At 53.1% G+C, this 44,170-nt stretch carries 41 protein-coding genes and 1 riboswitch (1 of these 42 cut by a window edge); of the genes, 15 read left to right on the top strand and 26 right to left on the bottom strand.

The features are described 5' to 3' along the window. The coding region (locus tag KIF87_RS06295; protein WP_502757623.1) for a DDE-type integrase/transposase/recombinase at nucleotides 1-622 on the bottom strand (622 nt) is incomplete at its 3' end. A gap of 117 nt (nucleotides 623-739) precedes the next feature. After that, nucleotides 740-1,792, bottom strand: coding sequence for a class I fructose-bisphosphate aldolase (fbaB, locus tag KIF87_RS06290; RefSeq protein ID WP_023312424.1), 1,053 nt, complete (start codon nucleotides 1,790-1,792; stop codon nucleotides 740-742). Between the two features lie 250 nt (nucleotides 1,793-2,042). On the opposite strand from fbaB, the gene KIF87_RS06285 reads away from it, so the two are divergent. Genes KIF87_RS06285 through KIF87_RS06275 form a run of 3 tightly spaced genes read left to right on the top strand, consistent with a single transcriptional unit; the run spans nucleotide 2,043 to nucleotide 5,271 of the window. Next, a complete protein-coding gene (locus KIF87_RS06285) occupies nucleotides 2,043-3,320 on the top strand; it encodes a nucleoside permease (RefSeq protein ID WP_032642855.1) in 1,278 nt (425 codons plus the stop codon). Beyond that, entirely contained in the window at nucleotides 3,317-4,321 is a 1,005-nt protein-coding gene (locus KIF87_RS06280) for an ADP-ribosylglycohydrolase family protein (RefSeq protein WP_213328227.1), read from the top strand. The genes KIF87_RS06285 and KIF87_RS06280 overlap by 4 nt, the downstream gene beginning before the upstream one ends. Next, complete coding sequence (locus KIF87_RS06275; protein WP_213328226.1) at nucleotides 4,318-5,271, top strand: PfkB family carbohydrate kinase; 954 nt, start codon at nucleotides 4,318-4,320, stop codon at nucleotides 5,269-5,271. The genes KIF87_RS06280 and KIF87_RS06275 overlap by 4 nt, the downstream gene beginning before the upstream one ends. On the opposite strand, the gene KIF87_RS06270 is transcribed toward KIF87_RS06275, so the two are convergent. The 4 genes from KIF87_RS06270 to KIF87_RS06255 form a co-directional block, all read right to left on the bottom strand. Then, nucleotides 5,245-5,991 carry a GntR family transcriptional regulator gene (locus KIF87_RS06270; RefSeq protein WP_109845299.1) on the bottom strand — a complete coding sequence of 249 codons (747 nt, stop codon included), beginning with the start codon at nucleotides 5,989-5,991 and terminating at the stop codon, nucleotides 5,245-5,247. The two genes, KIF87_RS06275 and KIF87_RS06270, sit on opposite strands and share 27 nt — an antisense overlap. A gap of 42 nt (nucleotides 5,992-6,033) precedes the next feature. Beyond that, the gene (gene thiD / locus KIF87_RS06265) at nucleotides 6,034-6,834 is read right to left on the bottom strand and encodes a bifunctional hydroxymethylpyrimidine kinase/phosphomethylpyrimidine kinase (RefSeq protein WP_213328225.1); all 801 of its coding nucleotides are present in this window, start codon (nucleotides 6,832-6,834) and stop codon (nucleotides 6,034-6,036) included. Next, complete coding sequence (gene thiM, locus KIF87_RS06260) at nucleotides 6,831-7,601, bottom strand: hydroxyethylthiazole kinase (protein WP_213328224.1); 771 nt, start codon at nucleotides 7,599-7,601, stop codon at nucleotides 6,831-6,833. Before thiM ends, thiD begins: the two co-directional genes overlap by 4 nt. 35 nt (nucleotides 7,602-7,636) lie before the next feature. Next, nucleotides 7,637-7,733: riboswitch (TPP riboswitch) on the bottom strand. A gap of 201 nt (nucleotides 7,734-7,934) precedes the next feature. Next, entirely contained in the window at nucleotides 7,935-8,111 is a 177-nt protein-coding gene (locus tag KIF87_RS06255; protein ID WP_071579603.1) for a DUF3606 domain-containing protein, read from the bottom strand. Nucleotides 8,112-8,345: 234 nt separating this feature from the next. Here KIF87_RS06255 and KIF87_RS06250 point away from each other — a divergent pair, with 234 nt between their 5' ends. Continuing rightward, nucleotides 8,346-8,594, top strand: a complete 249-nt coding sequence (locus KIF87_RS06250; protein WP_163354006.1) for a hypothetical protein — start codon at nucleotides 8,346-8,348, stop codon at nucleotides 8,592-8,594. 26 nt (nucleotides 8,595-8,620) lie between these two features. Here KIF87_RS06250 and KIF87_RS06245 read toward each other — a convergent pair whose 3' ends face one another. From KIF87_RS06245 to KIF87_RS06210, 8 genes are all read right to left on the bottom strand, one after another. Continuing rightward, entirely contained in the window at nucleotides 8,621-8,833 is a 213-nt protein-coding gene (locus KIF87_RS06245) for a hypothetical protein (RefSeq protein WP_000761602.1), read from the bottom strand. A 62-nt stretch (nucleotides 8,834-8,895) separates the two neighbouring features. Then, nucleotides 8,896-9,912, bottom strand: coding sequence for a major capsid protein (locus tag KIF87_RS06240; protein WP_163354007.1), 1,017 nt, complete (start codon nucleotides 9,910-9,912; stop codon nucleotides 8,896-8,898). 18 nt (nucleotides 9,913-9,930) lie between these two features. Beyond that, the gene (locus tag KIF87_RS06235) at nucleotides 9,931-10,275 is read right to left on the bottom strand and encodes a hypothetical protein (RefSeq protein WP_063418249.1); all 345 of its coding nucleotides are present in this window, start codon (nucleotides 10,273-10,275) and stop codon (nucleotides 9,931-9,933) included. Nucleotides 10,276-10,952: 677 nt separating this feature from the next. Then, nucleotides 10,953-13,100, bottom strand: coding sequence for a chemotaxis protein (locus KIF87_RS06230; RefSeq protein WP_213328223.1), 2,148 nt, complete (start codon nucleotides 13,098-13,100; stop codon nucleotides 10,953-10,955). Further along, nucleotides 13,100-13,483, bottom strand: a complete 384-nt coding sequence (locus tag KIF87_RS06225) for a phiTE-211 family phage-derived protein (protein ID WP_213328222.1) — start codon at nucleotides 13,481-13,483, stop codon at nucleotides 13,100-13,102. The genes KIF87_RS06230 and KIF87_RS06225 overlap by 1 nt, the downstream gene beginning before the upstream one ends. A gap of 114 nt (nucleotides 13,484-13,597) precedes the next feature. Continuing rightward, a complete protein-coding gene (locus KIF87_RS06220; protein ID WP_213328221.1) occupies nucleotides 13,598-14,071 on the bottom strand; it encodes a hypothetical protein in 474 nt (157 codons plus the stop codon). Between the two features lie 14 nt (nucleotides 14,072-14,085). Next, a complete protein-coding gene (locus tag KIF87_RS06215; protein WP_213328220.1) occupies nucleotides 14,086-15,087 on the bottom strand; it encodes a hypothetical protein in 1,002 nt (333 codons plus the stop codon). 283 nt (nucleotides 15,088-15,370) lie between these two features. Next, nucleotides 15,371-15,781: a hypothetical protein gene (locus tag KIF87_RS06210; protein ID WP_205422099.1), complete on the bottom strand. Its 411-nt coding sequence runs from the start codon at nucleotides 15,779-15,781 to the stop codon at nucleotides 15,371-15,373. 2,987 nt (nucleotides 15,782-18,768) lie between these two features. Here KIF87_RS06210 and KIF87_RS06205 point away from each other — a divergent pair. Next, nucleotides 18,769-19,791, top strand: a complete 1,023-nt coding sequence (locus KIF87_RS06205) for a DUF4062 domain-containing protein (RefSeq protein ID WP_213328219.1) — start codon at nucleotides 18,769-18,771, stop codon at nucleotides 19,789-19,791. A 91-nt stretch (nucleotides 19,792-19,882) separates the two neighbouring features. Here the strand turns inward: KIF87_RS06205 and KIF87_RS06200 are convergent, their stop codons facing one another. After that, nucleotides 19,883-21,238, bottom strand: a complete 1,356-nt coding sequence (locus KIF87_RS06200; RefSeq protein ID WP_163354010.1) for a site-specific integrase — start codon at nucleotides 21,236-21,238, stop codon at nucleotides 19,883-19,885. Between the two features lie 860 nt (nucleotides 21,239-22,098). Between KIF87_RS06200 and KIF87_RS23240 the strand changes: the two genes are divergently transcribed. Next, on the top strand, nucleotides 22,099-22,908 hold the full coding sequence (locus tag KIF87_RS23240) for a YadA C-terminal domain-containing protein (RefSeq protein ID WP_249665822.1): 810 nt from the start codon (nucleotides 22,099-22,101) through the stop codon (nucleotides 22,906-22,908). A gap of 159 nt (nucleotides 22,909-23,067) precedes the next feature. Beyond that, the gene (locus KIF87_RS06190) at nucleotides 23,068-23,538 is read left to right on the top strand and encodes a hypothetical protein (protein ID WP_213328218.1); all 471 of its coding nucleotides are present in this window, start codon (nucleotides 23,068-23,070) and stop codon (nucleotides 23,536-23,538) included. A 67-nt stretch (nucleotides 23,539-23,605) separates the two neighbouring features. Here the strand turns inward: KIF87_RS06190 and KIF87_RS06185 are convergent, their stop codons facing one another. Continuing rightward, nucleotides 23,606-25,039: a glycoside hydrolase family 32 protein gene (locus tag KIF87_RS06185; RefSeq protein WP_213328217.1), complete on the bottom strand. Its 1,434-nt coding sequence runs from the start codon at nucleotides 25,037-25,039 to the stop codon at nucleotides 23,606-23,608. 17 nt (nucleotides 25,040-25,056) lie between these two features. Beyond that, nucleotides 25,057-26,298, bottom strand: a complete 1,242-nt coding sequence (locus KIF87_RS06180) for an MFS transporter (protein ID WP_213328216.1) — start codon at nucleotides 26,296-26,298, stop codon at nucleotides 25,057-25,059. Between the two features lie 238 nt (nucleotides 26,299-26,536). Between KIF87_RS06180 and KIF87_RS06175 the strand changes: the two genes are divergently transcribed. The 3 genes from KIF87_RS06175 (at nucleotide 26,537) to KIF87_RS06165 (ending at nucleotide 30,739) form a co-directional block, all read left to right on the top strand. Beyond that, entirely contained in the window at nucleotides 26,537-27,544 is a 1,008-nt protein-coding gene (locus KIF87_RS06175) for a LacI family DNA-binding transcriptional regulator (RefSeq protein ID WP_213328215.1), read from the top strand. A gap of 333 nt (nucleotides 27,545-27,877) precedes the next feature. Next, complete coding sequence (locus KIF87_RS06170) at nucleotides 27,878-29,254, top strand: diaminobutyrate--2-oxoglutarate transaminase (protein WP_213328214.1); 1,377 nt, start codon at nucleotides 27,878-27,880, stop codon at nucleotides 29,252-29,254. 18 nt (nucleotides 29,255-29,272) lie between these two features. Next, nucleotides 29,273-30,739, top strand: coding sequence for a pyridoxal phosphate-dependent decarboxylase family protein (locus KIF87_RS06165; protein WP_213328213.1), 1,467 nt, complete (start codon nucleotides 29,273-29,275; stop codon nucleotides 30,737-30,739). 35 nt (nucleotides 30,740-30,774) lie between these two features. Here KIF87_RS06165 and KIF87_RS06160 read toward each other — a convergent pair whose 3' ends face one another. The 4 genes from KIF87_RS06160 to KIF87_RS06145 form a co-directional block, all read right to left on the bottom strand. Beyond that, entirely contained in the window at nucleotides 30,775-31,290 is a 516-nt protein-coding gene (locus KIF87_RS06160; protein ID WP_213328212.1) for a protein disulfide oxidoreductase, read from the bottom strand. 76 nt (nucleotides 31,291-31,366) lie between these two features. After that, nucleotides 31,367-33,547: a polysaccharide biosynthesis tyrosine autokinase gene (locus tag KIF87_RS06155; RefSeq protein WP_213328211.1), complete on the bottom strand. Its 2,181-nt coding sequence runs from the start codon at nucleotides 33,545-33,547 to the stop codon at nucleotides 31,367-31,369. Beyond that, entirely contained in the window at nucleotides 33,547-33,996 is a 450-nt protein-coding gene (locus KIF87_RS06150; RefSeq protein WP_249665821.1) for an arsenate reductase/protein-tyrosine-phosphatase family protein, read from the bottom strand. The genes KIF87_RS06155 and KIF87_RS06150 overlap by 1 nt, the downstream gene beginning before the upstream one ends. Continuing rightward, complete coding sequence (locus KIF87_RS06145) at nucleotides 33,996-35,135, bottom strand: polysaccharide export protein (protein ID WP_213328209.1); 1,140 nt, start codon at nucleotides 35,133-35,135, stop codon at nucleotides 33,996-33,998. Before KIF87_RS06145 ends, KIF87_RS06150 begins: the two co-directional genes overlap by 1 nt. A gap of 486 nt (nucleotides 35,136-35,621) precedes the next feature. Between KIF87_RS06145 and KIF87_RS06140 the strand changes: the two genes are divergently transcribed. Together KIF87_RS06140 and KIF87_RS06135 are read left to right on the top strand one after the other, a co-directional pair. Then, nucleotides 35,622-35,954, top strand: a complete 333-nt coding sequence (locus KIF87_RS06140) for an RcnB family protein (RefSeq protein ID WP_059311473.1) — start codon at nucleotides 35,622-35,624, stop codon at nucleotides 35,952-35,954. Further along, nucleotides 35,929-36,384 carry a GNAT family N-acetyltransferase gene (locus KIF87_RS06135; protein WP_249665820.1) on the top strand — a complete coding sequence of 152 codons (456 nt, stop codon included), beginning with the start codon at nucleotides 35,929-35,931 and terminating at the stop codon, nucleotides 36,382-36,384. Before KIF87_RS06140 ends, KIF87_RS06135 begins: the two co-directional genes overlap by 26 nt. Nucleotides 36,385-36,476: 92 nt before the next feature. Here the strand turns inward: KIF87_RS06135 and apbC are convergent, their stop codons facing one another. After that, entirely contained in the window at nucleotides 36,477-37,586 is a 1,110-nt protein-coding gene (apbC, locus tag KIF87_RS06130) for an iron-sulfur cluster carrier protein ApbC (RefSeq protein WP_213328207.1), read from the bottom strand. Between the two features lie 137 nt (nucleotides 37,587-37,723). On the opposite strand from apbC, the gene metG reads away from it, so the two are divergent. Next, a complete protein-coding gene (metG, locus tag KIF87_RS06125) occupies nucleotides 37,724-39,757 on the top strand; it encodes a methionine--tRNA ligase (RefSeq protein ID WP_159514558.1) in 2,034 nt (677 codons plus the stop codon). A 105-nt stretch (nucleotides 39,758-39,862) separates the two neighbouring features. Here the strand turns inward: metG and KIF87_RS06120 are convergent, their stop codons facing one another. The 3 genes from KIF87_RS06120 to KIF87_RS06110 are packed head-to-tail and all read right to left on the bottom strand — an operon-like array spanning nucleotide 39,863 to nucleotide 42,779. After that, on the bottom strand, nucleotides 39,863-40,333 hold the full coding sequence (locus KIF87_RS06120) for a YehS family protein (RefSeq protein WP_213328206.1): 471 nt from the start codon (nucleotides 40,331-40,333) through the stop codon (nucleotides 39,863-39,865). Between the two features lie 47 nt (nucleotides 40,334-40,380). Then, nucleotides 40,381-41,100, bottom strand: coding sequence for a two-component system response regulator BtsR (gene btsR, locus KIF87_RS06115; RefSeq protein ID WP_213328205.1), 720 nt, complete (start codon nucleotides 41,098-41,100; stop codon nucleotides 40,381-40,383). Then, nucleotides 41,094-42,779 carry a sensor histidine kinase gene (locus tag KIF87_RS06110; protein ID WP_063143803.1) on the bottom strand — a complete coding sequence of 562 codons (1,686 nt, stop codon included), beginning with the start codon at nucleotides 42,777-42,779 and terminating at the stop codon, nucleotides 41,094-41,096. The genes btsR and KIF87_RS06110 overlap by 7 nt, the downstream gene beginning before the upstream one ends. A gap of 217 nt (nucleotides 42,780-42,996) precedes the next feature. On the opposite strand from KIF87_RS06110, the gene mlrA reads away from it, so the two are divergent. Further along, complete coding sequence (mlrA, locus tag KIF87_RS06105) at nucleotides 42,997-43,737, top strand: HTH-type transcriptional regulator MlrA (protein ID WP_159515655.1); 741 nt, start codon at nucleotides 42,997-42,999, stop codon at nucleotides 43,735-43,737. Between the two features lie 69 nt (nucleotides 43,738-43,806). Then, on the top strand, nucleotides 43,807-43,920 hold the full coding sequence (locus KIF87_RS06100; protein ID WP_008500895.1) for a protein YohO: 114 nt from the start codon (nucleotides 43,807-43,809) through the stop codon (nucleotides 43,918-43,920). Here the strand turns inward: KIF87_RS06100 and KIF87_RS06095 are convergent. After that, a protein-coding gene (locus tag KIF87_RS06095; protein WP_213328204.1) for an ABC transporter permease crosses the window boundary here: on the bottom strand, nucleotides 43,895-44,170 show its end. The gene runs 462 nt beyond the window's last position; only the last 276 of its 738 coding nucleotides appear in the window; the start codon falls outside the window, past its right edge; the stop codon is at nucleotides 43,895-43,897. The genes KIF87_RS06100 and KIF87_RS06095 overlap by 26 nt on opposite strands.

Raw genomic sequence — 44,170 nt, 5'->3', positions numbered from 1 at the left:
ACGGTGAGCCGTTGTCCATCGTCATCCGGTCCGGCAGGCCGTAACGCTCAAACACGCTGACCAGCTGCTGCTGCACGGTCTCGCGCCGTTCATCGGTACAGTGCGCCAGGCACAGGGAAAAGCGGGAGTGGTCGTCCAGCAGGGTGAGCGGATGGCAGCGGCCGCCGCCAAAGGGAAAGTGGCCCTTAAAATCCATCTGCCAGAGGCGGTTCGGCGCGTCATGTTCGAACCGTCCCGTGGGGGGAATGCCCGGTGAAGCGCCCGGCAGCAGACCATGGCGGGCCATCAGGTTATGGATGGTGCTGAAGGCGGGCATGCGGTGCCCCTGGTCCTCGAGCCAGCGCTTTATCTTGCGGGCGCCCCAGCGCTCATGGCGGTCATGGGCCATGCGCAGCAGGGCTGTGATGTCGTCAGATGAGCGGTTCGGGGAATGGTGCGGTATGCGGGGCCGGTCCTGAAGGCCGGCGGCACCTTCCTCCGCCCAGCGGCGAAGCCACTTGTAGGCGGTGGCAGGTGAAATGCCGAAGCGACGGCAGAGGGAACGGATGTTCGCCCCGTCCTGCGAGGCGAACAAAACAAACTCGGTACGTAATGACATGGTATCTCTCGCATCCCAGGGCATAAGCGACTCCATAAACGGGTTCTTATGCCTTAGTTGTAAGTGTCTACCATGTCCCCGAACAAGTGTTCACTATGTCCCCGGACCGTACACTCCCACAGGGAGAGGGAGATGGAGGCGTCAGGCAATCGTGACTTTGCTATCCAGATAGACGTCCTGCACCGCATTGATCAGCTTCACGCCGTCGGCCATCGATTTCTTAAACGCCTTACGGCCAAGGATCAGCCCCATGCCGCCCGCGCGTTTGTTGATAACCGCCGTACGCACCGCGTCTGACAGGTCGGTATCACCGCCCGCTGCGCCGCCGGAGTTAATCAGCCCCGCACGGCCCATGTAGCAGTTCGCCAGCTGGTAGCGCACCAGGTCGATCGGGTTATCGCTGGTCAGCTTGCTGTAAACGCGATCGTCGGTATAGCCAAAGTTCACCGCCTTATAGCCGCCGTTATTCTCGGCCATTTTCTGCTTCACAATATCCGCGCCGATGGTCGCCGCCAGGTGGTTCGCCTGCCCGGTCAGGTCGGCCGACACGTGGTAATCCACGCCGTCTTTCTTGAACGCGTTATTGCGCAAATACGCCCACAGTACGGTGACCATACCCAGCTCGTGCGCGCGCTCAAACGCCGCGGAGATCTCTTCAATCTGACGACGAGACTGCTCAGAACCGAAATAGATGGTCGCCCCTACCGCCACCGCCCCCATGTTGAACGCCTGCTCGACGCTGGCGTAGAGGGTCTGGTCATATTCGGTAGGGTAGCTGAGGGTTTCGTTGTGGTTCAGCTTCACGAGGAACGGAATGCGGTGGGCATAGCGACGCGAAACCGAAGCCAGCACGCCGTAGGTGGAGGCGACACAGTTACAGCCCGCCTCAATCGCCAGCTCAACAATGTTCTTCGGATCGAAGTAGAGCGGATTCGCCGCGAAAGAGGCGCCCGCCGAGTGCTCAACGCCCTGGTCCACCGGCAGAATAGAGAGGTACCCGGTACCGCCGAGCCGCCCGGTGTTGTAGAGCGTCTGCATATTTCGCAGGACCGCAGGCGGACGGTTGTTATCGATCATCACGCGGTCAACGTAGTCATGACCAGGCAGATACAGCTGGTCGGCTGGAATGGTCATACAACGATGCTGTAAAAGGCTGTCGGCGTCTTTGCCAAGCAACTGCGCAATATCAGTCATGTGATACTCCCGTAAGTCCGACGTCGTGTCGGTGTGTGTTTATCCAGTCCCATCTTTTATGGGCAGACTAAGCCTGGTACCGACTTAACAGATTTTCCACCCTTTGCATTTTTTTTCAGCACAATCTGCTGGCTCGATTCGTGTACAACAAAACTGTTACATTGATCAAACAATCGCCACAAAGGTATTTAAAAGGTATTATTGAGTGGTATGTTAAAGGCGTACCCTCTCTGACATGCAGGATTAAAAAATGAAAACGAAAGTCCAACTGTCATTCATGATGTTTGTTGAATGGTTTATCTGGGGCGCTTGGTTTGTGCCGCTGTGGCTGTGGCTGAGCAAAAGCGGTTTTACCGCCGGGGAAATCGGCTGGTCTTACGCCTGTACCGCCATTGCCGCTATCCTTTCACCGATTCTGGTCGGCTCGCTGACGGACCGCTTCTTCGCCGCCCAGAAAGTGCTGGCGGTGCTGATGTTCGCCGGTGCGATTCTGATGTACTTCGCCGCCCAGCAAACCCAGTTCAGCACCTTCTTCCCGCTGCTGCTGGTTTACTCCCTGACCTATATGCCGACCATCGCGCTGACCAACAGCATTGCCTTCGCCAACGTGGACGACGTCGAGGCCGATTTCCCGCGCATCCGCGTGATGGGCACCATCGGCTGGATCGCCTCCGGGCTGGCGTGCGGCTTCCTGCCGCAGATGCTGGGCTACAGCGACATTTCCGATACCAATATCCCGCTGCTGATGACCGCAGCCAGCTCCGCCCTGCTCGGCGTCTTTGCCCTGTTCCTGCCGAACACCCCGCCGAAGAGCACCGGCAAGCTGGATATCAAAGTGATGCTGGGGCTGGACGCGCTGATCCTGCTGCGCGACAAAAACTTCCTGGTGTTCTTCTTCTGCTCGTTCCTGTTCGCCATGCCGCTGGCCTTCTACTACATCTTCGCCAACGGCTATCTCACCGAAGTGGGGATGAAAAACGCCACCGGTTGGATGACGCTCGGCCAGTTCTCCGAAATCTTCTTTATGCTGGCGCTGCCGTTCTTTACCAAACGCTTTGGTATTAAGAAGGTCTTACTGCTGGGTCTGATCACCGCCGCCATCCGCTACGGGTTCTTCGTGTACGGCGGAGCGGAACAGTACTTCACCTACGCCCTGCTGTTCCTCGGCATTCTGCTGCACGGCGTGAGCTACGACTTCTACTACGTCACCGCGTACATCTACGTGGATAAAAAAGCGCCGGTGCACATGCGCACCGCCGCGCAGGGCCTGATTACGCTGTGCTGCCAGGGCTTTGGGAGCCTGCTGGGCTACCGCCTGGGCGGCGTGATGATGGAAAAAATGTTCGCATACAAAGAGCCGGTGAATGGGCTGACCTTCAACTGGGCCGGAATGTGGGCGTTTGGTGCAATCATGATTGCCGTGATTGCCGTGCTGTTTATGCTGTTTTTCCGCGAATCGGATAAAGAGATCACCGCAATTGAGGTGGTTGATGGCGATGCCGCGCTGACACAAGGGGAAGTTAAATGAAACAAGAACGTGTTCTCGGTGCTCTTTACGGGCAGGCGTTAGGGGATGCGATGGGCATGCCGTCGGAGCTGTGGCCGAGAAAGCGCGTCAAAGCGCACTTCGGCTGGATCGACCGCTTTTTACCCGGCCCGGCAGAGAATAATGCGGCCTGCTATTTCAAACAGGCAGAGTTCACCGACGATACCTCAATGGCGCTGTGCCTGGCGGACGCGATTATTGAGTGTGAGGGAGACATCAACGCGGACGTTATCGGCAAGCATATTCTTAGCTGGGCGCTCGATTTCGATGCGTTTAATAAGAACGTGCTCGGCCCGACCTCCAAAATCGCGCTTAACGCGATTCGCGACGGGAAACCGGTCAGCGAACTGGAAAACAACGGCGTGACCAACGGGGCGGCTATGCGCGCCTCCCCGCTGGGCTGCCTGCTTCCGGCCACGCGTCTGGAGCACTTTGTTGAGCAGGTGGCGCTGGCCTCCAGCCCGACCCATAAATCCGATCTCGCCATTGCCGGCGCGGTCGTGATTGCCTGGGCGGTTTCCCGCGCCGTCGACGGCGAAAGCTGGCAGAACATCGTCGATGCGCTGCCGGGTATCGCCCGCTATGCACAGGAGGCGAAAACCACCACCTTCAGCGCGTCGCTGGCGGCACGTATTGAGCTGGCGCTTAAGACCGTGCGGGAAGCCAACGGGGTTGAGTCCGCCAGCGAGCAGGTGTACCAGCTCGTGGGGGCCGGAACCAGCACCGTTGAGTCCGTTCCGGCGGCCATTGCGATGGTCGAACTGGCGGGAACCGACCCAAACCGCTGCGCCATTTTATGCGCCAATCTGGGCGGCGATACCGACACCATTGGCGCAATGGCGACGGCCATCTGCGGCGCGCTCCACGGCGTGCAGGCGATTGACCCGACGCTAAAAGCCGAACTCGACGCCGTCAACCGGCTCGATTTCGGCCACTATTGCGAGAAACTGCTGCACTACCGGGAGCAAAGGGAGGGCGTATGAATTCATTTGCCCAACGTCTCGACACCCTGCACGCCACGCGTCCGGTAACGGTGCTGGGCGCAGCGGTGATTGACGTCATCGCCGACGCCTACGCCCTGCCCTGGCGCGGGTGCGATATCGAGCTCAAACAGCAGGGCGTGAATATTGGCGGCTGCGCGCTGAATATCGCCATCGCCCTGAAACGGCTCGGCATTACGGCGCAAAACGCTCTGCCCGTCGGCCACGGCGTGTGGGCGGATATCATCCGCAACGCCATGGCGAAGCAGGATCTGCACAGCGCCATCGAGGCCGAAACCGGCGATAACGGCTGGTGCCTGGCGCTGGTGGAGCCAGACGGCGAGCGCACCTTTATGTCCTTTAGCGGCGTGGAGAACCAGTGGCAGCAGCGCTGGCTTGATGTGCTTAACATCCCGTCGAACAGCCTGGTCTATTTATCCGGCTATCAGCTGGCCTCGCCGTGCGGCGAGCTGCTGACGCGCTGGCTGGAGGGGTTGCAGGACGTGACGGCCTTTATTGATTTCGGTCCCCGCATCGCGGATATCCCCGACGCGCTGATGGCGCGAATTATGACCTGCAGGCCGATTGTGTCGCTTAATCGTCAGGAAGCGGAGATCGCAGCCGAACGACTGGGTGTAGCGGCTGAAAATCTGGGTTCGGAGTGGCAGCATCGCTTTGGTGCCGGGCTGATTGTGCGGCATGATAAAGACGGAGCCGCGTGGTATGACGGTGACGTCTCGGGCGTTGTTCCGGCATTTCCGGCCACGGTGGTGGATACCATTGGCGCTGGCGATAGCCACGCGGGCGGCACGCTTGCCGGGCTGGCGGCGGGATGGTCGCTGGCAGACGCCGTTCTGCTGGGGAATGCCGTGGCGTCCTGGGTGGTCAGCCACCGCGGCGGGGACTGCGCCCCGACTCGCGACGAATTATTCCTCGCACACAAAGACGTATAGATCGCTGCGACAGTAGCTGATGCTGTACTCAATCGGCCGGTGCTGTTGGTCAAGCGCGACCTGCTTGATCACCAGCACCGGTATTTTTTCGTCCATCTTAATGTGCGCCTGAAACTCGCTGTCCGGCATGCGGGCGCTGACCCGTGAACGGGTACGCTGCGGAAAAATATTCTGACTGCGGAAGTAATCGTACAGCGAAATGCCAATCGCATCCGCATCGGGAATGAGCCCAACCGGCACCCAGGACTCTTCAATCGACACCGCATCGTCATCCACATAGCGAATGCGCTTGAGCAAAAAGACTTCGCTGTCCGGCGGGATCGACAGGTGGTTTGCGACCTCTTCCGGGCATTTCACCACCCGCTTGTTGACCCATAGCGTATTCGGCTTTTGACCGCGCAGCACCACCTGCTGGGAAAAGCCGCGCGCCTCTTTCAGCGAATATTCAAAGATGTTGTTGATTTGCGTGCCATAGCCACGGGAACGCGTCACCACGCCCTCTTCCTCCAGCGCCTGCATCGCTTTTCGCACGGTGATGCGCGACACCCCGGTTAACTGGCTCAGATCGCGCTCGCCGGGCAAAATATTCCCGTGCTCTAACATGCCGCTTCGCACCGCATTTTTTACCGTTTCGGCAAATTTCAGGTACAGCGGCGTGTTGTCAGGCGCGGCGATCCGTTCATTCAGTTGAGCGATTAACCGGGTATGCGCTTGTTCCATCTCTGTTTTCTCAGGCGTGGTGTTTCCTGCCAGTATACTGGGTTACCACCATGCATGAAAATGATGAACCGGCCCAATACCGTGACCCACTTCCAGAGTATCGGCTTTTGCCAGCGCCGCGGAGAGCCAGATTTTCGCTTCGCGCACCGTATCGGCCCAGCCGTCATGCCGTGGACGCAGCGCCGCCAGCGCGGCAGAGAGCGTACAGCCCGTACCGTGGGTGTTTTTGGTCTGCACGCGCGGCGCGGTAAAGCGTACTTCGCCGTCGCGGGTAAAGAGCCAGTCCGGACTTTCGGCATCATCCAGGTGTCCGCCTTTCATCAGCACCGCGCCGCAGCCCATTGCCAGCAGCGCGTTCCCCTGCGCTTTCATCTCGCGTTCAGTTTGCGCGTGCGATGTGCCCAGCAGCGCGGCGGCTTCCGGCAGATTGGGCGTAATGAGCGCCACCTGCGGCAACAGCTTATTGCGCAGCGTCTCGACGGCGGAGGCGGAGAGCAGCGGATCGCCGCTTTTTGCCAGCATGACGGTATCCAGCACCACGTTTTGTACCTGATAGCGCTTAAGCCGCTCGGCCACCGCTTCCACTATGTCGGTCTCGGCCAGCATGCCGATCTTGGTGGTATCGATGCGGACGTCGCTGAACACCGAATCCAGCTGTGCGGCAACAAAATCCGGCTCAATACGGTAGACCGACTGCACGCCGCGCGTGTTTTGCGCCACCAGCGCGGTAATGACCGAGCAGCCGTACGCGCCAAGGGCCGAGAAGGTTTTCAGGTCAGCCTGGATACCCGCGCCGCCGCTGGGATCGGTGCCGGCAATGGTCAGGGCGTTAATCCGCTTCATGCCTGCTCCTCCAGCATATAGAGCGCATCCAGGAACGCGCTGGCAAAACTGCCTGGCCCACGCGACTGCGCAACGGCGACCGTTCCGGCCCGCTTCATCCATCCGCAGGCGGCGGTGACGTTATCCATCCGATCGCCCGGCAGCGAGCAGCTCGCCGCCACAACGGCAGAGAGCGCGCATCCGGTGCCCACCACGCGCGTCATCAGCGGATCGCCGCCCGTGACCGTGCGGGTACGTTGCCCGTCAGTGATGTAATCCACCTCGCCGGTGACGACCACAACGGCATTGGTCTGGCGAGCCAGCGCCTGTGCGGCGGACACCGCGCTGGCGGCGGTATCGGTCGTATCAACGCCGCGCCCGCCCGCGCTCATTCCGACAAGGGCAAGAATTTCAGAGGCATTGCCGCGAATGGCGGCCGGTTTCAGGGCAAGAATTTGATGGCAAAAACGAGTGCGGAACGTCAGGGCGCCCACGGCAACCGGGTCCAGCGTCCAGGGCTTGCCTGCCGCCACCGCGCTCTCAATCGCCCGGCGCATCGACTGGGCGCGCGGTGAAGTCAGCGTGCCAACGTTAATCAGCAGCACATCGGCGATCGCGGCAAACTGTTCAGCCTCTTCGGCCTCAATCACCATCGCGGGTGATGCGCCAAGCGCGAGCAGAACGTTGGCCGTAAAGGTCTGTACGACATCGTTGGTCATACAATGGGTCAGCGGAGAACGGGTTCGGAAGTGGTGTAATACGTGTAAATCGAGCAGGTCAGGCTGCATGGGTTCGCTCCTGCCTTGCGTGAAGAAGCGATGACCGGGAAGGCATCTGACTTCCCTACGCTGGCATTATCCAGATCAGGTAATACGGGTATTTCTCAGCCTTCACAAAGAAGGGCACCCCGAGTCAAATAAAATAAAATCAAAAGCTTGCGATTAACGTCCCGTTAATCCCTGTTCTGGATCATGCCAGCGGGAAGCCAAAGACACAACCTTAAAAAATGCTCTGTGTCCCAGCTTGTGTCTCAAGTTGTGGCTCACAGTACCAAACACCGAACACAAAAAAGGCCGGGTTTCCCCAGCCTCAACAGCACAGTTGAATATGCCTTCACAAACCTATTTACCTAGATGTGCTCTTACCTTAGCGGTGCCATTACCAACAGCTCTAACAGCAGCCCTAAGCTGAGATTCAGTAACACCCAACGCTTGGGTCCAATATGCTACTTCCCAAGATTCACTCAAGCTGATGAAACGTTTATCTTCTGGCTGCCGACGCTGTAAGTTATCTGCCATTTGGTTTGTCCTGAGTATTACAAGCTTATGCCTGCATACTACCTATATGACTTCTCTACCGCTTCGTAAACGGTCAGTTATCAAACAATTGACACTGGTCATAAAACCAGTAAAAACTTTTTTCCGAGCTTGCTAATCTTGCCGCTTCGTTTCTATCATAACCACTACATATTGTGTTTATTGATATAACAAATACAATATATCCAAAAATCCATCCTGTGAATAGGTGTTGAAATGGCGAACAATGATAAGCAATCCTCGAAAGATGTAGCACATCTGGCAGCAGAGACTCTAAACAACCCAAACGCCTCTGCGATTCAGAAAAGTTTAGCGGGTTCGGTGCTATCACAAGTAGGAACAAAAAATCAGACTGGCGCAAACATGGAAGCCAAAGCATCCGCAGCACTGAAAAACCCACGCTCAAGCGAGGTTACTAAAACCTTAGCTGGTTCGGTTGTTTCCCAATCGAATAAAAAGCGCTAAAAAAAAAGCCGGGATTAACCCGGCTCTCATGTTTTCAGTTTTCGTTGTCGCTGTTCGCTCAAGTAGTACCTGATAGCGCTGTCGAATCCATGCGTATGGATGCGGTCAAGAAGGCTGGAACGACTACACTCAAGCCTGCGTGCTAACGCTGACATGTTGATGATCGCATCATCGCCTTTACCGTCCAGAATCCACTGCATCAGCGGCATGTTGCCAGTACCGATCAAAGCTAATTTCATATGTATCTCCTCTTCTTTGCCTCGCCAGCAGCGGGGGCAATGCGCCCCCAAAATCCGCTGTCTTACGCTGCGTCGTCCATAGTGACCTTCAGAACGAAGTCCGGACGCATTGGGATCTGAATCTGTGATAACTCACTGACCACCTCATAGTTCATGAACTTATCACGCAGAACGTAATGGTAAGACGGATAAACCGGACCATTAGCAACTTCAGCATGACGGCTCGCCGGAGTCTGATAAGTCATATAAGGTGAAAGGTCGCCTTCAACAACATTGGAGAACGTCGCCAGCATGTAGCCTTCACCATCTGCAATGCCGTATAGCGGATCGTCAACCTGCACTACAGTTACGCGCCCAATGTTGTATCGATCATATGCGCCCAAAGTGTCAGGGAAAATGATGTCACGGGACGTAGCACCAAACAGAGCCGCCTGATATGCGGTTGGGTTGCCTTGAATGGCGGTGAAAAGACTCGGACTCGCCAGCAGATAAACCTGCTTGATGCTGGAAGACCAGCCACCCAGATTTTTCTTCAGTAGCGTGACAGCATTCTGCATCTCAGTAATGACGTTGGCACTGATGCCAGTTTTCACCACAGCAGACGGCTGGTTAATACCCCAGAACTGGTCCCAGTGAATGGTTGGGCCTTCGCGTAAATGCGTTGCTTCAGTCACGTTATGCAAAAGACTCTGCGCCATCTGGAATTCTACGTCACGGCGGGTTTGCAGGTAGTGCTTCAGGGTATGACTAGCAACTACATCTTCAGCGGTCATCTGGCGATTTGTTCCCGGCTGACGTTTCCCCTGCCAATCCTGGCTAGTGATGGTTGAGCTGTAGACATGCAGTGGAGCCTGAACGGTCACGTTAGCCGCTTTAGGGAAGTTTAGACCCGACATTTCAGAACCATAACGGGCAACTGATTTAGTCACTTCACGCTGCACATCTTCCAGTGTGTCGAGCGCGATGATTTGTGTGTCACTTGGACGGCTGGTAAAGATCCCCAGGCTGGACAGAAGGAACCCCTCGCCGCTTGGCTTCACGAACTGACCGGAAAGGTTAGTAAAATCACTTAATTTCATATTGTTATCTCTCCTTGATTAGATTGCGGTGTTTGCGTCAGCAATGCGGTTGCCTTGCTTAACGAGGGCAGCGTAAGCAGCATCTTTCGCAGCACCCGCTACAACCAGACCTGATGGATTGAACACGCATTGGGTATCACTGATAACAAGGCTACGGGCATCGCCAGCGACTTGATTTTGCAGAGCTACAGCACAGTTATCAGCATCGGCTGCAACGTATGCCGCGCCAGTGGTCGGGTTAATCACATCACCACAAGTCACGTCAGCAGCCAGATCAAGGATTACGGTGCGCTTATGAAAGATCGGTGAATCGGTATAAACCAATACATCCTGTGGGGTTTTGCTTTCGTATTCGAATGCCATATTTTGTATCTCCATACAGTTTTTATAATCCGGCGAATATGCCGGGTAGAGTTGAAAAAATGCCGTCCATCGGACGGCATTTTTTTATTCGTGTTCCATGCAGAAAAAGAGCCGGAGGCAGGAAAACGCCTGCCCCGGTTGGTAGATCATCGGAGATGATGAAATTCACCCGTTTACGGGTTAGCAACATGCATTGCTAATCGCTTCACGATGGTGTCTTCTGATGGAGAGATTTGAAAGCATGATCGATAGGTCACGCTTCAGGAATGAGGGAGCACAGCAGCGGGAGACCTCATATCTTCGCTGCCGCACTCAATGCCAGTTTTCGTCTGGCAAGACGGCCTTCCGAGGATGAAAGGGCTTTGGCAAATCCCCGTCCAAGGTCGGAGAAATTCTTTTCTGATACAGCCAGCGGCAATGGCCTAACCTTACCGTGAGAGGATGCGGATATTGGCTGTATGAGAAAAGGCCCGCACGGTGTTCACACAGGCACTTTAAGTAAGGAGAAAGAATGACAACGGCTGTTGTACGCACATACAATTAAAATCATCACCCTATGCAATCATTTTAACACGAATGATTATCATTTGCAACAAAAAAAACAATAACATGGCGAATTTAACGGCCCTCTCTCGTGTGGGCCAATTTACTGCGTCATTTTTGACGGGACGATGATTTTAGTCTGCAATCCCAAGGATGAGGTTATTCTGCGCCTGGTTGTTTTCCCTTATCTTGGTATCAACCAGCCCTGCGATCTTATCGTCATGGACAAACACATCCATCTGCTGATTAATGTTCGCTTGCCCGGTAACACTGACAGGGATCGGCTGTCGCTGCGTCATGCTGTCAATTGTCGGAACCGTAAACGTTGGTTGCTGAGGTTGTAGTGTCAGATAGTTCAGGCCAGGAACGTTTAATGCTAGCGCTGGATCGTTATACGCCGTGCCTGTGCCGATATTGCTCGGAGCGGAACTATCCAGCCATGGGTAAATCTGTTTCAGAGTCTGACCGATGCTACGTGGATCAAAGCCGGTCTTTTCCTTAATCCAATCGGCAGCACCGTTTGCGGAGTCATCTACCACGCTCGTATAAACCGCATCCGGCAATGTCGCGCCTTTCTTGAGTTCTTCACCGACTCGACCAGCGAAGGAGAGAATGTTGGTGGTTAGCTCACCAAGTGCAACGCCGAGGGCATCGGAAATTGGGATCAATCCAGTCATATTCTGACGTAGAGTGTCAGTATTGGCAGCGTACTGCCCCAAGCCTTCAACAAACGAGGCTGAGAAATGATCTGCAAGGCTGGTTTGCACTCGGTTGTACTCAGCACCCAATGACGCCAGCTTATCGAGGTTGGCTTGCTGTGCATCAGATAGGGTCCATCCTTCAGAAGCGAGTTGATGCATACGCTGGATAAGTCCCTGCCCCTCATCATTGAACACTTCGAGGAAGACCGAACCATCATTCACAGCCTCAGCCAGGTGCCGGGTCTGGTTGTCCGTCCATTTGAAAGTTTTCTGCAACTGTTTCAGGTAAGTGATGAAGGTCGGAAAATCCAGCTTTTGCAGTTCTCCGATCACCTTCTGTGCTACCTTCTGGTTGCCGTTGGTGGAGGTCAGCACATTGTTGATGATATCTGCGAACTCGCCACCGCCGCTGAAATTCACCTGTCCAGTTTTCTTGTTACGTTTGAAAGAGCCGGTGTTCAACAATTCCCCGGCCTTTTCGGTTGTGTCCTTGTTGAGGTCAGCCAGCTTGTCAGCACTCAGTGAGTAACCAACACGGCTCATCGAGAGATCCTGAAGTGCAGCGAACTCAAGGTTGCTGATCCCGTACTGCTGGAGTTTTTTCACATCGCGAGAACGCTCAAGGCTTCCCTGGAGGGTCTGACCGACACGAGAAACGCCCATACTACCCACTAACGACGCACCACCGATAACACCAGCGGCTGCAAGACCTGCCCCCCCACCACGACCATCTGTGCGTACACGACCAGCACGAACACCTGCGGCTTTCTGCTCACGGGTAATACGCTGTTGCAGACGAGCCTGCTTGCGTAATTCTGTGGTGATACGAGCCATTTCGAAGCGGGTTTCTTCAACCGTATAGCGCTCTTCTTTCTGGGCTTTAAGTGCCTCTTTTGCTGCACTGATGGCTTTGTACCTGGTAGCAACGTCAGCGCCGTTCACGTTTGCCAGAGTCAGAGCCGACTTTCTCAAGCTGTTGTAGTAGGTTACTTCACGTTTGAGTGCTGCTTCTTTCTCACGCTGGAGCTTCTCTTCCAGGGCCATCGCCTTTTTGGTGGCTGCGATGTCAGCAGCAACAGCGCCGTGACCACGGTTCATTGCTTCAGTCTGACGTGCCACCAGAGATGGATCGGAGTGAACTCCAGGCATGTTGGGATTGTAGGTCATCGCTCGTGATCTGGCTGCGGCCTGCACTTTTGCAGATATCGCCGCTAGTCTGGCAGATTGACGAGCTGCCTGCTCCTGCTGAGATAACTGGCGAGCCTGTAATGAGGTCATTTTATTGGCGTGGGCGATTGCGTCCCGCTCCATTTTGGCTTGTATCTGAGCTTGTTTCTGTTGCTGTTTTGACAATTGTTCAGCCTGGCGTAGCTTCGCTGTCTGGGCTTTCGCTGCGGCTAGTGCTGCTTTGCCTTCGCTCTGAACGGTCCGCTTCTGGGCCTTCTCAAGCGCTTTAGCTGGTTTCTCATGAGCAGCCTTAAGCGAAATAATCTTCTTTTTGGCTTTTTGATATGAGGCATCGTCTGTGATCCACGAGATTTCATTAACGGTGCTGGTAACAATCTTATTTGTGCCAGACATCACACCCCCTGATTGATATCGTAACCCAGACGGTCAAGCGCGGCGCGTTGTTCAGGTGTTAGCTCATCAAGACTTGCCTTCATCATGAGACTTACCGGACGCAGATTAGCGCTATAACCTTGGGCCTGGTGGCACAGAGCGATCCCTTTTTCCTTTATGGTCTTTGCTTTCGGGGTTGACTTGCTGACTGTTGCAGTCGAAGCGGCCAGATATCCCTCGATAGCATCAGCCAGAACCTGATCGGCGCTTTTATTCAGATCTCCGCTCTCCGGTTCGGCAGCGGCCTGCATTGCAGCGAGAATATCGGCGCGGATGTCGTTTACGTTTTTCATTTTTTTGGTGTCTCCAAAGTAGGATTTTTGTCGCAAGGCGATGACGGGCAACGTCACTGCTTCGCAGCAAGAGGATCAGCCCATCACGGGCACAGCGATACGCCAGCCAGACAACGGGCAGGTAAGAAAAGATTGCTTCAAAGTTCATTGGCTCCCGATGTGGGATTATTTGGATTTACGCTTAGTGCGCTTCTTCTTCACTGTCGGCAGCTTGCAAATATTGGCGAAAACGTCTGGGTAGTACCCCAACATTTCAGCGTCGGTGATCCCTGCATTGTGAAGGTAATATCGAAGGCTGACGTATGACAGACCATCGCAACGCTTGCGGATCTGTTCCGGGTGCATCCGATGTGACCACATTTCACGGACAAATTCTGTCCGGGTTGTCGGTGTCATCATCGCCCAGGTCACCGCTTGTTTTTGACGTGCGAGCCGCCAGACTTCAGCGAACGGAAGATCTAGTGTATTAGCGACAATTTGCGGTGAAAACCCACGATTCAATAGCAAACGAGCTTTTCTTTGCGTTTCCGGATCAGATGGTTGAGACCGGGATTTGTATGTCGGGTTCTCCAGGATGGAGAACAGGCGAGAAAGCTGATTTTCTTCTTCGGCGCTTAGGCCGTTGGCAACATCACACAATATTCCTCCAAATGTTAAAACGGATAATCTGCTGATTCTTCCTCTTCTTCGTCAGCGGCTGTTGAAGGGTCAGATGGTTGTGGTTGTGGTTGTGGTTCTGATTGTGGTTTGGATTGACTATCCAAGAGTGGGTTTATAATCTCCAGCGCTCTCCATATCTCATGTTTCTCCTCTTCTTCAGACGTTGCACCTCGTAAACGCGCCCATGCTTTCGCCTCAGGAACTAAGTCACCATTACCTTTAAACGCAGCACGGAACCAAGCAGGCCTGCCATTATCATTACTGCCTTTTTCAGGCTGATCATTCATCACTGAATGATTACTACCGGATAAATCAGCATTGTTGCCAGCATCCACAACAGGTAAAGGTTCTCCGACTCCAGCAACAGGCGCGGCAGTCTCAGGGGCATCAGTAACGGGTTGCTGTTCGTCTTGATCATTTCTCTCCTCAATGAGTGTTTCAATATTCCACCCAAGCGCGGCTAATTTCTCAGTCGCAATCTGAAAAGCAAATTGCATCGCCTCTTCATCAGAGAGATCACGATTTGCGATAGTTTTTGCCATCACCTTGATCCCACGGTTAACTGCACGGGGATCAACTTGTCCGGACTTCTTCAGCAAGGAATTGAGCTGTGATTTTTTCAGCGGCTTAACTTGTGGTGTCACTGGTGCATCAGTCATGCTAGACACGATGATATCAATCGGCGTACAGGTGTACGTATTGCGCCAACCGTCCTTGTACGGCTCTTTACCCACATCCAGAAGGCCCAGCGCTTGCAGTTTATCGATCCTCTCCTGTGCTACTGAGACGGCTCGGCCCATCTCCTTAGCTATTGTTTTAATGCTCTGGTAACACTTCTTGCCCTGCGCCTCGAAGGTGTAAAAGTGATTGAACCACTGTAGATCAACAGCAGCGACACGCATCACAACTCCGGAAGGTGTAATGATGTTTTTGATACCTTTTAACGGGCTGGCGGCTTGGTCAAAATTAGGCTTAGCTTCTACTGTCTCGGTCATGTTGTTCTCCCTGTGGGTTCGTCAGTGGTTGTTCGTTGCGTTTCTGAATGTGTTTCGCCAGGTTCTGGCACATGTTCCGGATCATCCTGGGAACAGGCATCCCCAAACGGTCAGACTCTTCGCGTAAAATTGCATATGTTTCATCGTCTAATGACAGTTTCAAAATTCCCTCCGAATGCATAAAAGTGATCGCCCCTGCGATCGTGGCATTGATCAGGGGTGAGGAGCCGTTTTACGGCGATTTCGTTTGATGGCTAGTGCCAGCGGGTCTTAAAAACGAGGGTTAGCGGTGTTTCTCGGGATCAACACCATACTTCTTAAGATCTTCGCGAGCCTCGGTGAGAATAAGCGCTAATACCTGTTTCTCATGCAGGGCAATTCCCACGCGATCACGGTACAGGCAGATATACCCATTGATGACATCTGAGAAGATATCAGTTACCTCTTCCCCTGCGGCTATACGGGGATTTACAGGCTTGAGAATGGTTTTTATTGCCTGGCGGTAACGAGCGTTACGCTTCTGCTCCAATTTGTACTGACGGAGCATTTCAAGGGCTTTCTTGGTGTTTCGCTTATTCGTACCAACACGGTTTTGGAAGCTATAAAGCGCAGAGGTAGTGGTGATGTTATGGACTAAGGCGTTAAAGATTTCTTCGGCAGTTGCGACTTTAAAGTCGATGGCGGCTGTTCTCAAATGTTCTCCTATATTCGGATTAATGTTTATTCATTCAGTATGTACATATTAACAGTTAAAACGAGTTTTGTCAAGTTTTGTTTTTATGTTTACTGATAAGTCAAGGATATTTTTGTAAATACTGTATTCGAGGCGGTCTTATACTATAAATTTAGATCTATTGTCAAGAGATTTGTTTGTGTGGCGTTCTCAGACACCCTAGATTCAACGCAGCAAGTGAAGCAGTACAAAGTCACCAACAATAAGAGAAAGGCGCTCAGAACGCGATACAGAGCCGCTGTGCGGTATAAAGGAATGCTCGCGCCGCCCCGGAGTGAACCGGACAGATGCGAGGCAGTCCTCTACGCCGTGCTCCGATCCACATATGGCGAACAAGTTCGCATACCCACACAGAGCAGCGTTACACGCTGTTGCCGTAGGCTGTCGAGTTACCCGAGTCGCAGAGCGTAGCGATGGGTTAACGAGGGTTAGAAGGTCACGAGATGACGGGTCTGTTCACGTCATCGAAGAGAGCTTCTTACCACACACATATCTGAAGTGGCACAGCCCTTCAGAGCGCGATAAGACATCACTCCTTTAACACCACCAACAAAATAGACGCATGTCTATTCCTGCCTTTGACCTTAAGGTCTAAGGTCTTAGGTTGGATCTTGTCAAAGATTTTGTAAGGATCTTGTATGGGTCTTGTTGTTACTGGTAATAACCGGTAATGCTTCCACTGTAATAACCGGTATACCCCCTCGGTAATAACCGGTATACCCCCTCGGTAATAACCGGTATACCCCCCCCCTCTCTGGCAGAAGACACCGTGCAACAATACCCCGCCCACCGTCTGGCAGTACATGAAAATAAATGCCGGAAATTCAACTTTAATCACTGCCATTTCGCCGTAAATGCGTCGTGTTGTCACTGTCTCACCTGTGAGATGTGGTAACCGTTATGGTGTAAGGTATACAACGAAGCCAGTAATGGCGCACCCTCGGCAGATCCGTCATCTGTGGCGCAGCTAAACAGAACCACCGATCCGCTCTCCAGACCTAAAAATAATAATTTCTCGTGCAAAATCAACTGAAAACCCTCCATTTCTTGGCCTGTGGGAGCCTCTCAGCGGGGCGCTGTGCTATCGGTCTGTCAGTTTACAATTGTGTGGAGATGACGCGCTGTAGCGCTTCTGGTGGAGCATACGGGGCTATTGGTGGGTTGGCTGTTTACATTGTTGTGGGAAATGGTACGAAACAGTGGCGGCCTGGCTCGGTGAATATCACCAGGTGATGGCAGACCTTCAGCCCGTTGTGGTAACGTCGCCGTAGTAGCCCTGTATCTGCTGCGAATAGAAAAATGTGCTTTTATGGCATTTGATGCACTGGCAACTTCAAAGGCCTGAAACCTGAAATTGTGTGGTGACCAGCCAAACTCATCCAAAATCCTTGAACAAGAGAACTCACCTCAAATCCTCCCGATTGCTTTCCTTCTGTTGATGAGATCGCTGTCGTGTACCCCGCTTCGCATCAACTCTCCGAAAAGCAATACCTGACCATTTTAGTCAAGTACTTATAAGAACCATTATGTTAAATAGACCAGAAAACGAACAGTAAAATGCTCAGTTGTGGCAAGTTTTCCCTGTTGTGATGGCCTATGGGATGAAGTGGTTAAGTGCATTGCTGGGAGTGTCGGCTGTAGGATATTTTGTGAACATTCTAGTTTTTTTCTGAGGGCCTGGGCTGGCGGTCTAACAGATCACCAACTGTTACGGGTACATTTTCCATAGGGGGATGTAAACTGAAGAACAGGACTCGACCGGACAGGTAAGTAAATGTATCCAATCAGCGATTTTGCGTACGGCATGCTTTCGATTGTCATTTTGTACGTTACAGTTGGCTTAATCTTCCAAGCGATCAAAAAACCCTTACTCGCATTAAGGATGGTCTTAATGATTATGATCCCTTTGATTACAACCTGGATCTCTATCATTTTCGTGGACCGTAGCTTTAGTTCGATAGACGGGGATAGGACTGCACAGACATTAGTTTCCATCTTGGCGGGGATACTGATTTTTTTTCTCAGCAGGCACATCATTAGCAAGTTGCTAGGTTTTAAAAAGGACTGAAGCTGCTGAAGGTCTTTACATGAGCACGGCCCATATGAGGTACATTTCTGGTCCCATCCTTACGCTTATCTAGATATTAACTATATGTTGCACGCAAATATCAAAACGACTGACAACATCTATTATTTTTATAAAGATTGCGCGACTTCATGTTGCGAAATTCTGACTCCCCGTTGAAGAAATCAGCACTCGATCAAATTTTGAATTTTTTTTCTTAATTATTGACATGTCTTCCAGGCCTTACGGTATGAGGACTTAGCCTTTTTTATCCTTTCACAACCTCAATTTAACGTCAAAATCAACCCTTGTGCTGAAAAGATTCGATACTAGAATACTCACCATGTAGTGTAAGTTTTTTGATTCAAGCACTACATATTGTATTCATGCTTAGATTATATGCATAAAAAAACCGGGAGCACGTATGTGAACCCGGTCTATGAAGCACGACCACCATGAGTCTGCAAACTCATAACGATTGTTAGCCTCGACATCATTCTTGACAGTCTGATTGTGCCCGGCTTGGTTGGTTGTGTAAACCTTAAAATGAACGCTCATAAGGAGCATTGCATGACCATTTGTAAACAGTCACACCGTTACAATACTCTTTTCATCAGCTTACCTCACGATCAAGGTGGTGAAGGTCGCCATAAATGTTGCGGCTGCGCTTACGATCAGGGTTACCGCGCTGGCTTGGCTCGCACGGGACAGGTTTGGGTAGACTTAGCCGCCTTACCTGATAGCCAGGCGGGAACCGTTCGCCACAAAAGTCCTCAAGCAGCGTTCGCTGATGGTTATCGTGATGGTGTGCGTGAATCCTACCGTCACGCTGGTTAATGTTGAATGAAGGGGCTCATGCCCCTTCCTCTTTTAAGGGATAAAAATGGATAAACGTTACCAGGTATTCGTAAGTTCAACTTTTACGGATTTAGAAGAAGAACGGAAACACGTCATACAAACTCTGATGGAAATGGATTGCATTCCAGCAGGCATGGAGTTGTTCCCAGCAATCGATGATGGCCAATGGGAATTCATAAAAAAAGTAATTGATGACTGTGATTATTATCTGCTGATCATTGGTGGTCGTTATGGCTCTGTCGCAGAAGATGGTTTAAGTTACACCGAAAAGGAATTCGATTACGCAGTTTCAAAAGGTTTACGCGTCGTTGTTTTGGTACATGAGAATCCGGAAAATCTACCTTTAGCCAAATCTGAAAAAGATTCTCAACTCAGAGAGAAGCTAGCTGCATTCATAGAGAAGGCCTCCACCAATCGTCTCAGGAAAACATGGGCAACAGCCAAAGATTTACCCGGGTTGGTTGCTTTAAGCATGAGTAAAACGATGAAAACTTATCCAGCAATCGGATGGGTAAGAGCCAACCTAACTTCATCTGAAACTGATTTACGGGCTATCGTTGATTTACAAAAAGAGAATGAATGGTTAAAAAGTGAACTAGCAAAAGCAGCTTCAACTCGTAGCCAAAGCCTTGATTTAGATTTAGCGGATTTCGATGACGTTTTCGATTTTAATTGCCAGTCGAATTTTCCTAGAGGGCAATATACTACTGGCGGTACAAAAATATGGTCGGTCAGCATGAAATGGAAAGACATTTTTCATGCTATATCCCCATACCTCACACGGTATTTTTCCGAAGCAAACGTCTCGTCTATTATCGCCCAGAGAGCTCAACAGGTTGCTGATAAAGGTGGTACATCAGCAAAAGTGTCCTCTCAAGATCTTAAGACCATAGGTGTACAGTTGAAAGCTTATGGCCTAATAAAAATAGAATTTTTGAAAACAACCGATGGGAGCATGAACACTTTTTGGTCATTAACAGAATCCGGAGAAACTGAAATGCTAAAAACCAGAACGATAAAAAAACAAAGTCAAGTGTCTTCCGAATAGCTTGTTTTGATTTCGCCCCATTACGGGGCGAATGATGCCCAAAACTTACTAAAGCAAATATTTCTAGTGCTTTTCTTTTATTAGTAACCAGCTATTCCCAACCCAACCCATCAATCACATAACAGATCGTTGATAAAGGGAACGTGTGTAGGTAGCGTCTAGTGATCCCTGAGCCGCTTTTCTCATGGCCTACCACCTGTTGCAGGTGTGCTAGATTACCAACCCAACCAGCTAAACAGGTTGAAATCATGGTATGCCGGAAACTGTGAACTAGCCGCCGCTGCCCATAATCATCAAGGTACGGAATACCAAGCTGATCGCGAACATCGGCTAAAACTTTGCCGATCTTCGGCATATTCTTACCCGACACAGGCGAGAAAATCTTCTTTTTCCATTGGCGGTTTACAAAATCGAGGAACCCCCACTCGATCAGTTTGGGATGGATCACTACCTGCCTTGTAGCGTTCTCAGTTTTACCCTGCCCTCCTTCCGCGATCAGGAGATAGTGCCGCTGGCTATCTTCATCAAATTTGATCTGTGATTTCTCCAGCTTGGCGATCTCCCCTCTTCTGGCTCCCGTGTACGCCAACAGCAAGGTGATCCATTTCTGCCAGCCATCAGGCTGCTTGAGCGCCCACCCTACAAACTTTCTCATTTCTGCTGCACTGTAAGCTCCAAACCTCGCTTTCGACGGTGCGGCGACAACTCCATCAGTCGGAGACTTCTCCAGAATATCTTTATTGTCAGTCAGGAAGGTTTTGAACAACGATTTGTAAATCTTTAAATGCTTGTGGATAGACTCAGCGCCAACCAAATCTTCAGGTGGCACATCATCACACTCGATCAATTGCTGAACCGTCATTGACCGATAAGGCTGCACTACACGCTTAGGCAAGTTTTCAACAACTTCCATCACCTGCTTGATGTCCTGCTTGGTGATCGTCATTACATCTGTTGATGCACCAAGGACAATGAACATGACTTCCATAAAGCGCTCATTGGCCTGTGAAATTGCCTTCGTCCAGTTTTGGGCTTTCTCCTTTTTGTACATATTCCACGCGCCAGCCAGTGTTAACCAGTGTCCTGGTTGTGCTTCAGTGTGTTCTTCCTCATCTACCAAAGAAGTGACAACCTCGCGGTCTACCTGAGCAACCATCGGCTGAATATTGCGCCGCACATCATTCAGAAATTGGTGCGCCAGCCATTGTTCATTCTGCTGCTTCAGGCTATTGCCATACTCGGAAAGACGCTTACCAAAGTGATCCGGTTGGATGGTTCCACGTTGAACCAGAGGGATTACAGGAGAAGCAAAAGACATGAGCAACTGCGCCTGGGTGTGGCTGTCAGTCTCCAGCGACTTGCGAAAATATTTATTACCGGGCAGGCGGAAACGAACGTAATAAATCCCGTTGCGTGTGATGGTGTGACGTATGGTTCTGTGGCCCATTCTGAAAGCCTCATTGAGTAATGAACTATCAAAACAGGACGTTAAAGCTAGAAATTTCTTTTTATTTTCAATGAATAAACGCCAGACTACGCTGGCATTATCCAGATCAGGTAATACGGGTATTTCTCAGCCTTCACAAAGAAGGGCACCCCGAGTCAAAATACTTTTAAAACAGAGAGTTATAAAAACTCATTAACAATATGTAGTGTAACCGCGGCCATAGGCCAGGCGCAAGGAGTTTTGATTTATCGCCGGGCTTGTCATAGCTGAAATCTCCAGACGTACTTTCCAGTCATTTGCCTATATTTATTACGCTTTAGTTAATTCTGGTTCAATAATTGTTAACGCCTTATTGAAAACCTTTATTACGCACGTTTACTGAGGCTATTATTTTTATTTTTTATTACGTGCCCCTTCATCTTTTATAAGATATAGAAACTTCTTTCGCATGAAAGAAAAAGGAAATATTAATTTATTTAAACCCATTGAACATTCGTATTTTCATCAATGGCTTAACGTTTCCCCTGGCTTACCACACAATCCATAAGTCAATGTATACATTAAATAAATCACCACGGCGTCGTATCCTGACCATGTATTTATTCATATCATTTATGATTTAGATCAAAATAATCAGTTTGGGTTTAATTGATAGTTTATTCACGCAACTAAAAAAGATCTAAGCAATGAATAACCTGTATTGATATATGGGAATACAGATACCTTCATGCTCTATAAAGCCAAAACCGTTTTGCTTAAATTTGTTTTTCAACACGTTAATGATGTGAGTCCTTCGAATGAAAGCTTTTAAGAAATCTGTTATTTCTGTTTTTGTATTAGGGGTGGTAGCAGGTAGCGCCATGAATATTACCGATGCTGCTGCAGCCTGGGACGATGCATCAATCACAAATATTGTGATTGACCATCAAGACCAAATTACGCAAAACAATGCTGATAGTATTGCTCGCGATCTCTCAACTGACAATCGCTTAACTCAGGTTGATAGCGACCTTCAATCGACTAAATTAGGTGTTTTGATCGTTGATCAAGCCACAAATGAGGCTAAGCAAAAAGCATTACTTGCTGGTGCGCTCGCAGATACTGCGAATCAAAAAAGTGAGGCTGCTTTACAGGGCGTCATGACGAACGGCACTGAAATTATCAGTATGGAAAACGTTAACAAAGTGCAGGATAACCGTCTTGATAGCCTGGAAAGTGCCCCTAAACCCACTAACGGCGTAGATGGAAAAGATGGCGTGACGACTACCGTGACGCGCGTGCAGGTTGACGCAGCAACGCAAACGAAAGTGGCTAACAACAGCCAGGCTGTTACCGCCACCGCTCAGGAACTTCAGGCAACAAAGCAGACGTTACAGGCAATGAATAACAACACCCGCCAGCAGTTCAAATCATTGCACGACGAAGTGGATAATAATAAGAAACAGGCCAACGCCGGTATCTCGGGCGCCATGGCGATGGCAGGTTTACCGCAGGTACAAACGAATCAGCATGTTATGTTCTCTGCTGGCGGTGCAACGTACAATAGTGAAAGCGCCCTTGCCGTTGGGGCATCCGTTAACGTCAATCCACATACGATCGCCAAAGTCAGTTTCTCTGATGACACCGCAAATAACATGGGGGCCTCCATTGGCGTAGGGGTCGGCTTTTAATAGAAAAGCAGCATGGCAAAATATATTTTTATCTCTTTAATATTATACATGGCACTTATCCTTATTGGCATATGGTTAGGTTGTATGTATCACTCTTATTATATTTGCGGATATTGAACATTCTCCTGCTGCATATTTTTAACTTAAGGTCTTTGCGTAATGAAAAAAACTCTCTTAGCGGTAGTCATGGCGGGGGCTACTGCTCTGCTTTCTGCATGTACGTCGCCTGCTCAGCGCATGGCTGAATGTGAACGCCAGGGGATTAGCAAAGATACGTGCTACCTGGCTGAGCAAAACCGCCAGAATGCCTACAATGAATCCGCACAAAATGCAGCATGGGCGAACGCGCGTGATGCCGCTGCGGGTACGGGAATCTGGGCTAAGAAAGACGCGAAACAACATGCTCAGGCAGCTAAAGCAGCGCACACCTTTAAATGGGAAGGGATGAAAATTACGATTAGAGGTGAGATATTAGATGTTGACGGCGTATTAGGCGCGCTGGATGAAAACGAGCCTCAGGCAAAGGTTTATTCGCAAGGGTTATACACCTTCATTTACTATCCTGCTAAAGGCAAATTAGCGGTGAGTAAAGAAGGTCAGTTTCAGGGCTACGCCAGAAAGATTAAATAATAATAAAGGCGACACCTGTCGCCTTTATTATTTGCGGACCTTACTGAATTTTTCTGATGTAACTCATTTACTCTAACTGCCACGCCCCGGCATCAATGAGCGACGCACTTCCCGTCCAGGCAAACAACGCCAGTTCGCGAGCCCCCGCGTCAGGATAAATGCGGCTACTGAGGCACGCTTCCCCCTCATTGACAAACACCTCCACCGACGAGTTGTCAAAGAACAGGCGCAGGTTTAGCGTGTCGTTCAGGTTAAGCGCGACGCTTCGGGTACCGCACAAGCCATACTGCGGATAGTGACGTTCCAGCACCAGGCGCTGCATCTGCGCATCGACATAGATACGTAACCCGTCTCCGAGACGAATACCGTACTGCTCCGCGCTGCTGTTGACGCAATCCCACCGCAAAATGACCTCCAGCGCGTCGCAGCTTTCCACCTGAGCGATCTGCTGATTGTTAAGCGCGCTCACCGGCCAGGGGAACCACGCCCTGCGCAGGCTTTCGACTTCTCTGGCCGGGCGCATTTGCAGACGGTTATCCGCACTCAGCGTCAGCTCGCGCGGTAAGGAGAGCATACCCGCCCAGCCGTCCTGCTGTTCCGGCAGGGGCGATTCCCACATGTCCAGCCAGCCGATAACGATGCGGCGGCCGTCGGGAGTCAGGAAGCTTTGTGGCGCATAGAAATCATGCCCGCGATCCATCTCCACAAATTCCCCTTCACGCACGAAAGGTTGGCCGGGCTGCCACTCGCCCAGCAGGTAGCCGCTCTGGAAAAGATTGCGATTTTCGAATCCGTCCGTCGCCACCCCCTGAGGCGAAAACATCAGCACGCGTTTGCCGTTGAGGGTGAAAAAGTCCGGGCATTCCCACATATAGCCCATCTCTTTTTCAGCCACCGCAAGCACGCCCATATCCTGCCACGCGTGCAGATCGGCAGAACGGTATACGCGCACCTGGCCCATCTCACCGTCTCGCGCGCCGACAACCATGTACCAGCTCTCCCCTTCACGCCACACTTTCGGGTCGCGGAAGTGATGCAGGCCTGGCGGCGTGTCAACAATCATTCCCTGCCGGGCAAAATGAACGCCGTCACGGCTGGTCGCCAGGCACTGCACCTGGTAGAGATTAGCCTCATCATCAGGGTCGCCGTGGAATTTATGTCCGGTGTAAATCAGCGCCAGCGTATCGCCATCGACTACCGCCGAGCCGGAAAAACAGCCGTCCTTGTCTTCTGGTTCTTCCGGCGCCAGTGCTACCGGAAGGTGTTCCCAGTGAACTAAATCCCTGCTGCGCGCATGGCCCCAGTGCATCGGCCCCCACTGAGTCGAGTATGGATGATGCTGGTAAAACGCGTGATACCAGCCGTCAAACCACACCAGGCCATTCGGGTCGTTCATCCAGCCGGCACGTGCGGCGAGGTGGTAACGCGGATACCAGCGCAGGTTAAGACGGCCTTGTCTGGCCTGCAGTTCCTGTTCAGCTTTGGCAATGGAATACGTCATGTGTCTACTCTTTTCAGTCAGATAGTGGAAGGTTGCGGCATTAACGGGTCAGAAGAGGACTTACCCGAGCGCAACAGGAAGATGGAGATGAGCGTGGTGCTGAAAACTAACAGCCCCATAATGAGATAGGACTGGGCAAAGCCGTATTTCTCATAGCTGTAACCGGCCAGCGGCGACAGAACCGAGGCGATCACCGAGCTTGTACAGGCAAAGCCCACCAGATAGAGGGTGGAAGAGAGCCGCTTGTCAAAATGCAGGCTGTTGTATTTAAAGATTGAGACCAGCAAAACGGGCAGCTCAACCGCGTGCAATAGCTTGGTAATGGAGATCAGTATCGGCCCCTCAACCAGACCCGATGCCACCATACGCATCGCCATCACCATTCCCGCGAAAATCAGGCCGTTTTTCGCACCGAGGCGATTCACCAGCCACGGGGCGCAAAACATACCGGCCGCCTCAAGGAAAACCTGGAAGGAGTTGAGATAGCCGTACATGGCGTTTCCTTCCTGTAACGTCGGGAACTGGGAGGAGAAATAGACCGGGAACTGCTGGTCATAAACGCCATAAATACAGGTGCCGATAACGAAAAACACCAGCGCCCAGAAACGCGGCAGCGTCAGCAGGCGCAAGGCATCTTCCAGCGTGACCTTACCGCCGGACACCGCTTCCTGCATGGCGTGCGGTGCGGAAGAGACCCTGAGACGCGCCAGCAAAATAAAAAACACCAGCCCTGCGCAGCTCGCGACGGCAAAGTTCAGCTTCGGATTAATGTTAAACAGCAGCCCCGCGAAAAAGGTTGCCGCCGCCCAGCCAAGCGATCCCCACATCCTCGCCTTGCCGAACTCAAACTGGCTCTGGCGGGCCACGCGCTCGGTATAGGACTCGAGCACTCCTATCCCGCCGTTAAACGTCAGGCCAATAAAAATCCCGCCGAAAATGCTGCCGAGCAACACGTTAATCTTCAGCAGATAGCCAAACAGCAAAAAAGCCGGACCTGAAAGAACGAGCAGGCTGGTCAGAAACCAGAGCAGGTTTTTGCGCAGGCCGAGTTTGTCCTGAATAAACCCGTAGCAGATTTGTGCAAAAAGCGCGGAGACGGAAAGCACGGCATAGATAACGCCGGTATCCCCCGCTTTTAAGCCCACTTCCTGATGAAGCCAGATGGAAAGTAACGAGCCGGAAGATGACCAGGTGACAAAAAAGAAAAACAGTAATGCGCTCAGTAAAGGGTAGCTGTGAGAGCGATGCGTTTTCATCATGACATTCTCATGTTGGAGTAATGACGCAATGGTAACGTTAACATTATCTCTTTCTCATGCTGTTTGGCTAAAAGTTAAGATGTTAATCACGAAAGTTAACGTTAACATTGAGGAAATGAGATCGCGATCAAAAATTCATCACTGAGGTCAGCATGACCTAACCAGGGCATCAGCCTTCCTTTTACATCAGCGACTTAGTTGTATACCCTCTCACACAGAGCATTAACGGAGTAATAAAATGGCTTCCCTGAAGGACGTCGCAAAGCTGGCTAACGTATCGCTGATGACGGTTTCCCGCGCGCTTAACAGCCCGGAGCGCCTTAAACCGGAAACGCTGGCGCGCGTTCAGCTGGCTATTGAGCAGACCAGCTACGTTCCTGACCTGTCCGCCAAGAAAATACGCGGCGCGCACGCCTCGCCGAAAACCATAGGCGTACTGGCACTCGATACGGTGACGACACCTTTCTCGGTGGACATCACGCTGTCTATTGAAGAGACGGCCAGAATGCACGGCTGGAACAGCTTCGTGATGAATATGTTTACCGATGACAACCCGGACGCCATTGTCGACCTTCTCCTCTCTCATCGGCCTGACGGGATTATCTACACCACCATGGGGTTACGTCAGGTTCCTCTCCCGGCCAAACTCCTCACCCTTCCCTGCGTGCTGGCCAACTGCGAAAGTGACGGCGAAAAGGTCGCCAGCTATATTCCTGATGATGAACAGGGGCAGTATACCGCCGTGCGGGCGTTGCTCGCACAGGGTTATCGACGGCCTCTCTGCCTGCATTTACCTGCGGGACATTTGGCCACAACCCGACGCCGTCAGGGGCTGGAACGCGCATGCCGTGAAGCGGGGCTCGACCCACAAAGCCTGGCGCATAGCTATATGGCGTTAGGGGACGAGCACTATCGTGATATCCCGTCAGTGCTGCTGGCGCACATGCAGAATGGCATTCCGGGGTTCGACTCCGTTATCTGCGGCAACGACCGTATCGCGTTTATGGTCTACCAGACGCTGCTGGCGCAAGGGCTTCGCATACCGGAAGACGTCGCGGTAATCGGCTATGACAATATGGTGGGTATCGGGGAGTTGTTCCTGCCTCCTCTCACTACGGTTCAACTGCCACACTATGAAATTGGCCGCCTGAGCGCCTTGCATATTATTAACGGCGAAGAGCATCAGAACACCACGCGCGTTGAAAGTCCTTTTTTAATGCGTGATTCCGTTGTGCATGCATCATGAGCACCGCTTTTTGCGCATGACGCAGGAATAGAGACAGCCAGCCTCCTTTTTTGCTATTCGATGGCACGTTTTGTCACACTCTTTTCTGCGACTTTACACGCCGGACAAACAGCCTGTAACAGGCTGTTTTTATTTGGCATAAAATGCAATTTTCATTTTAAAAATGGGGATATTTTCTCCCCGCAGCCCCGTGTCACAAAACAGTAAACAAATTAACCATTGAGCCCCGTGGCAAAAGGCTCTATATTGGCGGCGTTTTTTTCAGGCCCCCATCTGTTTTTTAACTTTTTATTCAATCGTGGCTCATAACGAAGCGGCGGTTGTAGGAGTGATATGATGACGGATAAAGTCCGTATTGACACCGTAGATGCCCACAAAAGCAACGAAACCTATCTGGCCCGTCAGGCCGAGTTTGAATCTAACGTCAGGAGTTATCCGCGCAAACTGCCTTTAGCAATTACTAAAGCAGAAGGCGTGTGGATCACCGATGCAGACAATAAAGAATACCTTGACTGTTTAGCAGGTGCGGGGACCCTTGCGCTTGGCCATAACCATCCTGATGTGCTGAAAAGCATCCAAAATGTCATTACCAGCGGCTTGCCGTTACATACCCTGGATCTGACTACGCCTCTGAAAGACGCGTTTTCTGAATACCTCCTCTCTCTGCTGCCTGGTCAGGGCAAAGAGTACTGCCTGCAGTTCACCGGTCCATCCGGTGCGGACGCCGTTGAAGCGGCGCTGAAGCTGGCGAAAAAAGTGACCGGTCGTAGCGGTATCATCAGCTTCTCTGGTGGTTACCACGGTATGACCCACGGCGCGCTGTCCGTGACCGGCAACCTGTCTCCGAAAGAAGCGGTTGACGGTATGATGCCAGAAGTACAGTTCATGCCTTACCCGCACGAGTACCGTTGCCCGCTGGGTATCGGTGGTGAAGCGGGCGTGAAAGCGCTGACTTACTACTTCGATAACCTGATCAACGACGTTGAAAGCGGCGTGCGTAAACCTGCAGCGGTGATTCTGGAAGCCGTTCAGGGCGAAGGCGGCGTGAACCCGGCTCCGGCTGAGTGGCTGCAGCGCATCCGTAAAGTGACTCAGGAACACGGCATTCTGCTGATCCTCGACGAAGTTCAGGCTGGCTTTGCCCGTACCGGTAAATTCTTCGCCTTCGAACACGCTGGCATTGAGCCAGACATCATCGTGATGTCTAAAGCAGTGGGTGGCGGTCTGCCGCTGGCCGTGCTCGGTATCAAAAAGCAGTTCGATGCATGGGCGCCAGGTCACCACACCGGTACCTTCCGCGGCAACCAGCTGGCGATGGCAACTGGTCTGACGACGCTGAAAATCCTGAAAGACCAGAACATCGCAGGCAAAGTGGCTGCACAGGGCGAATGGCTGAAAGGCCAGCTGAAAGAGATGGCGAAACGCTATCCGGTGATCGGCCACGTGCGCGGTCTGGGCATGATGATCGGTATTGAGATCGTTAAGCCAGACGAAGCCGCTGACCACATGGGCTGCTTCCCGGGCGACGGCGAGCTGTCTGCACTGATTCAGAAGAAGTGCTTCGAAGCCGGTCTGATTCTGGAGCGCGGTGGCCGTAACGGTATCGTTCTGCGTCTGCTGCCGTCTCTGCTGATCAGCGACGAAGAGCTGAAAATCTTCCTGGATAAATTTGAGCAGGCACTGCTTGCTGCGGGCGTTCGCCCGGCGTAACCGGAGTTATTGATTACGATGTCTGATTCAAACCCAATTTTGTTCTCCTCTGCGCAGAGCATTGAAGCTTACCAGCAGGCGATTGAACAAAGCACTCAGGCTGTGATGCAGTGGCTGAAACAGCCTGAGATGTACCAGGGCAAAACGGTCGCGGAACTGCGCGACCGTATTAAGCTGGATTTCAACCCAAAGGGGCTGGGCAACGAAGCGGCGATTGAACGCGCCGTGGAGTTCTTCCTGAAAGACAGCTTGTCCGTTCATCACCCGCAGTGTGTGGCGCACCTGCACTGCCCAAGCCTGGTGGTAAGCCAGGCGGCGGAAGTGCTGATCAACGCCACTAACCAGAGTATGGACTCCTGGGATCAAAGCCCGTCCGCAACCATTATCGAGATCAAACTGATCGAGTGGCTGCGTACCCGCGTGGGTTATCAGGCCGGCGACGCAGGTGTCTTCACCAGCGGCGGCACCCAGAGCAACCTGATGGGCCTGATGCTGGCTCGCGATGCGTTCTTCGCGCGTCAGGGTCACTCCGTTCAGCAGGACGGTCTGGTGGGCGATCTGCGCAAAATTCGCGTGCTGTGCTCCGAAAACGCGCACTTCTCCGTGCAGAAAAACATGGCGCTGATGGGTCTGGGCTACCAGTCCGTGGTGCAGGTGAAAACGGACGAATTCTCCCGCATGGATCTGACCGATCTGGCGGCGAAAATTGAACAGTGCAATGCGAACGGCGAGCAGATTCTGGCGATCGTCGCGACGGCAGGTACCACCGATGCCGGTGCTATCGACCCGCTGCGTGCGATTGCAGAACTGGCCGCGAAGCAGAACATCTGGGTACACGTTGATGCGGCCTGGGGCGGCGCGCTGCTGATGTCTGAGCAGTATCGTCACTACCTGGACGGCATCGAGCTGGTGGATTCCGTCACCCTGGACTTCCACAAGCAGTTCTTCCAGACCATCAGCTGCGGCGCGTTCCTGCTGAAAGAAGCGCGTCACTATGAGCTGATGCGCTATCAGGCGGCCTACCTGAACTCTGAGTTCGACGAAGAAGCGGGCGTGCCTAACCTGGTGTCCAAATCTCTGCAGACCACCCGTCGTTTCGACGCGCTGAAGCTGTGGATGAGCCTGGAAGCGCTGGGTCAGGAGCAATACGCGGCGATCATCGATTGCGGCGTAACGCTGGCGCAGCAGGTTGCGGCCTACGTGAAGGAGCAGCCTGCTCTGGAACTGGTTATGCAGCCACAGCTGGCAAGCGTCCTGTTCCGCTTCCGCGGACAGGTGAAGACGGATGACGCGGGCATCGCCCTGTTGAACCAGAAAATTGGTGATGCGCTGCTGGAATCCGGCCGTGCGAACGTCGGTGTGACCGAGCATAACGGCGTCACCTGCCTGAAGCTGACGCTGCTGAACCCAACCGTGACGCTGGAAGATATTAAAATCCTGCTGTCTCTGGTTGAGCGCACCGCGCAGGAAGTTCTGGCTAAGTAATACAACACCCCTCTTCCGCCGGGAGAGGGGTTATTTTAAAGCCCTGCCCACCACATCCTGGTTTTTAATCCCCAGTAGCTCGTCCAGCCCGTCGTGGTACTGACCACATTACCCTTCGACACAATCACCAGCGTCGGCGTTACGCTCACCTGCCACAGCTGCGATAACGCACCGTTTTCATCATTTATCACCGGCATTTTCAGCTGTTTCTTTTCAACCCAGCGCGCAAGCTTTGCGTTATCACCGGAACGCATGGCAATACTCAACACGTTCCCGCCCTCTTCTGCCAGCTGATTAACGAAAGGCGTCGTGTAACGGCATATGCTGCACCAGGTGGCCCAGACGTAAATCAGCAGCGGACGCTCCTGGCTGAGCGCCGCGATATCGTGAATGTTGCCGTCGATGCTCTGCATCGGTGTTGCACTAAAGCTGGCGGGGAGTGCCGGTTTACGATACCGATCAACACCCCACACTACGGCCAGCGTCAGCAGAACGAGTATGATCCCTTCCCGCGCCCAGCGGCGCAGTCGACTGATTTTGCGGTTATCCATTGTGACCTCATGTTTCAACGAAGGTCATCTTAACGGGCAATACGCCATCACGCTGTAAAGAAGTGTCGCGCCAGGTTTACTCCTGGGTATAGCCGTAGTCGTAATGGCTATATCCCGAGTTGTAATAGAGCGCTGCCGATTTCACGATATCATTGAGGATCGCGCCATTCACCCGCACACCCATTTGCTGCAGACGCTTCAGGCAGTGCTCGATCTCCTTGACGCTGGTTTTACCAAACCTGGCAACCAGCAGCGTCGTAGCCGCTGCTCTGGCTATCAGCAAGGCATCCGTCACGGCAAGCACAGGCGGGGTGTCGACAATCACGATGTCATAATGGTTGTCTATCTGCGACACCATAGTCTGGAAGCGTTCGCTCATCAGCAGCTCAACGGGATGCGAAGGTTGGGGTCCGCAGGTCAATACATCAAAACCGCCTTTCTCAACGCGTTGAATTGCCTCCTGCCACTCAACGGCGCCTCCAAGCACGCTGGATAGTCCACGATGATTGCTCAGTTTGAAAACGTTATGGACATATCCCTTGCGCATATCCGCATCAATAAACAGCACTCGCTGTCCGGCCTGAGCGGCAATCGACGCCAGTGACGTACTGACCAGCGTCTTTCCGCAGTCCTGCGTGGGGCCAGACACCACGACGATCCGGTTTGAGGCATCCATCATGGTAAAATGCAGGCTGGTGCGCAGCCCGCGCACCGCCTCGACAAACATATCTGCCGGACGGTCAACGGGCAGAAAAGGGATGTTCGACGTCCTGTGCTTCCAGTGGGAAGCAAACAGGTTTCTCCTGCGCAGGTGCGTTTTTTTCCAGAGCCACACCGAGCGCGGGAGCGTCGCCAGAAGCGGTATCCCCTGCACTTCCAGCTGTTCTGACGAGGTAATGCCTCGCTTAAAGGCTGAGCGCACTAAAACCGTTCCAGCAGAGAGCATCAAGCCCATCAGCATACCCAGCACGATAATGAGCGCTTTGCGCGGCTTGATTGGGGCCGGCTGCGTCACGGCCGGATCGATAATCCGCACGTTGCCGATAGCGCTGGAGCGCGAGATACTCAGCTCTTGCTGACGCGTCAGCAGCTGCAGGTATATGGTACGCCCGGATTCAACGTCACGACTCAGGCGTAAGATTTCCTGCTGCGTGGAAGGCATGGATGAGACGCGGCTATTCAGACGCGCGCGCTCACGCTCAAGCGTTTGTTTCTTCTCCCGCAAAGCGCGGTAGGTGGGATGGTCCTTTTTGAAAAGCTGGGAAACCTCTGCTTCGCGAAACGTCAGCTCGTTAAGCTGGTTTTCCACGTTAACCACCTGATCGAGAACCGATTTTGCCTCCAGAGACAAGTCGACAGAATCACGCTGCTCTCTGTAGGCATTCAGTCGCGCTTCGGCTTCATCCAGCTCCCGGCTTATCTTAGGTAATTGATCCTGTAAGAACGTGAGGCTGCGCGAGTCTTTCGCTTCCTGGCGCGCAATATTCTGACTGAGAAAATTTTCAGCAATCGTATTGAGCACCGTGGCGATCTTGCCGGGGTCTTCACCCGTTAACGTTAATGCGATCATACCGCTCTGTTTCGCCGACTCTACAACCGTGAGCCTGTTCTGAATGGCGTTGATCGCGTCAAGCCGTGTGACGGATTCGAGGGTAAACTGGGTGCCGGGTTCCGCGCCGAGGGATGTCACCAGAAGCGATATTCCATCTTTAACCAGCGTTCTCCCCACAACGCCGTCTGCCTCAAGCGTATTTCCCTCAAGACGATACCGCCCTTCCTCCTGTACGGTGAGTAAAAGCGTTTGTGGCTTCCCTTCCAGAAGAGGAATAGTCAGCGCGCCAATCGTTATTTTGTCGGATTTACGTCCCTGCACCTGTTCCCACAAAGACCCGATAACAGGCAATACGCGCCGCTTAACGCTGTACGTCAGCCCTAACCGATCGACGGTTTCTCCCAGGATCATTCGTGATTTAAGGAGTAAAAGTTCTGGCGCGACGTCGGGCGAGAGATCTGACCCGAACGGGGCCAGGGTCTTGAGCAGCGAGTTGTCCTGCTTCGCTTCAACCTGTACCAGGGCATCAGCCTGATAAACTGGCGTGGTGCTGAACGCGTAGATCCCCGCACATACCGTAAGCAGGAGCGTGACGCACGCGATCGTCACGCGGTTATCAAACATCTCAGCAAGCAGCTGAAGAAGATCGATCTCATTATTCTGCGACGTTGCAGCACTATATTTTTCTGATTTTGAAGACGACATTACTGCTTGATTCCTTGTTGACTCAAACGACGAGCCCATTCCTGACTGGCTTTTCCTAATTGCTCGAAAACATATTCATAGGCTTCACGACTTTTGTGATACGGGTCGGGAATGTCCCTGGTTTCCAGCCATTGTCCAAAGAGCAGCGATTTTCCCCGGTTCTCCGGGGCCATTGTGGCTATGAACCGGAGGTGTTCCGGCTCCATCACCAGAATCAAATCGGATTTTTGCAACAGGCTGCGCGTCACCTTGCGCGCAACATGCCCCTCCAGCGAAACGCCATGACGCCGGGCCACAGCCTGCGCAGTCGCATCTGCCGGATGCCCTTCAAGCCCCAAAATCCCTGCCGAGGTCACCTGCTTGCCGGGTAATTGCTGACGCAACAGCCGCTCACCTATCGGTGAACGGCAAATATTGCCGGTGCAGACCACTAAGATTGACTGGAACATTACTGCGGCCACGATCTGATGTAACGAACGGTTTCGGTCAGGTCATGAACGCCGCTGATGGTAGGCACCAGTTGGGTGATCACGCGATTCCAGCGTGATAACGGTGCGGTGGTAACGTAGACAATGTCATACGGTTCCAGCTGGAATTCCGTACCCAGCACCATGGCTGACGCATCTTCCGCATTCAGCTGATAGATGTTGGCAATTTTGCCCGTGTCGCCTTTTTTCGCTACCTGCCGAATAACAAAAATACCGGTTGCATCGGCCATATTTTGGTTAAGCCCCCCGGCATTCCCCAGGGCTTCGGCCAGCGTCATGCCGCTACGATCCATCTTAAGCGTGCTCTGCTTAACCACCTCGCCCATCACGAACACCTTCAGCGCGTCGTTGCGTGGAATAAACAGGATATCGCCAGGATAAAGCAGCTTATTTTGAGTCAAATCGCCATGCTGCATCAGCGCATAGAGCGAAAGACGGGAGTCCTGGCCATCATGCGTGAGCACGACGTTACGCCAGTCGGCATCCGCAGAAAGACCGCCAGCGGCGTTGACCGCATCCATCACCGTCAGCGGAATATTGGTTATGGGCTGCTGGCCCGATTTTTCGACCTCTCCGGTGACGTAGGCTTTTTGCGAACGGAAGGCGGCAATGCTGACGTCCACCTGCGGGCTCTCAATGACCTTATCCAGTCGAGTTGTAATCTCTTCACGTACCTGTGAAACTGTTTTTCCCGCCACCCGCAGCTTACCGACGTAGGGATAAAAGAGCGTACCATCGGCGTTGACCCAGTTGCCGGCATCGCTCGCACTTCGATATTGCCCTGCGGGCGTCGTTAATTCCGGGTGATCCCAGACGGTGACCGTCAGGATGTCGCCTGTGCCAATGCGGTATTCCCAGTTTTTGATCTGCTCATCCAGATTAGGATTTGCCTGAGATTTCGATACGGCCGGACGCAGTTTTTCAATCAATCCCGGCGTCAGAGGAAAAATTTCCACGCGCTTATCAAGCTGATAATTGGCGTCTTCCGCAGCAATGACTTTTTTCCCGGATACACTCAAGTTCTGCCCGGGGGAAAATACACACCCTGTTAATTGACTAACAGTAAGAAATAACAGCGAAAATGCAGTTGTAGCTTTCATTATATAAATATTTCTTTTTAACGTTGCGTTTATCGTCAAGCTTGCAAAGAGACTTTAGCTAAGATTATGAAATTTAATTATTTATTCTTATGCAATATGAAATTCTGGCATTGTAAAACGTGACCGAACCGCTCTCTAAAAAACAAAAGCAATACTCAAACCTGTAAAAAAAACGGAAGTAATCCCGCTTCATCCGAAGACAATATTAAATCTTCTTCAGTGGGAAAGCATTCGCATAGCAGTCCAATTTTGACGCGAAAAGTTATTTTCAGAATTAATTAATGAAATAATAAATATTAACAATATAAAGCGCAGACAATATTCATCGCAATGATGAGCATCCTTCAATTCGACTACACAAAACCGTCCACTTTTGTTACATTTTTTTTCAAACATACCCTGCGTTGATACTTAAAATGGACCGTCTGCTCCGCTTTGCACAACCCGCAGACGAAAAGTATCTGAAACGATATCACTGGAGAAAAAATGGCTAAGCGTAAATTGCTGCTTCTGGGTGTATTACTGTCTCTGGCGGGATCCGCATTCGCTGCCCCGCAAACGGCCGCTGCGCCATCTGGCATCAAGGCCTATGAAGAACAAGAGTTCATCGCTGACTTTACGAAATTCAAGATTGGCGACACGGCACCGGCGCAGTATCAAACGCCGGAGTACACCATCAAACAGTACCAGCTGCGTAACCTGCCGGCTCCGGATGCCGGAACCCACTGGACCTACATGGGTGAGAACTACGTGCTGATTGGCGATACTGATGGCAAGATCTACAAAGCCTACAATGGAGATATTTTCTATCACCGCTAACGCAATCCTGATTCGCCCCTGGCAGGAAAGTGACCGCCCTTTCCTGCGCACGCTCTACCTCCACGCCCGACGCGAAGCCTGGCCATGGCTGGAGAGTGCAGACTGGCAGCTGGAAGACTTTGACGCGGCAACCCGTGACGAAGTGATTTGGGTTGCTGTTCAGAACGGGCATCGCCTGGGTTTTGCCTCCGTCTGGACGAACGATAATTTCCTGCACAACCTGTTTGTTGACCCGCAGTATCAAAGTCTCGGGGTCGGGAAGTTGCTCCTGGAGCAGGTTCAGAAGACGTTTACCAGTACGGGTTCGCTTAAGTGCCTGGTGAAGAATGCGCGGGCTATTGCGTTTTACCAGCGACACGGCTGGCACATTGAGGCGACGGGTAATTCTCCGGACGGAGAGTACTATCTGATGCATTTTCGGCTTGGGTAAAGTCAGGTGGCGCTTCGCTTACCTGACCTACAAAACCGTATTTCGTAGGCCGGGTAAGGCGAAGCCGCCACCCGGCACTAAGCGAAGAGAAATTACACCGCGCGGAACGCGATTTCCCCTGGGATGATTTCGCCCTGCCAGTAGAGCTGCGCTGCGACGCGTCCCGCCAGCTGGCGATACATTTCTGCAAATTCACTATCCGGACGGCTGACCACCGTCGGCTTTCCGCTGTCCAGATCTTCACGCAGGGTAATGTGCAGCGGCATCTGTCCCAGCAGTTGGGTATGATACTTCGCGGCCAGTTTTTCTGCGCCACCGGTACCGAAGATAGGTTCGTGGTGACCGCAGTTGCTGCAGATGTGCATGCTCATGTTCTCGACGATACCGAGCACCGGCACTTCCACCTTCTCAAACATCACGATGCCTTTTTTGGCGTCGATAAGCGCGATATCCTGCGGCGTAGTCACAACAACCGCCCCCGTAACCGGAATGTTCTGCGCCAGCGTGAGCTGGATGTCACCGGTGCCCGGCGGCATGTCCAGCACCAGATAATCCAGGTCCGGCCACATCGTCTCCTGCAGCATCTGCAGCAGCGCCTTGCTGGCCATCGGACCGCGCCAGACCATGGCGTTATCGTCGGTCACCAGATAACCGATGGAGTTGGTTGCCAGACCGTGCGCCATGATTGGCGCCATGTGGGTGCCGTCCGGCGAGGATGGGCGCTGGTTTTCCGCGCCCAGCATGTTCGGAATAGACGGGCCGTAGATATCCGCATCCAGAATACCGACCTTTGCCCCTTCCGCCGCCAGCGCCAGCGCCAGGTTAACGGCGGTAGAAGATTTCCCCACCCCGCCCTTGCCCGAACTGACGGCAATGATGTTTTTCACGCCGTTCACGCCAGGCTGGTTTTTCACGCGCTTCAGCGTGGCGATGCTGTGGCTCAGCTTCCAGTCAATGGCTTTTGCGCCGGTAATGCGCAGCAGCTCAGAGCTGGTTTGCTCTTTCAGCGCGTCAAAGGCGCTGGTCCAGACGAACGGCATCTGCAGTTCAATGTGCAGCGTGTCGTCCAGCCAGGCAACGTGGTGTAACGCTTTCAGCGTAGTGAGATTGTGCTTCAGGGTTGGATGCTGAAAGTTAGCCAGCGTCCCGGCGACCATTGCTCGTAAGGCTTCCGGTGATTTGGCCTGGGATTGAGAACTCATCCCGACTCCTTTGTTCTTGTGAATAAGACCTTAGATGAACAAGTTTACCTGAAAGGCCGTGGTTTGTGCTTACTTAATAATGCCCCTTTTGGTAATATCAAAAACCCTTTTCACAGTTAAAAGAAGTAATGCCTACTATGACTCAAGTCGCGAAGAAAATTCTGGTAACGTGCGCACTGCCGTACGCCAACGGCTCAATCCACCTCGGCCACATGCTGGAGCATATCCAGGCTGATGTCTGGGTCCGTTACCAGCGAATGCGCGGCCACGAGGTTAATTTCATCTGTGCGGACGATGCTCACGGCACGCCGATCATGCTGAAAGCGCAGCAGCTGGGGATTTCCCCGGAACAGATGATTGCCGAAATGAGTCAGGAGCATCAGACTGATTTTGCTGGCTTTGACATCAGCTATGACAACTATCACTCCACGCACAGCGACGAAAACCGCGAGCTGTCGGAGCTGATCTACACCCGTCTGAAAGAGAACGGTTTTATTAAAAACCGCACCATCTCTCAGCTGTACGATCCGGAAAAAGGCATGTTCCTGCCGGACCGTTTCGTCAAAGGAACCTGTCCGAAATGTAAATCCCCGGACCAGTACGGCGATAACTGCGAAGTGTGCGGCGCGACCTACAGCCCAACCGAGCTTATCGAGCCGAAATCCGTGGTTTCCGGCGCCACGCCTGTGATGCGTGATTCCGAGCACTTCTTCTTCGACCTGCCGTCCTTCAGCGAAATGCTGCAGGCGTGGACCCGCAGCGGCGCGCTGCAGGAGCAGGTGGCGAATAAAATGCAGGAGTGGTTCGAATCCGGCCTGCAGCAGTGGGATATCTCCCGCGATGCGCCGTACTTCGGCTTTGAAATCCCGAACGCGCCGGGCAAATACTTCTACGTTTGGCTGGACGCGCCAATCGGCTACATGGGCTCCTTCAAGAACCTGTGCGACAAGCGTGGCGACACCGTCAGCTTCGACGAATACTGGAAGAAAGATTCCACTGCCGAGCTGTATCACTTCATCGGTAAAGACATCGTTTACTTCCACAGCCTGTTCTGGCCGGCGATGCTGGAAGGCAGCAACTTCCGCAAGCCAACCAACCTGTTCGTGCACGGCTACGTGACGGTGAACGGCGCGAAGATGTCCAAGTCCCGCGGGACGTTCATCAAAGCCAGCACCTGGCTGAACCACTTCGACGCGGACAGCCTGCGCTACTACTACACCGCGAAGCTCTCTTCCCGCATCGACGATATCGACCTGAACCTGGAAGATTTCGTGCAGCGCGTGAACGCGGACATCGTCAACAAGGTGGTGAACCTGGCGTCCCGCAACGCGGGCTTTATCGCCAAGCGTTTTGACGGCGTGATGGCGGCCGAACTGGCTGACCCTGCCCTGTACCAAACCTTTACCGACGCGGCGGCAACCATTGGCGAAGCCTGGGAAGCGCGCGAGTTCGGCAAAGCGGTACGTGAAATCATGGCCCTGGCTGACCTGGCGAACCGCTATGTCGACGAGCAGGCGCCGTGGGTGGTAGCGAAACAGGAAGGCCGCGATGCCGACCTGCAGGCCATCTGCTCAATGGGCATCAACCTGTTCCGCGTGCTGATGACCTACCTGAAGCCGGTTCTGCCGCAGCTCGCAGCCCGTGCTGAAGCGTTCCTGAACACTGAACTGACCTGGGATGCAATGGCTCAGCCGCTGCTCGGCCACAAGGTGAACACCTTCAAGGCGCTGTACAACCGCATCGAGATGAAGCAGGTTGAAGCCCTGGTGGAAGCGTCTAAAGAAGAGGTGAAGGCGGCTGCGGCACCGGTTACCGGCCCGCTGGCGGACGATCCGATTCAGGAAACCATTACCTTTGACGATTTCGCCAAAGTCGATCTGCGCGTGGCGCTGATTGAAAACGCGGAGTTCGTGGAAGGTTCTGACAAGCTGCTGCGTCTGACGCTGGATCTGGGCGGCGAGAAGCGCAACGTCTTCTCCGGCATCCGCTCAGCGTATCCGGACCCGCAGGTGCTGATCGGTCGTCAGACCGTGATGGTGGCGAACCTGGCGCCGCGCAAAATGCGCTTCGGCATCTCCGAGGGGATGGTGATGGCCGCCGGCCCTGGCGGGAAAGATATCTTCCTGTTAAGCCCAGACGAAGGCGCGAAGCCGGGTCAGCAGGTGAAATAACAAAAAAGCCGGATACTTATCCGGCTTTTTTTTTGCCGGGTGGCGGCTTCGCCTTACCCGGCCTACAAAACCCGTAGGCCTGCAAGCGCAGCGCCGCTGGGCAAATCACACTTTCGGGTGATGCACCCGGTGGGTCAACCCGCGCAGGAAATTGCGCAGAAACTGGTCGCCGCATTCGCGGTAGTTTTTATGATCCGGCGCGCGCATCATGGCGGTCACTTCCGGCACGGATACGCGGTATTTTTGCTCCGTCATGATCGCCACAATATCGTCCGTTTTAAGCGAGAACGCGATGCGCAGCTTTTTCAGCACCGTGTTGTTGTTCACGCGACGCTCAAGCGCCAGCTCTGGCGCAGACTCATCTTTGCCGCGCTTATCGTAGATAAGGCCGTTCAGGAAGCCAGAAAGGATAATATCCGGGCAGCGAACAAACCCCTCTTCATCCTCTTTGGTCATCCAGGTATCGAAACCTGCAGACGTGGCTTCCATATCGGACAGCGCAAGAATGCGCACCATGTCGTTGTTGTTTGCTTTCAGGGTGTAGCGCAGGCTACGAAGAATGTCATTACTAATCATGAGTGCCTTTAACTGTCGATGTTGCAATGGCGCGCAGTGTACCAGTTTTACAGGCCAATCGCCTCTTTCAAACTCTTCAGATAGCGACGGCTGACGGGTACCGTTTGCCCGGCACGCAGCACCAGCTCGGCCTGGCCGTTATCTTCCAGGCGGATCTCCTTCAGGTGCGCCATGTTCACCAGATACTGGCGATGGCAGCGGATCAGCGGCGTGCGGCTCTCCAGCGTGCGCAGGGTCAGCTCGGTAAACCCTTCGTTCCCTTCCGCGCTGGTGACAAACACCCCGCTCAGGCGGCTGCTGACGAACGCCACATCATCCATCTGCAGAAGGTAGATTCGGCTGTGCCCGGTGCAGGGGATAAACTTCAGCGGCTGCTGGTTTTCCGGCAGCAGCGTGACGTCCTGTACGGTTCGCTCCTGGCGTAAACGGGTGAGCGTTTTTTCCAGACGCTTCTCTTCAATCGGCTTGAGTAAATAGTCAAACGCGTGCTCCTCAAAGGCCTTAACGGCATATTCGTCGAACGCCGTCAGGAACACGATGTAGGGGCGATGCGCCGGGTCGAGCATGCCGACCATCTCCAGCCCGCTGATGCGGGGCATCTGAATGTCGAGGAACAGCACGTCCGGGCGCAGTTTGTGCACCGCACCGATGGCCTCAATCGCGTTCGCGCACTCCCCCACAATCTCTATATCAGGCGGCTCCTGCAGCAGAACGCGCAGGTTTTCCCGTGCCAGCGGCTCGTCATCCACAATCAGCACTCTTAACATGCGTTTTCCTCCAGCGGCAGTCGTACGGTAATACGGGTAAATCGGTCTGGCTCACAGGCGACGGTAATGCCACAGTCATCGCCAAAATGCGCGCGCAGGCGTTTATCCACCAGGCTCATCCCTAAACCGCCGGAGGCGGAAGGCTGGTAAAGCCCGGCATTATCTTCAATATCCAGCACCAGATGGTGGTTAAAACGGCTGGCGGCAATGGTTATCTCCCCTGTCCCCAGAAGCTGTGACGTGCCGTGTTTAATGGCGTTTTCGACAATAGGCTGCAGGGTAAAGGCCGGGAGATGCTGATACGCCAGCTCGTCCGGGACGGAGAGCGTCACCTGCAGGCGCGACTGGAAACGCGCCTGCTCAATCTGCAGATAGGCATTCACGTGCTCAATCTCGTCGGCGAGGGTCACGATCTCGGACGGCCGTTTCAGGTTCTTGCGGAAAAAGGTCGACAGAAACTGCACCAGCTGCGCGGCCTGATCGCTGTCGCGGCGGATCACCGCTTTGAGCGTGTTGAGGGCATTGAACAGGAAATGCGGGTTGACCTGGGCATGCAGCAGCTTAATTTCGGACTGCGTCAGCAGCGCTTTCTGCCGTTCATACTGCCCGGCCAGAATTTGCGCGGACAGCAGCTGGGCAATCCCCTCTCCCAGGGTGCGGTTGATCGAGCTGAACAGACGGTTCTTTGCCTCATACAGCTTGATAGTGCCCATCACCCGCTGGTTTTCCCCGCGCAGCGGAATCACCAGCGTGGAGCCCAGCTTGCACTGCGGATGCAGCGAACAGCGGTAAGGCACTTCGTTACCGTCGGCATACACCACCTCACCGGTTTCAATGGCGCGCAGCGTGTAGGCTGAGGAGATCGGTTTACCCGGCAGATGGTGATCGTCCCCGGTGCCGGTAAAGGCCAGCAGCCGCTCGCGGTCGGTTATGGCCACCGCGCCGATATCCAGCTCCTTGTAAAGCACCTGCGCGACCTTCATGCTGTTCTCTTCGTTAAACCCCTGGCGCAGGATCCCTTCGGTTGAGGCGGCGACCTTCAGCGCCGTGGCGGAAAACGCCGAGGTGTACTTCTCAAACATGGCGCGCTTGTCGAGCAGAATACGCATAAACAGCGCCGCGCCCACGGTGTTGGTTACCATCATCGGGGCGGCAATACTGCTGACCAGGTGCAGCGCATCTTCAAACGGACGGGCAATGAGCAGAATGATCGCCATCTGCGCCATTTCGGCCACAAAGGTAATGGCACCGGCGGTGAGCGGGCTAAAGACTTTATCCGGGCGGCCGCGTTTGATCATGTAGCTGTGCACCAGCCCGCCGAGCAGTCCTTCCACGATCGTGGAGATCATACAGCTGAGCGCCGTCATCCCGCCCATGGAATAGCGATGCAGCCCCCCGGTTAAACCGACAAGGCCACCGACGACGGGACCGCCCAGCAGCCCGCCCATCACCGCGCCGATCGCGCGCGTATTGGCAATAGAGTCTTCGATATGGAGACCAAAATAGGTCCCCATGATGCAGAAAATAGAGAAGGTGACGTAGCAGAGCAGCTTATGCGGCAGACGTACGGTGACCTGCATCAGCGGGATAAACAGGCGCGTTTTGCTCATCAGCCAGGCAATGACAAGAAACACGCACATCTGCTGAAGCAACAGCAGCACCAGATTAAACTCGTACATACTCAAAACCGCACACGCTAAAAACGCGTAACATACACTGATGCGGGTTTACTTTCTTTGAAGCATCCCAAAAAAGCGCAAAATCGTGTCCGTTATCACACCTTTTTCTGAATATCGCGCATGCTTCGCATTGTTTGTTCAAAAATCAATCAATCCTTCCTGGTTCGCCAAAGTGAGTCTACAGTTAAGCTGGGGACGCGTAAGCCAGGGGGCGAATATGGCGCTTTACACAATAGGTGAAGTGGCACTCCTTTGTGATATCAATCCCGTTACCCTACGGGCGTGGCAGCGACGGTATGGATTACTCAAACCGCAGAGGACCGACGGTGGGCATCGCCTTTTCAATGAGGCCGACATCGACCGCATTCGCGAAATTAAAAGCTGGATCGACAACGGGGTGCAGGTCGGCAAGGTGAAGTCCCTGCTGAGCCACGACGATCCGGACACGCAACACCTCTGGCGCGAACAGCAGGAAACCCTGCTGCGACTCCTGCAGGCCGGCAACCTTCAGCGCCTGCGCGCATGGATAAAAGAGCAAGGCCGCGATTATCCGGCACAGACGCTGATCAACCATCTCTTCATTCCGCTCCGTCGACGCCTGCAGTGCCAGCAGTCCACCCTGCAGGCGCTGCTCAGCATGCTCGACGGGGTGCTGATCAACTACATTGCCGTCTGCCTTGCCTCGGCGAAGAACAAGGCCGGAAAAGATGCGCTGGTGGTCGGCTGGAACGTGCACGATACCACCCGCCTGTGGCTGGAAGCGTGGATTGCGACCCAGAAGGGCTGGCGCGTGGACGTGCTGGCGCACTCGCTGGCGCAGCTTAAGCCCGAATTTTTCGACGGTCAGACCCTGCTGGTCTGGTGTGGCGAAGTGCCGTCCGCCACGCAGCAACAGCTGCTGACGGAATGGCGAGAGAATGGTTACCCGGTTTATTCCCTTGGCCCGGATGAGCCATAACGGCATTTAATGGTTCATTAACAGCTGCGCTTCACCGTATAATTGTTCCGTTAACAACAGGAGAACATGATGAAGGCAACCAAACTGGCCATTATTACCCTTTTTGTCCTGATGGCCGTGAGCGGTATCGGCGGCGTGATGCTGGCAGGATACTCGTTTATTGTTCGCGGCGGTGTCGGCTGAGGTACAGCGCCAGCCGCTCAAAAAGGCGATCGACGACGATTGCCGCCAGCGCGACCAGCACCGCCCCCTGCACAATGTAAGCCGTATTAAACCCGCTCAGGCCGATAATTATCGGCGTTCCCAGCGTATTGGCACCGACCGTAGACGCAATGGTCGCCGTCCCGATGTTAATAATCACCGACGTGCGGATCCCGGCAATGATAACCGGTGCCGCAAGCGGCAGTTCAACCTTGCGCAGCCGCTGGCCGCG

Source organism: Enterobacter sp. 120016, assembly GCF_018383635.1.
In the GTDB taxonomy this organism is placed as follows: Bacteria; Pseudomonadota; Gammaproteobacteria; order Enterobacterales; family Enterobacteriaceae; genus Enterobacter; species Enterobacter asburiae_D.
This window is presented reverse-complemented; position numbering and strand designations above follow the sequence as displayed.

Excerpts from the sequence above, each read along its gene's own strand:
- fbaB (WP_023312424.1), bottom strand. The coding sequence starts at position 1,792 with ATGACTGATATTGCGCAGTTGCTTGGCAAAGACGCCGACAGCCTTTTA.
- KIF87_RS06285 (WP_032642855.1), top strand. The coding sequence starts at position 2,043 with ATGAAAACGAAAGTCCAACTGTCATTCATGATGTTTGTTGAATGGTTT.
- KIF87_RS06280 (WP_213328227.1), top strand. The coding sequence starts at position 3,317 with ATGAAACAAGAACGTGTTCTCGGTGCTCTTTACGGGCAGGCGTTAGGG.
- KIF87_RS06275 (WP_213328226.1), top strand. The coding sequence starts at position 4,318 with ATGAATTCATTTGCCCAACGTCTCGACACCCTGCACGCCACGCGTCCG.
- KIF87_RS06270 (WP_109845299.1), bottom strand. The coding sequence starts at position 5,991 with ATGGAACAAGCGCATACCCGGTTAATCGCTCAACTGAATGAACGGATC.
- thiD (WP_213328225.1), bottom strand. The coding sequence starts at position 6,834 with ATGAAGCGGATTAACGCCCTGACCATTGCCGGCACCGATCCCAGCGGC.
- thiM (WP_213328224.1), bottom strand. The coding sequence starts at position 7,601 with ATGCAGCCTGACCTGCTCGATTTACACGTATTACACCACTTCCGAACC.
- KIF87_RS06255 (WP_071579603.1), bottom strand. The coding sequence starts at position 8,111 with ATGGCAGATAACTTACAGCGTCGGCAGCCAGAAGATAAACGTTTCATC.
- KIF87_RS06250 (WP_163354006.1), top strand. The coding sequence starts at position 8,346 with ATGGCGAACAATGATAAGCAATCCTCGAAAGATGTAGCACATCTGGCA.
- KIF87_RS06245 (WP_000761602.1), bottom strand. The coding sequence starts at position 8,833 with ATGAAATTAGCTTTGATCGGTACTGGCAACATGCCGCTGATGCAGTGG.
- KIF87_RS06240 (WP_163354007.1), bottom strand. The coding sequence starts at position 9,912 with ATGAAATTAAGTGATTTTACTAACCTTTCCGGTCAGTTCGTGAAGCCA.
- KIF87_RS06235 (WP_063418249.1), bottom strand. The coding sequence starts at position 10,275 with ATGGCATTCGAATACGAAAGCAAAACCCCACAGGATGTATTGGTTTAT.
- KIF87_RS06230 (WP_213328223.1), bottom strand. The coding sequence starts at position 13,100 with ATGTCTGGCACAAATAAGATTGTTACCAGCACCGTTAATGAAATCTCG.
- KIF87_RS06215 (WP_213328220.1), bottom strand. The coding sequence starts at position 15,087 with ATGACCGAGACAGTAGAAGCTAAGCCTAATTTTGACCAAGCCGCCAGC.
- KIF87_RS06205 (WP_213328219.1), top strand. The coding sequence starts at position 18,769 with ATGGATAAACGTTACCAGGTATTCGTAAGTTCAACTTTTACGGATTTA.
- KIF87_RS06200 (WP_163354010.1), bottom strand. The coding sequence starts at position 21,238 with ATGGGCCACAGAACCATACGTCACACCATCACACGCAACGGGATTTAT.
- KIF87_RS23240 (WP_249665822.1), top strand. The coding sequence starts at position 22,099 with ATGAATATTACCGATGCTGCTGCAGCCTGGGACGATGCATCAATCACA.
- KIF87_RS06190 (WP_213328218.1), top strand. The coding sequence starts at position 23,068 with ATGAAAAAAACTCTCTTAGCGGTAGTCATGGCGGGGGCTACTGCTCTG.
- KIF87_RS06185 (WP_213328217.1), bottom strand. The coding sequence starts at position 25,039 with ATGACGTATTCCATTGCCAAAGCTGAACAGGAACTGCAGGCCAGACAA.
- KIF87_RS06180 (WP_213328216.1), bottom strand. The coding sequence starts at position 26,298 with ATGATGAAAACGCATCGCTCTCACAGCTACCCTTTACTGAGCGCATTA.
- KIF87_RS06175 (WP_213328215.1), top strand. The coding sequence starts at position 26,537 with ATGGCTTCCCTGAAGGACGTCGCAAAGCTGGCTAACGTATCGCTGATG.
- KIF87_RS06170 (WP_213328214.1), top strand. The coding sequence starts at position 27,878 with ATGATGACGGATAAAGTCCGTATTGACACCGTAGATGCCCACAAAAGC.
- KIF87_RS06165 (WP_213328213.1), top strand. The coding sequence starts at position 29,273 with ATGTCTGATTCAAACCCAATTTTGTTCTCCTCTGCGCAGAGCATTGAA.
- KIF87_RS06160 (WP_213328212.1), bottom strand. The coding sequence starts at position 31,290 with ATGGATAACCGCAAAATCAGTCGACTGCGCCGCTGGGCGCGGGAAGGG.
- KIF87_RS06155 (WP_213328211.1), bottom strand. The coding sequence starts at position 33,547 with ATGTCGTCTTCAAAATCAGAAAAATATAGTGCTGCAACGTCGCAGAAT.
- KIF87_RS06150 (WP_249665821.1), bottom strand. The coding sequence starts at position 33,996 with ATGTTCCAGTCAATCTTAGTGGTCTGCACCGGCAATATTTGCCGTTCA.
- KIF87_RS06145 (WP_213328209.1), bottom strand. The coding sequence starts at position 35,135 with ATGAAAGCTACAACTGCATTTTCGCTGTTATTTCTTACTGTTAGTCAA.
- KIF87_RS06140 (WP_059311473.1), top strand. The coding sequence starts at position 35,622 with ATGGCTAAGCGTAAATTGCTGCTTCTGGGTGTATTACTGTCTCTGGCG.
- KIF87_RS06135 (WP_249665820.1), top strand. The coding sequence starts at position 35,929 with ATGGAGATATTTTCTATCACCGCTAACGCAATCCTGATTCGCCCCTGG.
- apbC (WP_213328207.1), bottom strand. The coding sequence starts at position 37,586 with ATGAGTTCTCAATCCCAGGCCAAATCACCGGAAGCCTTACGAGCAATG.
- metG (WP_159514558.1), top strand. The coding sequence starts at position 37,724 with ATGACTCAAGTCGCGAAGAAAATTCTGGTAACGTGCGCACTGCCGTAC.
- KIF87_RS06120 (WP_213328206.1), bottom strand. The coding sequence starts at position 40,333 with ATGATTAGTAATGACATTCTTCGTAGCCTGCGCTACACCCTGAAAGCA.
- btsR (WP_213328205.1), bottom strand. The coding sequence starts at position 41,100 with ATGTTAAGAGTGCTGATTGTGGATGACGAGCCGCTGGCACGGGAAAAC.
- KIF87_RS06110 (WP_063143803.1), bottom strand. The coding sequence starts at position 42,779 with ATGTACGAGTTTAATCTGGTGCTGCTGTTGCTTCAGCAGATGTGCGTG.
- mlrA (WP_159515655.1), top strand. The coding sequence starts at position 42,997 with ATGGCGCTTTACACAATAGGTGAAGTGGCACTCCTTTGTGATATCAAT.
- KIF87_RS06100 (WP_008500895.1), top strand. The coding sequence starts at position 43,807 with ATGAAGGCAACCAAACTGGCCATTATTACCCTTTTTGTCCTGATGGCC.